The sequence below is a fragment of the Pseudomonas sp. SW-3 genome, from assembly GCF_016615645.1.
GTDB lineage: Bacteria > Pseudomonadota > Gammaproteobacteria > Pseudomonadales > Pseudomonadaceae > Aquipseudomonas > Aquipseudomonas mandelii.
On the sequence record NZ_CP067098.1, the window covers coordinates 4322259 to 4378369 of the forward strand.

Below are 56111 nucleotides of genomic sequence, written 5' to 3' on the forward strand. Positions count from 1 at the left end.
GCAAAAATGAGCCTGTTCTCCGCTGTCGAAATGGCACCACGCGATCCAATCCTGGGCCTCAACGAAGCATTCAACGCCGATACCCGTACCAACAAGGTCAACCTGGGAGTCGGTGTTTACTGCAACGAGGAGGGGAAAATTCCACTCCTGCGCGCCGTTGTCGAAGCCGAGACGATTCGCGTCGCTCAACACGCGTCCCGTGGCTACTTGCCAATCGACGGTATCGCCGCCTACGACCAGGCAGTGCAGAAACTGCTGTTTGGCAATGACTCGCCACTGATCGCCGCTGGCCGCGTCATCACCACCCAGGCCGTTGGCGGCACGGGCGCCCTGAAAATCGGCGCCGACTTCCTCAAGCAACTGCTGCCGAACGCCGTTGTGGCGATCAGCGACCCGAGCTGGGAAAACCACCGCGCCCTGTTCGAAACCGCCGGTTTCCCGGTGCAGAACTACCGCTACTACGACGCCGCGACCCATGACGTTAATCGTACCGGTCTGCTTGAAGACCTGAACGCCTTGCCTTCCGGCTCGATCGTTGTGCTGCACGCCTGCTGCCACAACCCGACCGGCGTGGACCTGAGCCCGGCGGACTGGAAAAACGTCCTGGACGTGGTGAAAGCCAAAGGTCACGTGCCGTTCCTCGACATGGCCTACCAGGGTTTTGGCGATGGCATCGACGAAGACGCCGCTGCGGTGCGCCTGTTTGCTGAATCGGGCCTGACCTTCTTCGTCTCCAGCTCGTTCTCCAAATCCTTCTCGCTGTACGGCGAGCGCGTTGGCGCCCTGTCGATCGTCAGCGAATCGAAAGAAGAAAGCGCGCGCGTGCTGTCGCAAGTCAAACGCGTGATCCGCACCAACTACTCCAACCCGCCGACCCACGGTGCCAGCATCGTCGCCGCGGTCCTGAACAGCCCGAAACTGCGCGCCCAGTGGGAAGAAGAACTGGCCGAAATGCGCCTGCGGATTCGTAGCATGCGCACCCAGATGGTCGACCTGCTGGCGAAAAACGCGCCACAGCGTGATTTCAGCTTCGTCGGTCGTCAGCGCGGCATGTTCTCCTACTCCGGTCTGACGGTTGAGCAAGTCACCCGCCTGCGCAGCGAGTTCGGCATCTACGCCCTGGACACCGGCCGCATCTGTGTGGCGGCGTTGAATCAGAGCAACATTGATGCAGTGACCAAGGCCATCGTTGCGGTGATCTGAGTCTTGCGCAGTACGGAAAACGGGAAGCCTTGGGGCTTCCCGTTTTTTATTCGTCGCAGATAAGTGTCAAAGCGCTATCGGCGCCCTCTAAACTCCACACAACGATGCACCTGCAGGATCGCCGCACCGCTCGCTCCTGCAGGTTTTGTGTACACCTGAGAATTCTTACGAGAACCCACATGAAAAACGATGACCTACGCGCCGACCGTGACGAACTGGACCATTTTGTCCCTCGCACACCGGCCAAACGCGGTAACAACCTGGTGCTGCAAGTGGCCGCTGGCGTATTTCTCGGCGGCCTGGCCTTGTGGCTGGTGCAACTGGCCGCCACAATGCTGTACGCCAAGCTGATGCTCGCCACGGTCACCTTCGGCGGTTAAGCCAGTTCGGTCGCACGCTGACTGGCGGCATCGTCATAGGCGACGTAGAGCGATTCGGCGACCTGACTCTTGATCGCTTTGGCGCTTTCCAGACCGAGGACGAAGCCCTCAGCCTTGCCGCCCGCGCGGTTCAGATCGTCAGCGGTGCTGGCTTGGGTGATCGCGTCAAACAGCTTCTCGGCATGCGGGCCGACACCTTTGGGCAGGCTGATCTGAGCGATGCTCATGCGAACACCCCGTTGTCTTGAGGGGTGAGGATTGGGTGATTCATGGCACGTACCTTTTCGGCGAATGGCCGGCAGCGCGTGTAACCACTTCCGGGCGGCCATGGTAGACCTCTGAGGCGATTCTGGTAACCGCCCACTGCCGATAAACCACCGTCCGTCTCCACGAATCCATCAAGTTGCTAACAGATGCTTGACTTCTCTTTCTGAATCAGTAACATACGCGCCATTCCGCGATAGCTCAGTTGGTAGAGCAAGTGACTGTTAATCACTGGGTCCCTGGTTCGAGTCCAGGTCGTGGAGCCAGACAGCAATATCGAAAAGCCCCTGAATCGAAAGGTTCAGGGGCTTTTTTGTGGCCGCTGGAAAAGCAAAAGGCCGATCTGTCTATTCAACAGATCGGCCTGGTTAGCAGGTGCCGCCGTCAGACATGCTCACTGCTTTTAGCATGAGCCGCTCGATGCTCGCTCGATTCATGGGCCGCTTCTACCACCGGAATCTCGTTCCCGTCGCAGTCACGCAGTTTACCTTCGCTGAAGTAATCCCCTTCACGCAACGCCGCCAGATCCTGATATCGAAGAACCCGCTCGGTACCGGCCGCGAACACCGATTGCTGATCCGAGTTACCGGCAGTGAGGTGGTTGAAGGCCAGGTTGAGCACGATGGCCATGATCGCCGAGGAGCTGATGCCCGAGTGGAAGATGGTCGCGAACCAACTTGGGAAGTGGTCGTAGAAATTCGGCGCGGCGATCGGGATCATGCCGAAGCCGATGGAGGTGGCGACGATGATCAGGTTGACGTTGTTGCGGTAATCAACCTTGGACAGCGTGCGAATGCCACTGGCCGCCACGGTGCCGAACAGCACGATGCCAGCGCCACCCAGTACCGAGGTCGGTACTGCGGCGATGACCCGGCCCATGAACGGCAGCAGACCGAGTATCACCAGAAACAAGCCGCCGGTGGCGACCACGAAACGACTCTTGATGCCGGTCACGGCCACCAGCCCGACGTTCTGGGCGAAGGCGCTTTGGGTGAAGGAGCCGAAGATCGGCGCGATCATGCTCGACAGCATGTCGGCGCGCAGGCCGTTGCCCAGGCGTTTGGAGTCGACCTTGGTGTCGATGATTTCACCGACAGCAAGGATGTCCGCCGAGGTTTCCACCAGGGTCACCATGACCACGATGCACATCGACAGGATCGCGGCAAAATGGAAGGTTGGCATGCCGAAGTGGAACGGGGTCGGGAAGCCGAACATCGGGCCTTGCGTGACCGACGAGAAGTCCGCCATGCCAAGGAACACCGCGAGGATCGTGCCGATGACCATCGCCAGCAGGATCGACAAACGGGAGATGGTCGCGCTGCCAATCTTGCTCAGCAGCAGCACCAACACCAGCGTCACCGCCGCCAGACCGATGTTGGCCATGCTGCCGAAATCCGGGGCATGGCTATTGCCGCCCATGGCCCAGCGTGCAGCCACCGGCATGAGCGTCAAGCCGATGGTGGTGATCACGATGCCCGTCACCAGCGGCGGGAAGAACTTGGTGATTCGCGAAAACACCGGCGTGATCAGTAATCCGATCAACGACGCGGCAATTACCGCCCCGAGAATTGACTGAAAGCCGCCCTCCCCGCCGCTGCTGACAATCGCCACCATCGTCGCGACACCGGAGAAGGACACGCCCTGTACCAGCGGCAACTGACACCCGAAAAACGGTAAACCGAGGGTCTGCAGCAATGTCGCCAAGCCCCCCGCAAACAATGAAGCAGCAATCAACAAACCGATGTCCGCCGGCGAAAGCCCGGCCGCCTGGCCGATGATCAAAGGCACCGCGACGATGCCGCCGTACATGGTCAGAACATGTTGCAGGCCGTAAGCCATATTCGCGCCGACCCCGAGGTTTTCGTCCTCAGGCCGTTGGTGTGAAACATGGGGCGTTTTCATGGTTGGGGGGTTCCCTGGTTTTTTGTTATGCGCACACTGTATGCAAGAGTCAGGACAAATGTCTATAGAGTTGTATACAACTCACCAGTCAGATAATGGACACATGTCCATATCGCCCTTTAGCTGCGCGCCTTTCCCCTCCAAAAATCTTGAAATACATCCTTCATCTGCCTGCTCCCCTGCCCGCTAGTCTTTTGCATTCCAAGCGACCTCCGGCACGGACGCCCCCTCGCTTATACATATAAAGTATGCATAATGAAGTCATTCGAAATTCAGTATCACAAGGCAAAAAACGCAGCCAACAAATTAAAGCATCGCGGCATCAGCCTCGCCGAAACAGAACCGGTGTTTTACGACGAACGAGCACTGACGATTCGGGACAACCATCACGATGAACAACGGTGGATCGTCATGGGCATGGATGCCAAAGCTCGCTTGCTGGTCGTTGCGTAAACCTATCGCGATCCGAATTTCGTACGAATCATTTCCGCGCGCCTTGCCAGCAAAAACGAGCGCCGTCGTTATTTGGAGAATTGAACGATGAAAGACGAATACGATTTCAGCAACGCCAAGCGTGGAGCAGTTGCCTCCAGCAAAGGCAAAACCCGAATTACCATCATGCTCGATGATGTCGTCATCGAAGCAGCACGCGCCATGGCGGAGAGCGAGGGGTATGGCTACCAAACAGTGATCAACAACACGCTGCGCCAGGCGCTGCTCAACACCAAGGAAAAAACCACCGCGCACGATCAGTACGCCACGGTGGCGAATGGCGGGCATTTCAGAGAAGGCGTTACTGCATCCGAACTGAAGAGCCTGGAGAAAAAACTCTCAGAGGTCTTGAGCGAGATCCATCGTGTGATTGAGCCTTGAGGGTGTGCCGTTTCAAGACCCAAGGGGGGAACGGAGCCTGCCCCACGCAAAGAAAAAGGGCAGATGTTTTGAATCTGCCCTCTCGGGACGATGGCTATGTCACCTGAATCAACCGCCCAAGCACCTGCCGCAACCCCGCATGCTCCGGCACGCGAATCCCGAACTCCCCCTCCAGCAACCCGATCAACTCCTCCACATCTGCAACCTGCCGCCGTTCGCTCTCGGCGCCCACCCGATGAATCGCAAAACTGCCGTTGTTCAACGTGCGCCTCCAGCCATCCCCGGTGCGCGCGACCAACAGTTGCTTGGTAAACGACGATTCCGGATGGGTCGAGACGTACCAGTTACCGAGGACGTAGTCGATGTCTTCCTGGCGTTGCAGATCGAAAATGTACATCGGCCGCCACTCGCCGCCGACGTTGGCGCGCAGGGTGTAGCCGTCTCCATCGCGCTCGATGCGATACGGTTCGTGGGGCGTGAGTTGTGCCGCATCGTTGTCGAGCAGGAGCGGTGCGGTCGGCACCATGCCGCCGAAGCCGACGTCGGTGATGTAGCGCACGCCGTCCAGCGTGACCAGGCTCAAGCGGTGCGTGCGGGCAGTCCAGGCGCCTTCGGGCTGACCCATGACGACTCGGCCGGTAATGCCGCATGCGTCAAAACCCAACTCCTGAAGCAAGGCTAGAAACGCGTAGTTGAGCTCGTAGCAGTAACCGCCGCGCCCCTCATGCAGGATTTTCCGCTCGATGGATGGCAGGTCGATGCGTACCGGCTCGCCGGACAGCGTGGTGAGGTTTTCAAACGGGAAGGCCCCGGTGTGGCGCAACTGGAGTTGGCGCAAGGTGTCCAGGGTCGGCGCCGGGGGCGCGTCGAAACCCAGGCGCTGCAGGTATGCCGCACGGTTCGTCAGGCGTGGTTCGCTCATTGCTCGGTCCTTATGCAGGGGCCGCGGATCTCTCCGCCGATGGGCGCCATGTATAAGGGAAAAAGCGGTTCGACTGACAATTGATTTAGCCAATCGCCCACCCGCTGAACATCAACGCTGTTTGCGCGAACTCAAGCGAATCCACGTCGGCGCATGGTCGCTGGCGTGCGGTTCGTTGCGCACCCAGGCATCGACCCCAGCCTCGTGCAGATAGGGGCTCAGCGCCGGGTTAAGTAGCAAGTGATCGATGCGCAACCCCGAGTTCTTCTGCCAGTGCTGGCGGAAATAATCCCAGAAGGTGTAGAGCCGATCCTCCGGGTACAGATGACGCAGGGAATCGGTCCAGCCCTGATCCAGCAAGCGCTGGTAACACTCGCGACTTTCCGGTTGCAGCAACGCGTCCTTGAGCCACGAGCGCGGGTTGTAGATGTCCAGGTCGGTGGGCACCACGTTGTAGTCGCCGGCCAGCACCACCGGATGCTCGCTGCTTTGCAGGTCCTTGGCATAGGCGATCAGCCGTTCGAACCACGCCAGTTTGTAGTCGAACTTCGGCCCGGGTTGCGGATTGCCGTTGGGCAAATACAGGCAGCCCACCAGAATCCCGTGCACCGCAGCTTCCAGGTAGCGACTGTGCGTGTCGGTGTCATCTCCCGGCAGACCGCGCCGACTCTCCAAAGGCAGCGCATCACGGGCCAGAATCGCCACCCCGTTCCACGACGACTGGCCTTGCCAGATAGCGCCGTAGCCAATGGCCTCAAGCTCGGCGGCCGGGAATGCGCTGTCGACCGACTTGAGCTCCTGCAAACAGGCAATGTCCGGTTTTTCTCGCTCAAGCCAGGCCAGCAAATTCGGCAGCCGGGCACGCATGCCGTTGACGTTGAAAGTGGCAATTTTCAGGTTTTTCATAGGCCGGGGCTCGCAACGGATGGGCGATATCCAGTTGTGACCGGAGTGCGCCGTGGCAGTTGCGACGACAACTGAAGCAGGCGACTAAAGGTCCCCCTCACAAAGGATGCTCATCACGCGATGCTTTGAGCAATGGCAGCAGCGCCTGGTTTTCCATCGGCCGGCTGAGGTAGAAACCCTGCACCTCATGGCACTCGTCCGAGATAAGGAAGTCCAGTTGTTCCAGGGTCTCGACGCCCTCTGCGGTCACCGTCAGCCCCATGGCCTTGCCCAGGTTGATGATCGCCTGCACCACCGCACGGTCGTTACCGGTGCCGCTCATGGACGAGATGAAGCGCTTGTCGATCTTGATCCCGTCGAACGGATACGTGCGCAGATAACCCAGCGACGAATAACCGGTGCCGAAGTCGTCCATGTTCAGTCGCACACCCAGCTCCTTCAGCGAGTTCATGGTCGCGAGCGCGCCGTCGACATCGTTGAGCATCACGTTTTCGGTGATCTCCAGCTCCAGTCGACTGGCCGGCAAACGACTCTGGATCAACGCCTCCCTGACATCCTCCACCACGTCACTGCGAACAAACTGCACGGGCGACAGGTTGACCGATACCATCAGCTCACCCGGCCAGGTCAGTGCCGTCTCGCACGCCTCACGTAAAACCCAGCGCCCCAAGGGCACGATCAGATCGGTCTGTTCGGCCAATGGAATAAACGAGTCGGGCCCCAGCAACCCCTGCACAGGATGTTGCCAGCGCAGCAACGCTTCGACCGAGACAATCTGCTTGCCATCGACGTGATAACGAGGCTGATAGTGCATCACGAACTCATTGTTCTTGATCGCCTGACGCAGGTCGTTTTCGAGTTTGCGGCGATGCTGGATCTGGTCGTTCATGTGCGGCGCAAAGTAGCACCAGGTTTTCTTGCCGTCGGATTTGGCCTGATACAGCGCGATGTCGGCACATCGAATCAACTCCTCCGGCATGTGCCCCTGACGCCGGCTCAAGGCGATACCGATGCTCGCACCGATGTGCAGCGCGTGATGGTCATAGTGGATCGGCTGGTGCAGGCTTTGGAGGATACGTTCGCATATGCGGTCGATTTCCGTGTGGATGTCCATTCCATTGAGTACCAGCACAAACTCGTCGCCGCCCAGTCGGGCGACCAGGTCAATGTCCCGCGTGCACTCACGCAAACGGGTAGCCACCTCCAGCAACACCGCATCGCCCGCCGGGTGGCCGAGGGAATCATTGATCGGCTTGAAGTTGTCCAGGTCGATCATCAATAACGTCAGCGGCGCCGAATGCTCCTTCAGCACCAAAGCGTCTTCGAGGTAGCGCGCCAGCTTGTTGCGATTGGGCAGGCCAGTCAGCGCGTCGTGCAACGACAGATGCTGGATCTGCGCATGGGCGGCGACTTCATCGGTGATGTCACTGGCCGTGCCGCGGTAACCCACCACCGCGCCTTTGCTGAGGATCGGTCGCGCCGATACCCGACTGATCCGTTGCTGCCCCGACTGTTCGCGATAGGAGCAACGCAGGTGACTGACGCTGTGCTCTTCGTCGAGCTTGTTCAGCCACAGCGACAAGGGCGTAGTGTCGCAATACAACAACTGCTCGATGCCCTGCCCCAGCCATTGCTGATCGGAAAACCCGGTGACGGCGCCAAAACGCCCCGACAGATACGTGATGCGATGCTGGTCATCGATTTCCCATATCCAGTCAGACGCGGCCTCGGCCACTGCACGAAAACGTTCTTCACTGGCCTCCAGCGCCTGGTTCGACAAATCGAGTTTGATGTAACTGGCATCCACGTGCCCGGACGTGCGCAACACATAACGAAAGAAGTAAGCCGTCAACAACGCGAGAATCAACAGCGCGCCGCCCAGTGGCGGCAGCAGTGACCAAAGCAGCTGATGGCCTGGCTGCTCGAGCTTCGAGACCAAACTATAACCGGTGCCCGTGAGTCCGACCGCAGGCTGACCGGGAGCGAGGGTGTTGTCAGGTGCGAGGCTCAAGTCATGCAAACCATAGTCGGCACTCAAGGCACTGAGCTTCTCCGAACTCAATTGATCGACGAACACCAGCATCGACGTGCTTTGGGGATCGACCGCCGGCCTTTCGTCATTGGGCACGATCGCCGCCGCCGTCAATAGCGCGGGCTGCCCCTCGAAGAGCGTGAACCGGCTGATGGGGGCAAGCAGGCTTTCCTGGCCCTGCACCTCCTCGATCAGTGCTGCCATCGCTATCGACAGCCAGGCCGCCGCGTCGCCCTGGACCTGAAGACCGCGCACCACGGCGTATTTGGTTCGCTGAGGGTCGACCACAAAAACGCCGTCGTAATGATCCAGGGTGAACAGGGTTTTGCCCATGTTCTGCTCAACGTAAGCCCACTGCGCGTCAACTTCGCCATTCAAATGATCGTAGGCCGTGGTCCAGTTTGCATAACTGGCAACGTAGTTTTTCGAGGCTGAGATGCGGTTTTCCAGCGCGCGCTGGGTGTAGAACGTGGTCTTGGCCAAGTCCTGGGCATCGAGCCGGCCGGCAATGTTGAACAACGCAACCAGAGCAATCAGCACACCCAATACAAATACCAGCCCGACAGACCAGACCAGGTTCCGTGTGATCGGTGTATGGCGCGCTGGTGCGGCGGCGGTCGTGGCGGTCAATTCCATGCATGGGATCCTGTCAATCGATTGCCTGCGTCCATTGACCATAGCAGCCAGGATCCAACATCGCGCCACGACTATTGCCAATCGGCAGCCGCTACCTTGGGATGGCGCGCGTCACCCTACGCGCCCACCCCTTCAAGTCTAAACAGACAAGTGAGCCTGCTCCGAACCCGAGAGGCAACGCACCGTCGACCATTCGTCATCCCGCCAACACCCATCGCCCGGGCAGTCACACCATCAGCGGTAACGACTCATCTTGAGAGACGTGCACTGATGAACATCAACATCACCACCCTGTTGTTGACCAGTTTGCTGGCAGCAACAGGCACCACTTACGCAGCCTCCGGCGATCACACCGACGCGACCGATACCGGTTCCTGGTATCGCGGCAGCTCAATCATGACCCCCAACAACTATCCGGACCAACCCTCTGGTCGATATACCCCTGAACGGGGCACAGGCGGAGACGGATCGTCCAGAGAGGGCAATGGTGGAAATGCCGGTGCCAGCGGCTCGGGTGCAGGCGGCGGCACGGGAGCTGCTGGTGGGGGAACCGGCGGTGCGGGAGGCGGGACTGGCAGCTGGACACGTAGAAGCAGCCAATGAGGTGAAATCGTCGGCAGCTTTCTATTGAGTGCACTTAACGTAACAGCCCTGAACTCCGAGGGTATCGGCGCTCATCGACCCGCCGTGACCACTGGAGCATGGATAGCGACCGGCTCGGCTTTTTTACCAATCTGCGACAACGGCGTCACGGTGTAGCCCGCCTGAATCCTGTTCACCGTCGCATAGTCAACCATCCCGCCGACGTCGGTGCGACCGACGACCCAGACAAAGGACGTGGACGCCGGCAAATGATTCAGCCCGGCCGGCACCGTTCCTGTCCATCCCGGTGGCGTCACCAGAAACTCACCGGCCTGTGTGCCCGTCGCATACCCACCCGGCGAGACGAGAACATCGCTCCACATGTCGAGCATCGGCAACACGTATAAACGCCCGGCGGTGTCCGGCGCGGTAATCACGAGCGGCTCCTGGGTCAAATCGAGCCAGGCAATGGAATACAACGTGTCGACGTTCGACTGCACCACCTCTTTGAAATCTTCGGATGGGTACTGCGGCACAGTCACAAAGGCGTTGGCTTCTTGCGGCGTGACTTTCGATTGAGCCTGGCTGACCTGCGGCCAAACAATGGAAACTGCGAGGGTTAAAGCAACGGCTGTCAATGCTCGAGTTATCAACATTTTGGCGATCGTCCGTGCTGTGGGGAGCCCCGCCGGGTTCGGCAGGGCTACCGGAACTCTAGACGATGAAAACAGACGGATCTGACAGGTAGACAGACGGACAAGCGACTGTTGCAGGGCTGAAACAACCCACAAAGTGTCTCAACGGTCTGAGCGCATCAACGCCTCCACACCGCCCTCAAGCGACAACACGGCCGAACGGTTTCGACCCGAATGCTTGGCCTGATAAAGCGCCGCATCCGCTCGTTCGATGAACAGTTCGATGCTGTCTCGCCCGGTCGGCACGAACGCGTAACAGCCAAGACTGACCGTCACATATCCCGTGGGTGAACCGTTGTGGGTGATGTTCTTGTCCATGACGCTGCGGCGGATCTGTTCGGCAATCACCAACGCACCGTGAATGTCGGTGTCAGGCAGCAGCACCGCAAACTCCTCGCCGCCATAACGCACCGCCAGGTCTGCTTTGCGGTGGCAGCAACCCTTGACCGCACGCGCCACTTCCGCCAGGCAGTGGTCCCCTGCGACGTGGCCGTAAGCATCGTTGTAGCGTTTGAAGTAATCGATATCGAGCATGATCAGGCTCAGCGAACTCGACTGCCGGGCGCCTCGGCCAAACTCGATGTCCAGCGCCTGCTCGAACAGTCGGCGATTGGCCAGGCCCGTCAGGCTGTCATGAGTCGCGATCAGCTTCAGTGCTTCCTTGGCCTTGCGCAAATCGGCCTCGACCCGCACGCCGACGCGCACCTGGCGAACGAACACCCAACCGAACAGACCGACACCCAGCACCACCAGGGCAACGATGACGCAGGATTGAAATGCGGTGTCGTACCAATCCTTGAGAATCGAATCCCTGGACGATGCCGCCGAGACCACCAGCGGATAGGCGTCGAGTTGACGGTAGCCATACAAACGTACAACCCCATCGATCACCGAGCTGATCATCGCGTTGCCGGCGGGCGCGTTGGGCAAGAGCTTATGAAAGATTTCGCCCTTGGCCAGGGACGTGCCGATCTGTGATTCCACAAATGGCCTTCGTGCCAGCAACGTGCCGTCGGTCAGCGCCAAAAACATCGAGCCGTTGTCATCGATGCTGAAGCTTTTGAAGAACTGATCGAAATAGGCCATTTTGATTCCGGCCAACACCACGCCCTGGAAGTTGCCGTTCTTGTCGTTCACCCGTTTGGAGAGCGGAATGATCCACTCTCCATTTTCCCGACTGCGAACCGCCGGCCCTATGTGCGCGAGGGTGGATGCGTTCTGCTGGTGGAACGTGAAGTACTCTCGATCCGACACGCCCGGACCGCGGGTCAAATCATCGAACGACGTCACGACCCACTGCCCTTGCTTGTCGAACAGAAATATCCCGTGCAATTGGTCGAGCGCCTGCGCCCGCCGGGCAAAGGTTTTCTGCAACCGTGGCTTTTGGGCCGCGCCGTAGCCATCGACCTGAATCCAGTCCACCAGACTGGTCAACACCAGGTCGGCCTTCATGAAAGTGTCTTCGGCCTGCTGTGCCATGGCGCGAGCCAGGTTCGAAGACGCGACTTGCGCCACGTCCAGCGCGTGGCGCCGCGATTGCTCCAGTTGCAGATAAAGCAGACCACAGAGACACAGGCACACCGTCGCGATAAACAGCACCGCTGCCTTGAGCAGAGATAACCGTTTCAAAGCGCCGCCAGGAGTTTGCTGCGGGTCTTGCGTGAGGATAGGCAAAAGCTCGTCCTGTAAGGGCAAGGCATGGGCAAAGGCCCAAAGCCCTTAATTTTTGTGAGCTTAGTCTACCCGCTAGTGTGGGGCAATTGTCCTTTGGCCAGCCGCCGCATCGCACTGTGCAAATGCGCCCGAGCACTTTCGGCATCGCCCAGGCGCATTTGCTCGTAGGCCCGCCGGGCAATGTCGTGGGGTACCGGTTTGAGTTCGCGCTGGGTCGCCATGGCTATCAGTTGCACTTGCGCGGCACGCTCCAGGTAGTACAAATCATCCCAGGCTTCGGCGATGGTCGGCCCCGCGACAATCACCCCGTGGTTCTTGAGGAACAGGATGTCAGCGTTGCCCATGACACTGGCGATCCGGTCGCCTTCGGATTCATCGAGGGCCAGGCCGTTGTAGTTTTCGTCCACCGCCGTGCGGCCGTAAAATTTCAGCGCCGTCTGGCCCAGCCACAAAAGCGGCGGACCTTGCAGCAAGCACAACGCCGTGGCGTGAGGCATGTGAGTGTGGAACGCCACTTTCACCCTCGGCAGCTGTTTGTGCAGTCGGGCATGGATGTAAAACGCAGTCGCCTCGGGCTGCCCTTCGCCGTCCACGACATTGCCGTGGAAGTCGCACACCAGCAGATTCTGCGCCGTCACCTCGGCGAATGCGTACCCGTAGGGATTCACAAAAAACAGATCATCCCGACCCGGCACCATCGCCGAAAAATGGTTACAGATGCCCTCCTCCAGGCCATGCAGCGCAGCCAGTTGAAAACACGCAGCCAACTCGGTGCGGGCGGTGATGACGGCATGTGAATCGAGGTTGAGATCGGCATAACGCGCGGAACGCGAACCGCCTGCAAGGGTGTGTGCCATGACGCGGTCTCCGTGTTTTGTTACCAGCCGAGGGATGTGAATAAAGGCACGACCTGATCCAGCGTGCTCAATATCTCATCGGGTCGGTAATCCGCCAGCAATTGCCGACCGGTGCCACGGTCAATCCATACACAACGAAAGTGCATGTCTCGGGCGGCGGTGTGATCCAGTGTCGGGCTGGCGCAGATGTGCACTACTTGATCTCGACTGACACCGAGCTGCTCATGAGCGTAGTCAAACAGGCGCGGATTCGGCTTGTAGGCCCCGGCCTGTTGCGCAGTGATGACTCGATCGATATGCCCCCCGAGTTGCGCGACGTTGCCGGCGATGATGTCGTCGTCGGTATTGGAGACGATGCACAGTTTGAAACCCATTGCCTTGAGTTTCGCGAGGGTCTCGATCACCTCAGGGAACGGCGGCATCCGCGGAATCGCGCCGGCCAACCGCTGACTGTCTTCGGGCCGACTCGTCAGCCCCAACTCCTCCAGGGCGAGCTGCAACCCGAGCGTACTCAGTTGGCGAAACGAACGATGCGGTGGAGTCTGCTCCAGCCGATGTTCATGCCGGTCGTAGACCTCGATGAGGCGATCGGCTTCAACGCTGTGGTCGCCCTTGTCGTGCAGGATGTCGGCGACCACGGCCTTGAGGCCTTCATCCCACTGGATCAACGTGCCGTAACAATCGAAGGTTAGCCATTCGGGACGCGGGGTATTTTCGAGTGTCATGTTTGTATCCTCTGAAGGGTGATCTTCAGATTACGAGCCGCTAGTGATAGTGTGAAATTAAATTAATATCGACTAGTCAGTAGAAAATCAAATATCAAGGAGATCGCCATGCTTGATCTTGAATTGCTCAAGACCTTCGTCTGCGTGGTCGATGAAGGCAGCTTCACCCGCGCTGCCGAACGCGTGCACCGAACCCAATCCACGGTGAGCCAACAGGTTCGCAAGCTGGAAGTTTTGGTCGGTCATTCCCTGCTCCTGCGTGACCGAACTGGCCAGAACGTCACCGTCACCGAGCATGGCGAACTGCTGATTCACTATGCCCGACGCTTGTTGGCCCTGTCCTCTGAAGCCGTTGAAGCCTTGGCCAGCGACCTGGATCTGGAGATCCTGCGCATCGGCGTACCGGAGGACTTTGATGCGCGGCGTATGACGCTGATCCTTGCCGGTTTCAATCGCGCCCGCCCGCACGCCCGGCTGGAAACCGTCAGCGGCATGAGCACGGATCTGAAGCAGAAACTCGCATCGGGTGAGATCGACATCGCCTTGGTCAAACGCGAACCGGACAGCGGACCGTGCTGGGCGGCGTGGCCGGAAGTGCTGGTGTGGGTCAAAGGCGCGGGGGTGGACTCGGCCAACGGCGTGTTGCCATTGGCGTTGTTTCCGCAAGGGTGCATTTATCGGCAGCGGGCAATCCGCTTGCTGGACGTGGCACAGCGCCCCTGGCGCGTGGCGTTTGGCAGCCATAGCTTGACCGGTATCCAGGCGGCCGTCGCTTCGGGGCTGGGGGTGTCCATGCTGCCGGCTTCGGCGGTGTTGCCGGAACACAGCGTGTGCACCGATCTGCCGGAGTTGCCACCGACGGAGCTGGCGTTGATCAGCCGCGAGGGCGCGTTGACCGGGTTGCAGCGGGATTTGGTGGAGTTTTTGCGGGAGGAGTTGGCGGTCTTGGGCAATTGAGTGTGAATAGAAATGATTTGTCACGCTTGTGTCGCTGACATGACGCAGGGCAAAGCGCGGATAGCAGTGAAGGAGCTACGATTACTCTTACATCACGACAGGGAATCGAAATGAGTAAGGCAGACGAACTCGCGGCGAAGTTGAAACAGACCCGGTCTACCAGCGCAGATCAGATGATCGACAGTTGGCCCGGCCAAGTCTACGAGTTATATGAGCAGATCGAGGCGTGGCTGAAGCCGCTGACTGAGGTAGGCCTGATTCTGCGACGCAATCCGACACATGTCTTCGAGTGCGATTCAGAGGGTGCGACTTTCGATTACGCGATCGACCAGCTTCTGATCGAAGGCAATGAGCACGGCATCACCTTCGACCCTGTTGCACGCTTCACTGAAGATGGCGCTGGGCGTGTCGAGATTCACTCGATGGGTAAAGAACTCGCGCTGTTGCGCACAGTGGACGCGGATGGCGAGACACATTGGTGGTTGCAGGTGATTGAGCAGGCCGGACAGCAACTGGATGCGGTTGCGTTGACGGAGAACAATTTCCTTTCGGTGGTGCAGGAAGGTCTGCAGCTTTAACACCCAGACGAACAACGAAGACAGATCACCCACACCGGAAAGGGGACGGACTTACTATCAAGTCCAATCCCCTACTGCCGCGCCGGTCCCGCCGCCACCACCGATCCCACCGCCGAATGCAAATCCAGCACTGGCATCGGCGACGGCCGATTCAGCGCCCGCAACACCGGCGCATCGTAGCCATACACATCAGGCTTGAACGCCACTCGCCCGTCGCTGCCCAAATCCACGGTCCAGTACGCCAGCAACACCGGCACTTTCACCGGAAGCCGAATGTTCTCGGTCTTGCCGCTGGCCAACTGCTTTTGAATACCTTCGCTGTTCCACCGGACCGGGTCGTTGAACAACAATTCCACAAGCTGCAGCGGATTCTCTACCCGAATGCAGCCCGAGCTGGTCGCGCGGATGGTTTTGGCAAACAACTCGCGGTGCGGTGTGTCGTGGAGGTAAATCGCATAGTCGTTGGGAAAGCGGATCACCACCCGGCCCAGCGAACTGTCAGGCCCGGCGTCCTGGCGCAACGTGAGGCCGCGTGGATTGGTCCAGTCCACACTCGATGGATCGAGCACATTGCCTTCGCGATCAAGCACTCGAATGCGATTGGCGGCGAGGTAGCCGGGGTTGCTCTGGATCTTCGGCAACACATCCTCCTTGAGGATCGTCGGCGGCACTGTCCAGGTCGGGTTAAACGTGATGTAGGTAATCTGCGCCTGGAAGACTGGCGTATTGCGCGCCGCTTTACCGACCTGCACCCGGGATCGCCAGATCGGCACGCCATCGCGGTACATCGCCACCTTGTAGCCGGCGATATCAACGATGACGAATGTGCCCTGGAGTTTGTAGAGCAGCCAACGTGCGCGCTCCATGTTCACGCGGACCTGGTCGATGCGCGCATCAACGGGCACGTTCAGCGCTGCCAGTGTTGTCGCCCCTGCCATGCCGTCCGCACTCAGGTATTGCTCGTTCTGATACTTTTTCACCGCGGCGGTGACGGCGCCGTCGTACTGGGTGCCGCGGATCAATCGCGGATCGAGAAAACCGGCCGCGACCATCCTCGCGCGCAATTGCGCGACCGCCGGTTCGTCCATGCCGGGTTTGAGCGAATGGTCGACAATCACTTTCGGCCAGCCGCCCCGGTCCCGAATGCCGCGCAATTGCGCCAGGGCCTGACGCAAACCGACGTACACCGCTTCTTGCGGCGGTGCCTGGGCAAAAGCCTTGGCCACGTCGTGATTGTCGAGTGCGGCGAAGAAAGCATTGAAGTCGTCACGTGGATCGACGCCATTCGAATCAAAATTCCAGTGAATGTCGAGCCGCGAAGGGTCGACCTTGCCCCGCCGCAACTGCAGCAGCGCGGTGATAAACGTATGCGTGGTCGCCAAATCGAAAGCCGCCCGCTGCTCGGGCGTCACCGGTGTCGTATGCATCGTGGTTTGTGACCGGACCAATTCATCGATATGAAAGTCCGCCGGGGTCAAGCCGTCGGCCTCAGTCGCGTTCAGGCTGGCGATCAATTGCGCGACATCGCTGTCATTGGTCCACGCCGCGCGATAGGCACGATGGGTATAAAAATCCATGACCAGACGGCTGACATCCACTCGACGATTGCGTGGTGCGGTCAGCAGCGGAGGAAAAGCGGTTTTCAGCGGTTCAAGCGTGGCCTGAATCGCTTGACCGACGTTATCATCCGCTCCAGCCTCGATAATGGAGGTAGGCGCATTTAGCGGCTCAATCGACGACGTTTGCCCAAGTGCTGTGCCGCTTATCAGAAAGCCCATAAAAAATACGCGGCTTATGACGAATAACCTTGTTAAAAGCACCATGAATAATCCTTAATCCCCCGCATTCAACGCCCGGCTGGCAACGCACTGCTAGACTCGAACTTAACATGATGAGACATCTGTATGGCGCCACTACGTTTTGGCTATCTATTCTCGGCCCTGCTACTGACTGCAATGTCCGTACCGTCAGCCTACGCCGATTCGCTCGCGGCCGCCCTCATCAAAGCGGCCCCGAAAGCTAACGCCAACGTCATCAACCTCGCCGTTCGCGCCTCGCAATGCAGCATCGCTCAAGGCAAAGCGCCTGTCCAAAGACTTGCGGTTATTGATTATTCGCTGCCTTCGACCGAGCAACGTCTATGGGTGTTCGATTTAAAGAAGCGCAAGTTGCTGTTTCATGAACTGGTCGCCCATGGACGCAATAGCGGCGAAAACATGGCCGTCAACTTTTCCAACCAGAATGAAAGCTTCGCCACCAGCCTCGGGTTGTATCGCACCCAGCAGAGCTATGTCGGACAGAACGGTTACTCGCTACGCATGGAAGGCCTGGAGCCGGGTTTCAATGACAACGCGTTTGACCGTGCCATCGTGATTCATGGCGCGCCTTATGTGAGTCCGGTCCTGGCCCGTGCGAATGGACGTATTGGCAGAAGCCTCGGCTGCCCGGCGGTCAGACCCGCGGTTGCTCGTCGGCTGATTGATTCGATGAAGGGAGGCCAACTGTTGTTTTCCTACTATCCGGATCAGCGTTGGCTGAAGTCTTCTTCGTATATCAATTGTGGCAGCGGCACGGTGGCTGATACATCCGCGCCAAAAAAACACCTTTAAGAACAGGCGCCCGTCCAGTGGCGCCTCCCTCCTGCTTCACCGCGCCTACATCGGTGAAACTGTCAAAACTGTAATCTCAGCCTCAGCCTTCTGAAAGGCACCGCTCGTTAGCCTCATCGTCAAGCTAGCTCCAAGCTGACGGACAGGGAACACAACGGCATGCATTCGAACACTACAAGACGCACCTTCGTGAAAGGGCTGGCCGCAGGCGGACTGCTGGGTGGCCTCGGCTTATGGCGCACGCCGGTCTGGGCAATCACCAGCCCTGGCGAACCTCAGGTGTTGACGGGCATCGACTTCGATCTGTCGATCGGCGAAACCCCGGTCAACATCACCGGCAACCCGCGCACCGCCATGGCCATCAACGGCGGCATTCCCGGCCCGCTGCTGCGCTGGCGCGAAGGCGACACGGTGACGTTGCGGGTGAGGAACAAGCTCAAAGTCGACACGTCCATTCACTGGCACGGCATCTTGCTGCCGGCCAACATGGACGGCGTACCGGGCCTGAGTTTTCACGGCATCGAACCGGGCGGCCTGTACGTCTACCAATTCACAGTCCGGCAGAACGGCACCTACTGGTATCACAGCCATTCGGGCTTTCAGGAACAGTCCGGCGTTTACGGCCCGCTGGTCATCGATGCCAAGGAGCCAGAGCCATTCCAGTACGACCGCGATTACGTGGTGATGCTGACCGACTGGACCGACGAAACCGCCGTCAGCCTGATGAAGACGCTGAAAAAGCAGTCGGATTACTACAACTACAACAAGCGCACCGTGGGTGATTTCATCCATGACGTCAGCGAAAAAGGTTGGGGAGCCACCGTCGCGGATCGAACGATGTGGGCCGAGATGAAGATGAACCCCACGGACATCGCCGACGTCAGCGGCGCCACTTACACCTACCTGATGAACGGCCAGGCGCCGGACATGAACTGGACCGGTGTATTCCGCCCCGGCGAGAAGCTGCGTCTGCGGTTTATCAATGGCTCCGCCATGAGCTACTTCGACGTGCGCATCCCCGGGTTGAAAATGACGGTAGTCGCAGCCGACGGTTTGCACATCAAACCGGTGAGCGTCGACGAGTTTCGCATCGCAGTGGCAGAGACGTTTGACGTGATTGTCGAGCCGACCGAAGCGGCTTACACGCTGTTCGCGCAATCGATGGATCGCACGGGTTTTGCACGGGGTACGCTGGCAACGAAGCCAGGTTTGTTGGCGCCGATCCCGGCCTTGGACCCTCGTCCGTTAGTGACCATGGATGACATGGGCATGGGCGGCATGGACCACAGCAGCATGGGCGATATGGCGGGCATGGATCACAGCAGCATGGCCGGCATGCAGTCTCATCCAGAGACGGAAAAGGACAACCCGCTGGTGGACATGCAAGCCATGTCCACCTCGCCCAAGCTCGACGATCCCGGACTGGGCCTGCGCAACAACGGACGCCGAGTCCTGACCTATTCCGACCTGCGCAGCACCTTCGAAGACCCGGACGGCCGCGAACCCGGCCGCACCATTGAGCTGCACCTCACCGGTCACATGGAGAAATTCGCCTGGTCGTTCAACGGCGTGAAATTCGCGGAAGCCGAGCCGCTGCGCCTCAAGTACGGCGAGCGCGTCCGGATTGTGCTGGTCAACGACACGATGATGACCCACCCCATTCACCTGCACGGCATGTGGAGCGACCTCGAAGACGAGAATGGCGAGTTCATGGTGCGCAAACACACCATCGACATGCCGCCCGGCTCCCGGCGCAGCTATCGGGTCACCGCCGATGCGCTCGGCCGCTGGGCCTATCACTGCCATCTCCTGTACCACATGGAAATGGGCATGTTCCGTGAAGTTCGCGTGGAAGAATGAGGCGCATCCCATGACCCGATTGACTCCAATATCTTTAGCACTCGTGACCGCGGGCCTGACGCTCTCTTCGGCAATGGCCGCCACTGACGACATGCAGGGCATGGACCATAGCCAGATGACCGGCATGGACCACAGCCAGATGCAAAGCATGGATGACGGCCAGATGCAGCCCGCCGCGCCGACTGAAAGCCGCACGCCGATCCCGACGCTGACCGATGCCGACCGCGCCGCCGTGTATGCCAGCCCGACCGGCCACGGCGTGCATGACACCGCACTCAACTATTATTTCCTTGCCGACAAACTCGAATGGCAGGACGCGGACAACGGCAGCGTCCTGGCCTGGGATCTGTCAGGCTGGATCGGCGGTGACATCGACCGTCTGTGGCTGCGCTCCGAAGGCGAACGCACCAACGGCAAGACCGAAGACGCCGAAATCCAGGCCCTGTGGGGCCATGCGATCTCCCCATGGTGGGACGTGGTGAGTGGCGTGCGCCAGGATTTCAAACCCGGTGCCCCACAAACCTGGGCCGCCTTCGGTGTGCAAGGCATGGCGCTTTACAACTTTGAAACCGAAGCCACGGCCTTCATCGGTGAGGGCGGCCAAACCGCTGCACGACTGGAAGGCGACTACGACATCCTGTTGACCAATCGGCTGATTCTGCAGCCGACCGCCGAACTCAACTTTTACGGCAAAAACGATCCACAGCGGGGTATCGGCTCCGGCTTATCCAACACCGAGGCCGGCCTGCGGCTGCGCTACGAAATCCGCCGGGAGTTCGCGCCCTATATTGGCGTGACCTGGAACCGCACTTACGGCAAAACCGCCGATTACGCCAATGATGAAGGTGAGGATCGCAGCGAAGCGCGCCTGGTCCTCGGCGTTCGGCTGTGGTTTTAAACGCTTCAACTCAAAAAACCAAAAACCAACCGTTGAAAACGGTAAGAGGCCTCGCATGCGCATGATCAAAACCACCGTTGTTGCCCTGGGACTGCTGCTGAGCACATTCGCTCAAGCCCACCCGAAATTACTGTCCTCCACCCCCGCTGAAGGTGCAGTCGGCGCAGCACCCGCCAAAATCGAACTGCACTTTTCCGAAAATCTCATGACCCAGTTTTCCGGCGCGAAACTGGTCATGACCGAAATGCCCGGCATGGCCCACGCCCCCATGCCGATGAAAGCCAAAGTCTCCGGCGGCGGCGACCCGAAAACCATGGTTATCACCCCGCTTTCGCCACTGCCCATCGGCACCTACAAAGTCGAATGGCGCGCGGTGTCTTCGGACACTCACCCGATTACCGGCAATGTTACGTTCAAAGTGAAGTGATGAATGAGCGACTCGATCGGCATTGCCCTGCGGTTTGGCTTGTATGTGGATTTGATGCTGCTGTTGGGCTTGCCGCTGTTTGGGTTGTACAGCCTTAAAGGGCGGGAACGCGTGTCGGGCGCGGTGTTGCCGTTTCGGTTGATGCTGGCGGGAACGGCGGCGCTTGGGTTGCTATTGTCTATTGCGAGCATGGTAGTGATGGCGAGCGCCATGAGCGGTGAAACGGCCTTTGCCGAGTTACGTCCACACCTCGAGATGATGGTGTTGGAAACGGACATGGGCCTGGCGTGGGTCGTGCGTATCGTCGCACTGGTTGTTGGTGGATTGGCGGTGATGCTCAATCATCGTGCACCTGGCGTTGGCTTGCTGGTTGCGACGATTGCTGGCGGTATCGCCCTCGCCTCTCTCGCCTGGAACGGACATGGCGCGATGGATGAAGGCATCCGCCGTGTCTGGCATTTCACCACCGACATCCTGCACTTGCTGGCCGCAGGAGTGTGGCTGGGAGCGCTAGTGGCGCTTGCGTTGATGGCGAAAGCCAATGTTCTGCAAACCGAAGAGCGCATCCGGCTGCTGGCCCGCGCAGTGACAAGGTTTGAAGTGGTGGGCGCGTTGATTGTGGTCGTCATCACCGTCACGGGTGTTGTGAACTACCTCTTCATCGTTGGGCTGGAGCTTGATGACTTATTTCTAAGCACCTACGGGATTTTGCTGTTTATCAAAGTCACCTTGTTTGCAGGGATGCTGGTGCTCGCCGCGTTGAACCGGTTTCACCTTGGACCGTTTTTGCAGAGGTCGTTGCGCAACGGGCAGTATTGGGTAGCGGCGAATGCACTGCGGCGCAGTGTGGTGTTGGAGTTGGCTGCGGCCGTTCTGATTGTTGGGCTGGTGGCCTGGCTGGGGACGTTGAGTCCAGAGATGGAAATGGCCGCGGAGTAACGTAAAGGGCGCCACTTGATATAGATCAACGACAGCCCCCTACACAGGGCTACGCTCAAAATAACCCTCAGATCGGATACCAGACATGCACGGGCTCCGCACCCATCTACCGCTGCTGATCCGCCAAGTGCTCGCACTGTGGCTGTTAGCCTTTGCGGTAGCGGCGAGCCAGGGTTGTCTTAGCCTGCCCCCCCATGATCTGAACGCCGCCCATGAAATCACCAGCAGCGCTGGCCATGACAATAGTCATGAGCAGCATGCCAGCAGCTGCCTGCAATACTGCGAACACAGCGCCACAGCACTGCCCCCCGCACAGACCTTGCCCACCTTCGAACACGCCCTTTGGGCCGTCCTGTTTCTGCTGCCTGCGCTGATTCTGAGTGTCCGCTCCCAGACTCCGTTCGCGTTTCTCACCTTACACCGACCGGCGCCACCCCGGCCGCCAGCGCGCCTGCGCTTCGTTCGCTTCAACGATTAAAACCATTCTCCGAGCGTCCGGAGTTCCGGCCGCCCCTCCTTTGGCTTCGCCTCTTTAGCGCGGCTCAATAGTTCCTGTACGTCCCTGACTCACTGGAGATTGCCATGCATACGCACTTCAAAGCACTCGTCGCCGCACTGCTCATCAGTAGCCCATTGGTTGCTATGGCCGTCGAGGAGCATCAACCCGACACACCGCCAACCACACCGGCCACCGCCACCGCCGCCACCACCACGCAAAACAAGGCCATGAGCGAACAGATGGAAAAAATGCAGGCGGCCCACGAAAAAATGATCGCCGCCAAAACCCCGGCCGAACGCCAGGCCGCCATGCAAGAAGGCATGGCCACGATGAAGGACAGCATGGGCATGATGCACAACCATTGCCAAGGCATGGGCATGGGCATGGGCATGGGTATGGGTATGGGCAAAGGCATGTCCGGCGACAAGAACCACTCAGAACAGATGATGGACATGATGATGAAAATGATGGAACAGCAGTCGAGCATGATGAAGATGCCGATGGCGCAGTAACCGCCTGAAAGAAGCACTTGACCTTGCCATCGTGGCAAGGTCAACCATCGAACCCTGTCATCACACCACCGCCACTCATGGCGAAAGAGGTTTACGCAATGAACGGTACAGAATTGCAAGTCGAAGGCATGAGCTGCGGCAGTTGCGTCAAACACGTCAACGCGGCGTTGCTGCCATTGGCCGGGGTTGGTGAAGTGACTGTCGACCTGGCGTCTGGCCGGGTCAAAGTGACCGGGGACATCGACAGCAATGTCCTGTTATCGGCACTGAATGAGGCAGGGTATCCAGCAAGCGTGTTGAAGGGTGAACGCCCCCAAAGCATCGAGAAAAAGTCGGGGTGCGGCGGCTCCAGTTGCTGTTGTCACTGAGTCCGAACGGCCAGGATGACATCGAGGCCAGACCGCATTGTGCAAACACAACAATGGGCGCTCCCACAATGAGCGCCCTTTTTCGTCGTGGATAGCAGCCGGGAAACTGTTTCACTACACTCCACTTTTTCTAACCCACCCGGATAAAAGCCCGCCAAAAATGAAAACCATAAAATGCACAATGATGCTCGGTGGCCTGCTCGCTCTATCCTTCGGCGCTCAGGCACAGGACGGCCCTTCGCATCTGGACAGCATCATCCAGCAAAACCAACTGCGCGTGTGTACGACGGGCGACTACAAACCCTATACCTCCAAAGCCGAGAACGGCGAGTACTCGGGGATCGACATCGCCATGGCCCGCACATTGGCCGACAGCCTCGGCGTCAAGGTTGAGTGGGTGCAGACCACGTGGAAAACGCTGATGCCCGACATGCTGGCCGGCAAGTGCGACATCGGCGTCGGCGGCATCTCGGTCACCCTGGAACGCCAGAAAAAAGCCTTCTTCAGCACCACACTGGATGTCGACGGCAAAATCCCGTTAGTGCGCTGCGAAGATCAGGCCCTGTACCAGACCGTCGAACAAATCAACCAGCCTTCGGTTCGCTTGGTTGAACCGGCCGGTGGCACCAACGAAGCGTTTGTCCACGCGTTTCTGCCCAAGGCGCAATTGAGCCTTCACGACAACGTGACGATCTTTCAGGAGCTGCTGGATAAAAGGGCTGACGTGATGATTACCGATGCGTCGGAAGCGTTGTATCAGCAGAAACTTAAACCCGGGTTGTGCGCGGTTAACCCGAGCCAGTTCATGCAGTACGGCGAGAAGGCTTACTTGCTGCCCCGCGATGACATGACCTGGAAGTTATACGTCGACCAATGGCTGCACCTGGCCAAGGTGACAGGTAACTATCAGAAAGTCCTGAGCGAGTGGATAGCAACGCCCGCCCCCAAATAACCGCCACACATCGTTCCACGCAAGCGCTGGCGAAGCCGCGTCCAGCTGAGAAACAGTCCCTCATTCAGCACTCGCGGTACATCAGGTAACAACGCGCCCCGACGGAAACATCTTCCGTCGGGGGCATTACGCCTTAGTCGTCGCGGAGCAACCCTGAGCTGTACTCGCTGAAATTGCTACCGATAGCGCTTCCGCCAAGGTTCAACTTGTTGGCGCCATGGCCGTCGAACGATTGGCAGCCATCTGAAAAACAGGTGCTGGTGCTGACGCCTGAGCAGGCGCTTAACAGCAAGGCACTGGTGATCATCATGACTTTGAAGAGATTTGAGATCATCTTTCAGGTTCCTGGGGGGCTGGAAGCGTGGCAGTTCGACTACGCCTCATCCTAGGACGCTATTTCGTCAGACATTATGAAACTTGGCTGGGCGACAGGATTGGTTCAGCCAAGGCGGTTTCTTGAGGCAAAAAAGGCGCTCTGTTCTGCTGCAACGCCACCCCAGTAAGACTCGTCTCCACCTCAAAAGCCCATTCCTGATAAACTCTCCCACCTCCCACCTCCCAGCCCCATCGATTCCAGACCCCCAATGCCCCCAATCACCGCCACACCCGCCCCGCTCTCCCGCCGTTTCTCCGTGGCGCCGATGATGGATTGGACTGACCGCCACTGCCGTTTTTTCCTACGTCTATTATCGAAAAACGCCCTCCTCTACACCGAAATGGTCACCACCGGCGCGCTCCTCAATGGCGATCACGAACGCTTCCTCCGTCACAACGAAGCCGAACACCCGTTGGCCCTGCAACTCGGCGGCAGCGTTCCTCTAGACTTGGCCGCCTGCGCCCGTATGGCTCAGGACCACGGTTACGACGAGGTGAATCTGAATGTCGGCTGTCCGAGTGATCGAGTGCAGAACAATATGATCGGCGCGTGCCTGATGGGGCATCCGCAGTTGGTGGCGGATTGTGTGAAGGCGATGCGCGATGCTGTGTCGATTCCGGTGACGGTGAAGCACCGGATCGGGATTAATGGGCGGGACAGTTACGAGGAGTTGTGTGATTTCGTCGGGACGGTTCGGGATGCCGGGTGCACGAGTTTTACGGTGCATGCGCGGATTGCGATTCTGGAGGGCTTATCGCCGAAAGAGAACCGTGACATTCCGCCCCTGCGTTATGACGTGGCGGCGCGGTTGAAGGCGGACTTTCCGGAGCTGGAGATTGTTCTTAACGGCGGGATCAAGACGCTGGAGGCCTGTCACGCGCATTTGCAAACGTTTGACGGTGTGATGTTGGGCCGTGAGGCGTATCACAATCCTTATGTGATGGCTGAGGTGGATCAGCAATTGTTCGGCAGTACGGCGCCGGTGATTAGCCGGGCGGAGGCGCTGGCGAAGTTGCGGCCTTATATAGCGGCGCATATTGATGCGGGCGGTTCGATGCACCATATCACCCGGCACGTGCTGGGGCTGGGCACCGGGTTCCCGGGGGCACGCAAGTTTCGGCAGTTGTTGTCGGTGGATATCCACAAGGCTAAAGAGCCTTTGGCGTTGCTGGATCAGGCAGCTGAGTTGCTTGAAGGGCGTTAATCCGTTTTATCTTTTAAATACCAGGCTGGTGGGTCCGCAGCCTGGTTCACGTGTCAGAGCGCTGCTGCTTCAGTCCAATTAACCCAACCGAATGCCCATGTGGCCAGGATCACCAGACCGAATGCAATTCGGTAACAGGCGAACGCGGCGTAGCTGTGGCTGGCGATAAACTTGAGCAAGCCGCGCACGGCGATCATGGCGAAAAAGAACGCGGTGACGAAGCCCAAGGTGAAGACTGGCAGGTCGCCAGCCTGGAACAGATCCCGATATTTGTAGCCTGAGTAGACGGCGGCACCGACCATGGTTGGCATGGCCAGGAAGAACGAGAACTCGGTGGCTGCCTTGCGCGACAGTCCAAATAGCAACCCACCGATAATGGTCGATCCTGAGCGTGAGGTGCCCGGTATCATCGCCAGGCATTGAGCGAACCCGACCTTTAACGCGTCGGTCCAACGCATGTCGTCAACATGGTCGACATACACCCTATGTTCCCGCCGCTCAGCCCACAACATAACGATACCGCCCACTACCAATGCCACCGCCACGGTGATTGGATTGAACAGATATTCGTGAATCTTATCGGCGAACAATACACCTAATACAACGGCAGGCATAAAGCTGATCAATAAGTTCAAGGTAAACCGTTGCGCATTACGTTGGGTTGGCAAGCCTGTGACGATCTCGAGGATCTTGCGCCGAAACTCCCAGACCACGGCCAGGATCGCCCCAAGTTGAATGATGATATTAAAAGCCATGGCACGCTCACCGCCGAAGCCGAGCAGGTCCGCGACAATGATTTGGTGCCCTGTACTTGATATGGGTAAAAACTCTGTCAGCCCTTCCACCACGCCTAAAATCAATACCGTTACGGTAGTCCAAAAATCCATTAACCCCCCTCATCTACAAAAGCAAAACTGCTGACGAACTGACGATTTTATCGCCAACGAGTCAGTAAAACGCATTCAGCCCTGCATTAAAACTCAACGTTAATAATTGTCCATGAATGTCACCATCAACCCGAACGTTACATAACAAGAAATATCAGCCAGTTCCAAACAAAACACATACTAAAACCGGCACTTAAAGCAGCCTAGTTCTGGTAACTCATTAGGCCTCCATAAAAATCCAACTAAGGCAGCTTCAACCGCCCACCCAAGCTTATTGAACTGGAAAAGCGGGACATTGCGCGAAAAGATGGCACAATGATGCCTATTTGCCACTGTGCATGCCAAGCATCAGGGGCACAAAGGATCTCGCCAGATTGCTCAACAATGTTAAAAAAATTGTGACACCTGCTTGAAAACCCGGGAAATGTTACCAATTGTCAGTCACAAATGAGAATTGGTGCTTTAACATCCAAATGTCAGCACCCAGCCGAGTCAAAGCATGATGCTTACAGGGAAATTAACGAATACCAGCCACAGCCACACAAAGGAGGTGACGGGTATTCTCACCATTGGGCGGACCCATAGTTTAGCTGAGGGTTTCAGGGCATTAGTTGCAAGCTATGTAGCGCATGATATACCCGTTGACACTATGTGCTTCAACAACTTGTTTAGAAAAAATAAGGGTTCCCATTCATACCGTGCAGTATTCATTGTCATTGACAGCCCTCAGGCGTTTGATGAAAGCATCGCCCTGGTGGAAAATATGCGTGCCGATAACCAGGCCCTTATTATCTTTGTAGCCATCACCGGCAAAGGCACCTACAACAAGATGAGATACTATCTTGCCGGCGCCGACCACTGCATTAAATTCAGTACGCTTCCTGAAGATAACCCGGACGTACTTTCCGAGTTTTTCAATAGCGCAGAATGGCATAAGCAACACAGTTTGCTCTTGGACCCCACGCGTATGTGCCTGATTGGAGACTATAAAAAACTGGATGTTTCGTTTCCGGAAATGAAAATTCTGGAAGCCTTTGCCGAAACAAAAAATCAAATACTGAGCCATGATGAAATCGCCAGAATCATGGGTCTGAATATAACGTTTTATGACCCAAGGGCCTTGGAAAAATCTATCAGCCGCCTGCGCGGCAAGATAAAAGGCATGTATGGCACCAACGCCATTCAAAGTATTCGTGGGCATGGATATCGTCTCGTCAGGGGTCTCATCTCGACCGCCTGATGATTAATATGCAGGGAGTTATTGCATTATGAACGCAACGATGAGCGCGTCACACATCTATCGTGCGAGTCATTATCTGTCTCGACAATTGATCCTCACTCGTGATGACTGCCCATTTGGCAGCGAGATCAGAATACAGTTTGACGACAGTCCGGCTCAGCCAGCCCATGCATCTTTTGCGGCATCCATGCAGCAGATGAGCGGCATCTACAGTGAAGTGCTCATGCAGACCCGGTTGATTGCCTTTTCGCTGAAAGACCATAATATATCCAGCAAAAACAAATACTTAAGTCGTAGATTTGTCTGCGTCGGACAATCAGACCTCGCCGATTCAGCACTCGCGGAAGAGTTGGTACAGTCCAGCGACGCCCTGCACAACTTTGGTCAGACGCTGGTTATCGCTTTCAATGAACTGCCTCTTTCGGCGGTCAGTTTCAGTGAAAAAAAGAAGATTCTCAACAATGTGTATCTGTTGAAAGACCACGGCATAGAAATCGCGTTCGATGGTTACAACATCGACAATGAAAGTATCGAGATCTTTACAACCCTGAATCTTTTCGACTATATCAAGATCCCTCTTTCAACCCTAGACTTAAGCCTTAAACTCACGGGCAACCCCGAATTATTCAATCGTCTCCACGAACGCATGACCATGCTGACCCACACCACTAAAGTCGCCTTCATAGCTGACAGAGTGGAGCATGCCGCGAGCCATATACTGGCGCGCGCGCTGCCGTTTGAATACTTTCAAGGGAGCCATTACTCCCCTGCCGACAACCTTTTGAATTAAAAACTGAGTATGCCCTTCAGGAGAGAGACATGGAAAGCAGTACACCCCTCCCCAGAAAATATTTTGTCGTCGTTACTCACAGCCCGGCATTACAACTAGAGCTTGAGGCATTATTATCGAGCGAGCGATATAACTCATTTGGTACGTCGCAGGCAAAGATGTTTGTCGAGGGTGTTGCCCTACCCTCATCCGCCCCTAAACTAATGGAATTTATTTCCCCTCACCTGGACAGAATTGTCCCTCCCGTTATCAGACATGATACACAGCGCATTCTCTCTTCATTCGAATCCGAGTGGCGAGCGGCCCAGTCCGATACGCAGTTCAGCAACATATCCTCACGGGCAGATGAAGACCGGGAAAACACTCAGGATTCACTCCTCAACGAGGCGGTAAAACCGCATTATCCCTATACAGAAGCCTGGCGATTGAGTCATGGCAATGGTGCGTTGATCAAAGATGACGTAGAGGTTGTCTTGACCGGGCTAGAAGCCACACTGGTCAAGAAAATGCTGCACCATGATGAGCGAGTCGTAAGTAAAGATGATCTTATTCGGAGCATCGGCAGAGAACCCGAGCATTATCGAGGCCTGGAAATGTGCTTGAGCAGGCTACAGGAAAAGTTCAAGAGTGCCAGCAATGGTGAACGTTTGTTCCGGGCCGTGAGGAATCGTGGCTATTGCCTGATTCAAAAAATAGTACGGGGGAAAAGTCTCACCTGAATCAATAAGATTGATCGCAATGGTAGTGCATACAAAAACAAAAAAGCACCCCACCATTTCACCCTCCGGCCCCTCCCCTCTCCGCAGACAATCTCGCTTGCCCCTTCCTGAAATCAACTTTCATTATCGACTATTTCTAACACTTCGCCGCCTCAATATAACCAGGACACCAACTTACCACTCGTTAAAAGTCGTCAGACAGCTTTCTGCCCAATAAATTAATCTATTCACTGACGAGCACGCCGCACAGTGGCATTTCGACCGTCAATGTTTTGCCCTCTTATAAAAATAATAATGCTGACCACATCAACTTGGCTCTTGTCTGTCGACACGCGAATGGACGTATTTTGGGGATATCGCATGGTTAACAATCTTCGTATCAATCGAAATACCCACCTCAAAGGATTGACCTTCTGGGGACAATGGGCACTGGGTCAGGGCTTTGTTGTAGCCCTGTTGTTTCTATTGGTTTATTACCACACCGGGACGGTGGAGTTCTATTACCGAGTGTGCGCAATTCTAACGGTACTTGCCTCGGTGCCCGCCTATACCTGGTGTGGCGTCTATGCAAAGAAAGATAATTACCTGGAGGGATTGGGGCGTTTGTTGGTGGGCTGGACAATGACCCTGGCGGCATTGGCCTGTGTGGCATTCATCTGCAAGGCCGATGGACTGTTTTCCCGTCAACTGATCCTGATATGGGCAGCCTGCGGTTATCTCGGGCAGGCACTGTTGTACGTGCCGCTGCACGGATTCTCGCAATACTATCAACGGTCACTTCAAAGCGAGCATAAAACCCTGATCGTCGGTACGGGCGAGTTGGCGCTGGGTCTCGCCCGGAAGCTGCGTAGCCTTGAACACTTCCCGCTGGTGGGGCTGGTCAGCACCGACACAACGCTCCCGCTGGCGATGGGCTCACCGCCGATCGTAGGCCCGCAAGAGCATCTGCTGGCGCTGATCAAAACCCATGACATCCGCCGTTTGTACATCACGCTACCCCTGAGTGAAGCGGCAAACATTGAAGCCATGTACATCGATTTGCTGGGGGCCAACGTCGATGTGGTCTGGGTGCCGGACTTGAACAGCCTGATGCTGCTCAATCACTCGGTAAGGGTCGTGGACGGCTTGCCGGCGATCTACTTGAATGAAAGCCCGTTGACCAGCCAGCCAACCGCCGCACTGAGTAAAAGCCTGTTGGAAAAGAGCGTGGCGCTGTTGGCCCTGGTTCTTCTAAGTCCGTTGCTGTTACTGATTGCCCTGGCCGTTAAACTCAACTCCCCCGGTCCGGTGTTCTTCAAGCAGGACCGCCACGGCTGGAATGGCAAGGTGATCCAGGTCTGGAAGTTTCGCTCGATGCGCGTGCACGATGACCTTGAGGTCAAGCAGGCCAGCCGTAACGATTCTCGGATCACTCCGGTGGGACGCTTTATCCGCCGTACTTCGCTTGACGAACTGCCGCAGTTGATCAATGTGCTGCAAGGCCATATGGCTCTGGTCGGACCACGTCCCCACGCCGTTGCGCACAACGATTACTACTCCGGGAAGATTCTCGCCTACATGGCTCGCCACCGAATCAAACCGGGGATTACCGGGTTGGCTCAAATCAACGGTTGCCGTGGCGAGACCGACACCATCGACAAGATGCAAAAGCGTGTGGAGATCGATCTCAAATACATCAATAACTGGTCGTTGTGGCTGGATTTGAAGATCCTGGTGAAGACGCCTTTTACCTTGCTGTCAAAAGACATCTATTGATCACTTGAATACCAGGCACCGCAAAATGACAAGGGGACGCAAGTCCCCTTTTTCATGGGCGTCTATCAGGCGCTGAGTCGCACTTACGCCCCTGCCACACCAGGCTCCCTGACACACGGCAACACTTGTTCAAGCCGGGAGCTGAGTCAGCCCCCGGCTTATCATTGCAAGTGTGTCGTTTTAACGCAGAGAACCCTGCGCAAGATGGCGCTGCTTATTAAATGACCTTCCAGGTTGCCCCCTTCCAGTCGACCGCGATGCGATCTACAGCGCTAATCGCCCTGCAGATCGCCCGCGTTCACTCAGTGATCTTGTCGAAGTTACGGTAGAACAAGTCGCTGTCACGGCTATCGGTCATCGAGTGCAGCCAGTAGCTGCGATTGAGCCGTGCACCGCCGTCCCGGGTCAGCGGCGACCAGACGATATTGGCCCGACGCATGGTCGACATGCTCATCAGTTCATCGAACGGAATGGAGATGTAGATGCCCTTGTCGAAACTGCCTTCACCGTATTCCGCTGTCGTCGCAGTGGTCAGCGTGGCCCAGGCACCGAATCGCACGCCATTGCGGAACTCCCGTGACAGATCGACTGTGGCGCCCCAATCCCGCGCCAGGTAGCGGCCGACACTGACGGCGGCCTGGGTATCGAAAGGCAAGTCGGTATAACCGGTGATATGGCCGGTCACGGTCGAGTAATCGCGCAAGCCAAAACCCTGGTTGAACTCGCGCTGACGCACGTAGTTCAGGTCTGCACCCACCGACCAACGCTGGCCTGCCGGACGGAACAGTACCTCACCGCCCACACCGGCAAACATCGACTCCAGATAGCCGCCGTAGACCATGCCATACAGGTCTTTATCCAGTTGCTCGGCGTGGCTGAACTGGAACGTGGGCATGGTGACGTCAGAGGTCGTCAGGTACTTGCGCAGGTCGGTCCGCACCCGGGGCAAACCACTTGGTGCGTCGTAGGTAAAGTTGTCGTAGTTGTTCACCAGGTTGGCGCTGAGCAGGCCGCTCCACCAGGTATTGCGCGTGAAACGATACTCGGCGTCCGCATCGGCACTCAGCTGATAGAGCAAACCATCAGGGCCACCGACGTTCTGTTTGTAGCCCAGCCCGACACCATAGCTGAAGGGATCGCGCGCGGCAGTATAGAGCGTGGTCTCGGTATGCGGCATCGCCCCGTTGACCTCAGTGGTTCGGTGCAAGGTTTGCAGCGGCTCCTCATTGTTGACCACTTCGCGGAAGGTCTCGCGCGGCACGCTGGTTTCTTCCAGCGGCATGTCGTAGCGCTTGTTCACCAGGGTGAACCAGTCGATATCGTCGTTGACGCTGTTGTCCAGAATCCGGCTGGCGCGGCCGACGGCTTTGGCCGAATGGAAATAGTTCGTCTGCTCGCCGTACACAAACAACTCGGGGCCGCGCTGAGTGATGCGCTCGACTTTGTAGCCGGCATTTTTCTGCAAACGTTGGGACACGTTGGCCCAGTTAACCTGATCCGGTGGTGTGGCAGGAGCCTGTGTCGGCAGACGCTCCGCGGGCGGATCGTAAGTCTTGGCCGGCGCCTTGCGGCTGACGAAGTTGGTGTGCAGGGTGATGCCGAACATCGCAGTATTGCCGCGCTCCCAACCCGCGCTGAGATCGACCGAATCGGTCAGCTTGAACACGGCGCCGATGTTGATGGGCGAATCTTGCTTGATGACGTTGTCTTTCGGTTCGTTTTTGTAGTCGTTGCCTTCGTACTCAAGCTTCAGGCTGAGCGGCTCCCAGGGTGTCTGGTAGGTCACGCCGCCAAACAATGAAGGTCGCCCACGAAAATAGGCATTGGTGTTGACGTCACCGGTGCCCTCGCCGTCCGGCCGGGTATTGAAGCGATCAGCCGCCCAACCCAACGGGTTGTCAAAATCGCCTCGATTGCCGATGTATCCCCAGGCAATACCCGCGCTGAAATCAAAGTCGTCATAGCGTTTGTTGGCGACCAGGAATTCGCTGGAGAACAGGCCGGTACCGCCGATGTCGCGAAAGCCCAGGGCCAGCTCAGGCGCCCAGTGGCTTTCTTGCCAAAGGCGTACCTTGAGGTCCACAGCCTTGTCTTTATAACTCTGGTCGCCACTCAACGACTCGGGGCCATACCGGCGGTTGGTGATCGCTGTATAGCGAAACGAGCCTTCCAGCCATTCAAATGGCTGCAATGAAACGCTGTAACGGGTATAGGGCTCGGTTCGACTGGCATTCACACTCAATTCGCCGGCCGGTGCCATTCGAGCCGTCGGCGTTTGCATCAAGCCCACGCCGCCGAAATCGTTTTGAGTCAATCGCGGCTCTGCATGAGCCAAACCACACGGCAACAACAGCACTGCAGCAAAACGTAAATTCAAGGAACCACCTCAGCCAGTTGCGTGGCAAGAAATTCGGCCAACTGCTGATTCAGTTCAGGTATAGGCGGATTAAGATCATCGGTTTTGACAGGGACCAGGATTTTGCTGCCGGCGGCAGGCACCTGCCCGCTTTCACGATTCCACGGCGCAATGCCGACACGGCGGGTGACCCCGTCGGGCTGAACGATCCAGAGGTAATCGGCTTCGGCATCGGTCAGAGATGAACACCCTTGCAGGTAATCCCGCGCCTCTTGCAGCGGGCGAAAGGCGAGCCGGCACGGTTCGGCGACAGCGCCCAGCACTTCAACCACATCGGAACGCTTGGGGTAGATCAGGCTGTCGCCGTCATCGAGGCGGAAGTTGCGAGCGAAGCCGACCTCCACCGCGATCGGATCAAGGACCGCCACCTGGCGCCCGGTAACCGGCATGCGGCTGACTTGCTCGTACAACTGCAACGCCAATGCCGCCCGGCTGGGCCGATCGAAGAGCAATGCGGTGCGTTGCAGCACCTTCAAGTCAAACAGGACCCCGGTCTTGAGTCGGGTCTGCTCCTCAAGCAATGGTTGTCGCAGCCAGGCGGCCGCCAGCCAGTAGCTTTCAGGATTGGGTTGCGCCAAACGCATCACATCCAGCACGCGCCCCCCGGGTTGCAGCTCGACCGGCCCCGGATTGCGCACATCACCGCTGACGTTGACTGCCGCATTCACGCCACCGCAGATCAACAAAAGGCACGTCCATAACACCTTGGGAAACTTCAACGGACAGCCCCGCGCTCAGAGGTCAACTGCACGATCTTCACCCTGAGTTGCCCTGTCAGTTGCTGTTCACTCTGGAGGATGAAACCGTTATCCGGATCGACCCAATAATGATTGGTCGCGCGCAGGCCAATAGCCGGTGCCTCTATCTGCTCATCGACACGCAGCACGGCGTATTCCTTGTCCAGGATCCTGAGGGTTTCCATGGGTTTTCGGGTAAAGCGGCTGCTCACGGCAACACCCACTTCGTAACCTCGATAGAGATCGATCCAGCGCTGGCTGGTGTATCCATCGGGCAATCGGTGAAGGCCTTGCTTGAACGGCGATTGCGTTTCGATACGGGTCCCGTCCAGGTCACCTTCAAAGCCCAGGCCGACAGTGCGAACCGCCAGGCCGTCGCGCAGCAACAACACCTGCTTGCCGGACGCGACCCAGTACTGCAAGTCACCTCGCTCACGCACCATCGCCAACACCCCTTCGCCGGAAGGGGTCGTCAGCTTGAGTTGCGGATACTGAACCTCGGCCACTTGCGCCGGAGTCAACTCCAGGTCGTCAGGCCCGGTGGCCACGGCTTTGAAGTTCGCCAGCGTGGCCTTCATCAGCGGATTACATCCACACAACAGCAATGCCGCCATCAAGCAGACGCTAACGTTCAACGTTCTCACAGTGGGACCAGACCTTATCTGCTGTTGGCTTCACTTAAGTTGTTTTGTGCCGCCGCGCCCATACCGAGAATCGAGGCCGATGGCACCAATTGACTGATGAAGCGGTTCCAGCGGGTAACGTTGGCAGGGCCTACATAAACAATGTCCTGGGGGCGGACATCGAAGTGAGTGGCGAGCGCCATGGCGGACGGCGACTCGGCTTGTAGTTGATAGATTTTGGCGGGTTCGACATCGAGGTTTTCTACACCGCGAATGACGTACACGGCGTTGCCGTTCGAGGTGGTCTGGTTCAACCCTCCTACCGAACCAATGACGTCGGAAAGATTCATGGTGCGGGTCTTGAAGGTCAATGCACGCGGCTGATTGACCTCGCCCATCACGTAGATCTTCTTGCTGTCGTTGTAGGGCAAATACAACTGATCGCCGCCTCTGAGGTAGACCTTCTGCAACTCGGCATTCTGTTGATTAAGCGCGTCTAGATTCAGCGGATAAACCCGCCCGTTTCGCGTCAACAGCAACCCGGACAAGTCCGCATTCAGCGGATCGACACCGGCCGAACCCAAGGCTTCAACCACATTGAGCGGATTGGTGGAAATCGCTTGAGGGCCTGCTTTCAATACAGCGCCCGACACCACCACTTTCTGACTGGCAAAGCGCAACACGGCGACATCCACTTGCGGGTCCGAGATGAAGGTGGACAACTTCTCGGCAATATCGGATCGCAGTTGCTGGATGGTCTTTCCGGCGGCCTGGACTTCTTTGATGTAGGGGTAATACAGCGTGCCATCGGACCGAACAAGACGGCCGTTTGCATCGATCTGCTGTTGCGCGCCAGAAGGTGCAGTCAGCTCGGGGTGATCCCATACCGTGATGTACAAGACATCGTTGTTACCGATGCGGTATTCGTCGGGCGTGGTCAACAATTCCGGGGGTAATGACTCATGTACCTGAGTGGCCCTGTCCATGGCGATAAGCTTGGGGGTAATCGGAATAAGCTCGACCCGACTGTTTTCGCTTGAGCCTTCGCGAGTGATATCGCTGGTGCTCATATGTTGGCCCGGCGAAAACATACAACCTTGCAAAGCAATACTTGCCAGCATTAAAAAAGGAACGCTACGAATCATAATGGCACTACGCTATTCAAGGGCAAACCCAAAACAAGATCACCCAGTGTTAGCCGGGCAATCTTGGATGACACCTGCGGTATTTATCAGTGTGTGCCGGTGGTACCGGTAGTGCCTGTAGTCCCGGTACTTCCGGTTGTTCCGCCGTTGGAACTTCCGCCGCTGCTGGAGGCAGCCACTGCGCCTGAAACAATCGCAGTGCTGGCCAATGCAGCTTGTGCCGCCGTTACATCACCCAGCACTTTTGTATCCAGCGAAAGAGGTACTTCTACTGCGAAAGCCCCGCTGCTCATCATGGACAATACGGCAATCACCATCATCTTTTTCATATCAAACTCCTTCCTGCGTGTTCTTTATATCTACGGACTTGCGGGACGTGTTTCCAGTCAATTTTCCCGACCATAATTAACATTGCGTCCTGATATAACAGTTCAGCAGAAAAACCAGGGGCTGACGGCCTGTTTCAAGCCCTACTCGACGTAACCCCTGGGATGATTCGATTGCCAACGCCAGGTGTCTGTCATCATCTCCTGTAGATTTCGCGTGGCCTTCCAGCCGAGCTCCTTCGCCGCTTTGGAAGGATCGGCCCAACACTCGGCGATGTCGCCCGAGCGTCGTGGCATCACGCGATAAGGCACTGGACGCCCCGACGCCTGCTCGAACGCCCGCACTACCTCCAGAACGCTGTAACCATCGCCCGTGCCCAGGTTCCAGATATTGATTCCGGTACGCGTCGAGATCGTCTGTAATGCCTTGAGGTGCCCATCCGCCAGATCCACCACGTGGATGTAGTCGCGCACGCCGGTGCCATCGACGGTGGGGTAATCGTCACCAAATATCGACAACTCCTTGAGACTGCCGACGGCCACCTGGCTGATGTAAGGCACCAGGTTATTGGGAATCCCGCTGGGGTCTTCCCCCATGTGGCCACTGGCATGAGCGCCAATCGGGTTGAAGTAACGCAACAGCGCGATGCTCCAGCGCGGTTCTGCCGCACACAGATCCTGCAGCACGTTTTCGATGAACAACTTGGATTGCCCGTAAGGATTGGTTGGCGTGCCGGTGGGGAAATCTTCCCGGATCGGCATCTGCTCAGGCGCGCCGTACACCGTGGCCGATGAACTGAACACCAACCGGAACACGCCCGCCGCCGACATCGCCTGGCACAGCGTAATGCTCCCGCAAACATTGGCCTCGTAATAATCAAGCGGCTTGCGCACGCTCTCGCCTACGGCCTTGAGCCCGGCAAAATGCAGGACAGCATCAATGGAATGCTCCTGAAAAATCCGGTCCAGCAATGCCCGGTCGCACACATCCCCCCGAATCATCGATGCGGACTTGCCGCAGAGGGCTTCAATGGCGTGCAGGGACGCGTCAGAGCTATTGCAAAGGTTGTCCAGCACAACCACATCGAAGCCCGCCTCAAGCAGCGCAAGTGTAGTGTGAGAACCGATATAACCGGTTCCACCCGTTACCAGAATCTTCATAGAGCGGTCCATAGTGGAGTATTGAAGTGCTCAATTACAGGCAATGTTAAATGTGCACATCACCCATTGACGCCAAACACTTATTAGCACTTCAGAACAACCAACACTATTAACAGACCCCGACTAAAATTAACTAAAAGGCATCAGCCCCGACAACTAATAACATTTGCCCCACTCTACGCCTGCTAATAATTGCCAATAAAGCCTCACTCAGGTATTAAAGTACAACCTCAGTAATACTTCAAAACTCACAGCCACACTCGATATTGTTTCTGCGTGGATGTGAATAATGACTTTCCAGGATATATCTATGATTCGTAAATGCTTGTTCCCCGCCGCCGGTTATGGCACGCGCTTCTTGCCTGCTACTAAAGCCATGCCGAAGGAAATGCTGCCGATCGTCAACAAGCCTTTAATCCAGTACGCCGTTGAAGAGGCACGGGACGCCGGTCTGCAGCACATGGCAATTGTGACCGGCCGAGGCAAGCGTGCGCTGGAAGACCATTTCGATATCAGCTATGAACTGGAACACCAGATTCGCGGCACCGAAAAGGAAAAGTTTCTGGCCGGCACTCGGGAGCTGATTGAAACCTGCACGTTCGCCTACACCCGTCAGGTCGAAATGAAAGGCCTGGGGCACGCGATTCTCAGCGGTCGTCCCTTGATCGGTGACGAACCGTTCGCCGTGGTGCTGGCGGATGACCTGTGCCTGAACCTGCAAGGTGACGGCGTACTGGCGCAGATGATCCAGCTCTACAAAAAATTCCGCTGCTCGATCGTGGCCATTCAAGAAGTGCCTCGAGATCAGACTCATAAATATGGCGTGATCGCCGGCGAGTTGATTTCCGAAGGGATCTACCGGGTCAACAGCATGGTCGAGAAGCCGGCACCCGAGGACGCACCGTCCAACCTGGCGATCATTGGCCGCTACATTCTGACCCCCGATATTTTTGATTTGATCGCCGACACCCAACCGGGCAAGGGTGGCGAAATCCAGATCACCGACGCACTGATGAAGCAGGCCCAAAATGGCTGCGTGCTGGCTTACAAGTTCGAAGGCCTGCGCTTTGATTGTGGCGGTGCAGAAGGCTATATCGACGCCACCAACTTTTGCTATGAGCATCTGTATCTCAACGGTCTTTGACCCACTCACTCATCCAGGCAAGCCACTATGACCACTGCAAAACGCTCGGTAGACATCGAACAGAAAGCGGGCAACGTCGGGGTGATGGCCTGGCTGTCAAAAACCCCGTCTTTATCCTCCACTTCGGCGGCCTGGTTTGGCACAGCCTTGTTGGTTGAGCGCATCGGGGTGTTCCCCTCTTCGGGCGATATCCATCGCCCGGTCAGGGACCCTTTTGCACTCTTGAACCATCTGAAAAATCTGTACGCCCACCAGTCCCTGGATATCGATGAAAGCGACGGGCTTAAAGTGATTTTCAATGATTGGCGATTCCGGGTTCGCGTGCGCTATAGCGACCCGGCAATTGTTATCAATATTGAAACGCGATGTGATCCTGACTTGATGCCTGTGAAAACCGCAGAGCTGCTGAGCCATCTGGAACGCTTTGAACGGTAAATGATTATTTCAAAGCGGAACCACACTGGCCCGGCGACTCACCGCCCCCTCCGACAATCAGGCGATACACGTAATCGGCAATAAGCCGACCGCCCGAACCCGGGATAGGGTGGATTTTGTCCGGACCGATCATGGGCGTCGGCCCGTCATTGGCGTAGCGCTTGAAGTCGGGACCGAACGTGCACTGCAAACTCGAATACACGATGTGCTCCGAACGCGCCCAAGGCTCAAGCACCTGGGCGTACTCCGACATCGGATACGCACTGGAGCGCGTTGTGTCCTGACGCAAGATCACGTTGATGCTCGCCGCCGGATGAACTTCGCGAATCATCCGCACCAACCCTTTCATGTTCTCCAGATAGTCGTTGGGCTTGACGCCAAATCCCTGGTCATTACCGCCTAACATGATCAGGTAAACGTCCGCCGGTATCTTGGAAACGATGGCCTTCCATTGGGTTTGCCATAGACGGTCGTTTTTATAAAAGTCACCTGAGGCGCCACCGGAAGCAGCGAGTTTGGAGACCCTGACGCCGCCCTGATTATTGGCCAGCCACAGACCAAACAACGTCGGCGCACCTTTCACAACTTCGAGCTTTAACGACCATTCAGCATTGGCGGGGATACTGAGTTGCACTTCCTGAACCCCGGAACCGGCCAACGTCAAAGGCTGCCAGGTGTCTGAAGGTGTCCACCGATAGCGCATCTCACTGGTTTTTCCATTGCCCAGGTAGAGCAACTTGGCGTCGGTAATGGCTGTATTGATGGATGCCGTTTCTTTGGAATCCACTTCAAGAAAAGCGCCCGCCTGCCCGGTTACGGTGCGGCTGTCCGGACTCGCCTGGCCAAGACTGGAAACGTCCCAATCTCCACCGAAGTACTTCTTGCTGCTGCGGGTGTATTTGAAATTCGTACCGCCGAGCGCGGCACCGTGATTGAACCCGACATAACCAGGCCCGGCGAAACCAAAATCTTTCGCCAAGTGCTGAGTGAGGGCATTGAGATAAAAATCCTGCCCCGCGCTGTAACTGTCGCCAATTACCGAGATGGCCAGCACCTCCCCCGCTTTACCCTTGGTCATTGCAGCAAGCCGATCGCGTGAACTTCTCACTTCGACAACCGGAGCAGGAACGGGGCGCACATCATCGACATCTACCACTGGCTCATTCCTCTATCAGTAAGCCGGCTGAATGGGCACTCAGGATTGAGGCACCTTCAACCCGACCGCTGGAGTCTTTTTGCGGGTAACTCGCTCGCCCAGGAACAGAATGGAAGTCAGGGTGAAGCGGCTAAAAATGTTCGACAACAGCACGGGCCCCAACAATCCGCACAGCACGCCGCCTGCGACCAGAACGCTGTCGTCCGTGACGCCCAAACGACCCAAGGCAAACCGCGAACTGGCAGCAAACAGCACGTGAAAAAGGAAAATGGCGTAAGAATATCCACCCAGCCAGATCAGGGCTTTAGAGCGCATGTCAGTCGACAGTAGCGCGACACAGGACATACAGCCAACGAGCAAACCGACAACGCTTCTACGATCGACAATGAGTTCGCGATCCACGGCGGCGACATACAGCAGCACAGCCGATATCAAGACGAACACGACCGGCCCGATCACTTTCAGCGATTGCTTCAAGGCACTGACCTTTTCGTGGCAAATCATCCCTGTCACGAAAAACGGCAGCAAATAGACCGCGCCATTGATGCCAAACGCGTCAACCGAAAAAGGCGGCAACAAGAAAACCAGCGCCGAAAACAAGAACAGCAGATACAGCCGCGTCGCCGTCTGCAACAGACCGCGCCACTGCAGAAAACCGACAAACACAAAGATGATGAAGACGGCCTGCAAAAACCAGAAATGGTTAACCGGTATGTAGAACGACAACAAGGCGTCGATTAACCCGACCTCCTTGTTAACGCCAGGCCCTACAACCTGCAGCACCGAAAATGGAATACCGACAAAAAACAACGGCACGATCAACCGTCTCACCTTGCCAACGCAGTAAGCGGAGAAGTCATTGCCTCTGATCTTGTATATCGAATAGATGTAGCCCGATATGAAGGTGAACAGCGGCATCCTGACGTACACCATCGAATCCGCCAACACCCGAAAAGGTGACCCCAGGTCGATTTTCAGTCCGCCGCCCAGCGGACCTATCACGTGATAGAGCACCAGCAGCAGGCATGCCAGACCTCTGAGCGTTTCTATTTCCAACGATTTTTTCTTGCTTTGCATAGACCACAAACCTCAGCGCTGAACGCTTGATTCAACCGACTCGGGTTTCTTTGAGCGCAGCTGCAATCCCAGCCCCAGAAACAGCACCGGAACCACCATGGAGAAATGTCGGGCAAACGAGCCGAAGTCAGGCTCGAACAACCCCTGCACCAATAAAAAGGACAGAGGGATCGCAATCAGCTCTTTGACTTTCGGCTCGATGGTTGAGCCCTTGTAGTGACTCGACGTCATCATTTTGAACATCAGTAACGAGGTCATCATCATCAGGACGACGAATATGATCTGCCCCAGGCCGGAGAGCAGGATCAACTCCACCGGGAAAGACAGCCTGAAAAAGATGCTCATCGAGTCCACTGCCTGGGACACGAAATCTCCGCCGTTAATCCATGAAACGATCAATGACTTCGAACCTTCTTCACCCAAAGTCCGCTGTTCATTGTTACTGGCGCGAATGGATGAAACCGAATAGCCGACCAGCAACTGAATGGCCGTCGCGATCACCAGGTAGAACATGAACAACATCACGAAAAAGCTGAAACGCGATACATGCTTCTTCATCACGCACACACCGACCCAGACCAGCGAAAACAATATCCAGTAGGGCCGGATCAGCACACCGTAAAACAGCGCCGAGAGGAAAAAACCCGCGCGGTAGCGTTTCGAAAAGGAGAAAAACAGAATGGCGATCACCGCCACCGAGACAATGATTTCCTTGGTCAGGTTATCGAGAAAAAACGACCTGACTACCCCCCACAGGCACAAGGTCAGGAAGATCGTTATCGGTATTCTTTTGAAGATGAAGATCGGGATAGAGGTGAGAAACAGGTTGCACAACATCCCGTAGGCCCACGCATTGGTCAGGTTGATACCGGTGGGACGCAGCAGGTAAGCGGAGCACTCATAAGAGGACCGGTCTGGTGAAAACGGATTCCAGAAATTGCAGTTGTCTGAACGAACGTATGACGTCCACAAGGTCATCGCATCCGGGCCAGGATCGCGGTGCATCAGCAGCGGCATCGCAATAGACAGAAAAAGACCACACAGCAGAATCAGGAATGAAATGGGTGAATCGAGTTTTCTTCCGCGAAACTCTATGGACGGTAGCGAGATGGCCATTACCAGGCCCCCTTTGACCGGGCAAACCTGGTCAGCAAAGCAATGACGGCCAACTGCACCGTGATCGAAAAGACATTGCCCCACGCCGCGCCATAAATTGAGTAGTGCTTGATGAGCACATAGCTGACGGGCAGTGAAACCGCCAAACAGATCGCTGCACTGGCTAACGAAACCCGACTGTTCTTCGAGGCAATAAGACCGCCCCAGACGATATCGCCGACGGCGCGCAGGGCAAAAGAGAAAATCAGAATCGCTAAAATCCGGTTATCCGGACGCGGGACTGCTGCGTCCACATAATCGAGCAAGATATTGAAGAAAGCATAAATCAGCACAGCCACCGCGCAGGAAACCATCAGGGAGCGCAGCACCCATTGATTAACGAACAATTGCCGGACCGTCAGCGCCTGCTGGCTATTTTTATAACGCTTGGCGAGCACGGGAATGCCCACCACCGCAACAACAGCGTAGGACAGTGCTTGCAACGTGTTGGCGGCAGACCAGGAGTAAACGTATTTGCCGAGGCTGGCATACGGTTCAATGTCCAGAATCAGAAAACGTTCAGCGTACTGACTTAATGCGATCAGCCCGCCTCCCAGATAAAAGGGCAACCCTGCTCTCCAGACCGAAACCGTGGTGACTGCACTGACGCCCCGGCCCTTATGTACGTCAACCACAATGAAGTAACCGGCCACGATGACCAACAGGTTGGTGGCCACCCATAACCAAAGCACATTGGCGATGGTGGACACTACGCCGGTCATCAGTCCGCCCACGGCAAGGAGCGCCCAGAGGCCGGTCTTGATGAAAAACAACAACGCGCCCCAGTTGGCCTTTTGTGCGGAAAAGACAAACGAGTTTATTTCGAAGGACAGATGCTCGGTGAGCAGCAACAGCGTGACGCACGCGATCAACGCGGCACTCGCCTCAACATCACTGAACAGTGAGTAGAGCGCGACCGTGACCACCGATAACAACAAACCAACGGCCAGGTACAGAATCAGTACCTTATCAACGACAAGCTTCGTACTGCCCCCCACGCTGATCAGCCGGTTGATTTCAGAACTGAATCCGACGCTGTAAAACTTGGAAGCAATCAATGAAGCGGCCACCACCACCCCGTAGAAACCCAAAGCCTCATAACCCAGGTAATGCGTGATGGCCAACACCAGCAAGAACTTTGCGCCTAAAGCACCTCCGCGTAGCAACAGCCGAAATATCATCGAACAATCCCTTTGATGATCGTGTCCATCAGCTCCGTTTTGGCTTCGATTTCTTTGCAGGTGTCCGTCAGTTTTTTACCGAATCTGGACAACGCATTCGGCGCGTAAACAGTGTCGATGATGGTGTCGACATTGATGTCCCCGCCGTTGATCACCCAATCTTCCACGCCCATATCCTGATAGGCGCCAAAACCTTTGCGTTCATAGCTGATATGAAACGCAGGCACGCCGGCGAGCAGAGACTCGATGGCTCCGTGCAGCCTTACGGAAATGACCAGGTCGGGCTGATACTTGGACAGGGTCGCCTTCAAGGGCAAGAGATCCTCGGTAATGCCAAGTTCCCGATAGAACGCCCCGTCATCGTTGCCACGAACGGCGCTTTGAACAGCGCAGACCACTTTGCTTTTCGCCCTTAGTCTCTTCAAAAGAAGCTTCAAGTTGGCAACGTAGGCGATCTTTTTCTCTTTGCTCCATTCCGGCGGCTTGCGTAAAACCACGCAGACCACGGCCGGCGATGACGCACAGCGGGTGAACTTGGGTTGCACCAGAATCTTTTTCGCCAACGCCTGGACCGCCAGGTCTGGCGCTCGATAGACATTTTCATTGGATTGGAAAATGGCCGACGACCTGTTGTCACGGACAAACACCGCATCGGCACTGGCGTAGTGTTTTACGATCGCGCTGCTTTCACCGTGGAACGGGCCGATACTTTGCGGCAGGTAAACCGACGGCACCTTACTCAAGATCGCCGTTTCGAGCTGTTTGGCATGGCCCAGTTTTAGCTTGATGTGTTCAAAGGCGCTCTTTGACCGCATGTACCCACCGCCCACCCCGACGATCAGATCGCTGGTGCTCAAGAGGTCGGCGAGTGGCGCGTAAGACTGTTTAAGGAAAACCGCTTCCTTCACGCGTCCCAATCCTTTAGCCGCCATGACCGGCGCGTCATACCGCTTATAGGGAAGGTAACTAAATGATTGGGGGTCTGACGCAACGACATTGATTAACGTGTCAGCACCAAAGTTTCGCAGCACCAAGGCGATTGCCAAATCCACCAGGAGGCCATCACCGGAATTGGATGCACTGTAGCCATGCAAAATAGTTACGTTCATATCTTGATATCTACTTAATAAGTTTGAGCGGAATACACGTCATAGGTTTTCTGGATCATCAGCGTTGCGCTGAACCGTTCGCGCACCCGCTTGCGGCTTTCGGTGCCGAGTTCCAGCAACTTCTGTTTCTTGATGTTCACTAAGATGTTACTGAGCGCCTGGTGATCGCCCGTCGAAAATATGTAGCCCGTGACGTTGTGCGTGACCAGTTCAGGGAGCGAAGTGCAGTCACTGGCAATAACGGGCACGCCCATGGCCATGCCCTCAAGGGGAACCATGGCAAAACCTTCCCAGCGGCTGGGGACAATCAGGGCATCGGCGGTTTTATAGAGGGCATTGACTTCGGCCGGGGTCACCCAAGGCAGGTATTCAACAGCGTCAATGACGGGGCACTCTACCGGTTCCTCATTCACCGCACTGCCAACCACAGTCAGTTTCAAGTCGGTGCGCTCAACTTCCGTGAATGCCTTGAGCAAGACATCAAAGCCCTTCTGATAGTCCAGTCGACCCACAAATAAAAGTTGAATATCCGTGCACTGACTGGACAGGCTCTCATCGTTTTTATAATGAATGCCGTTGTAGATCAGTTTCATACGGCGGCGGTCGATACCAAACGAGGCCGCTTTATCCAGTTCATACTGGCTGACACAGATAATGACATCCGTGACTTTTTGCAAAAGCCGCTCAATCAGAGAATACACTTTCTGTTTGGCAGGAGAACTTTCCATCAAGAACGAAAACGCATGCGGGCAGTAGATGATTTTCGGAGACCGCCAAGGCCGCAAGATTAAACACACGCATCGGCCAATGACCCCGGAAAACGTGCTGTGCAAGTGCACGACATCCGGTTTTTCCTTGAAGATCACTCGAATGAGTTGCCAGGCAAAGCGCAGCAGGGAGACGACATCTCTCTTGTTTCGGGAGAAGGTCCTGATGTCTTTTTCATCAATGCCATGCAGTTCTTTCTTCTGGTCGAACGGAATCAAATACACCAGTTCATACTGCTGGGCGTCGCCCTTGGGAGGGGTTGATATCGTCCGGATGACCGTCGCAACGCCACCTTTAATCGTTTCCGCCACATGTAGTATTTTTTTCACAGTTCACCCAACTCCATTATCGTAGTCGCAAGGCGACAGGGACCGGAGAATGGTGAGTCCACTCTCAGTCCATGACCTGGCAAATAGAACCCGCATTTACGACTTGTCAGAGGCGTACTCGTAGTTGTAATAGCCATAACTGCCATTACCGTAATAGCTGGACGCTCGCTTCTCGACACCGTTAAAAATCGCGCCTTTCAATTCGATGCCGTTTTGAGCAAACCGACGAATCGTCAATTCGATCTCTTTGGCCGGATTGACGCCGAAGCGCGTCACGATCAGATTAATGGCGGCTTCACGTCCAACGATGGCCGCATCTGTCACGGCCAGAAGAGGTGGCGTGTCGATGATTACCACGTCGTAGAGTTCACTCAGTTCAGCGAGGAGTTCTCTGAAGTTGGCATGCATCAACAGTTCGGACGGGTTGGGCGGTACTTGTCCCCGACTGATGAAATGCAGGTTATCGACTTCGAGTTTATTGATCGCTTGCTCGATGCTGCAGCGCTTGGTCAACAGATCGGACAAGCCATTGCTGATCGGTGTCGCCAAGGTCTTGTGCAGATGACCTTTGCGCATATCGGCATCGATCAGTACGACCGTCTGCCCACTTTGAGCGATGACCGCGGCCAAGTTGGAAGAGACAAACGTCTTGCCTACCTGGGGACTCGGACCGGAGATCATGATCCGGTTGTTGGTGGCATCCAGCCCTGCAAAATGCAGACAGGTCCGCAAGCTGCGGATCGATTCGATGGACAGGTCCGTGGGGTTACGCAGGGCCAATAGGAAAGACTGGCTGTTGGCTCCGTCGCCCTGTCTGACTTTTTTAGTATCTTCTTCTTGTTGCAGGGTGCTGTAAGGAATGGAGGCATAAACCGGCAGCCCCAGTTGCTCGATGGCTTCCGGCCCTTCGAGTCCTCTGCTCAGCGATTTACGCACTAACACCAGCGCTACACCGACAAAGCCACCCAGCAACGTCGCAATCAATACGATCAGGGCTTTGCGCGGTTTGACCGGGGTGGTGATGTCGACGTCCGCCGTATCAATCAGCCGCGCATTGCCGACCGCCCCGGCCCTGACAATGTCCAGCTCCTGGGATTTGTTCAGCAACTGGGTATAAATCTGTGTCGCCACTTCCACATCACGGGTCAGGTTTAACAGCTCCTGCTGTGTCGCCGGAAGTCCTTGGACTTTCTTTTCCAACCCTTGTCGCTGTTTGTTCAAATCCCCCATCTGCGCCATCAATGCGCGGTAGGCCGGATGCTCCCGGGTGAACTTTCGGTCCATGTCGGCTTGCTGGAGTTTGAGATCCGAGATGCGCGTATCCAGCACCACCATCTGTTCCAGCACAGACTTGGTTTCGAGGGAGATGTTGACTGTATTTCCGTGGGTCTGATAGCTGTTCAGCGCGTTGCTGGCCTTGACCAGATCGTCTTTGACTTGCGGGAGTTGCGCCTGCAGGAACTCAAGGCTCTGGGCCGCCTCGGCAGAGGTGCGTTGCACATTCTGCTGCACATAAAGCCTTGAAATCTTGTTGAGAATCTTCACCGCCAAGGTGTAGTCGGTGCTGGCCAGGGCCAGACTTATAATGCCCGACTCTTTACCTTGCTCGGATACATCGAGGGCGTCCTGGTAATTCTGAATGGTGACAATGCGTGGATTGCGCACGACTTCGAATTTAGTGCCCGGATTCGCGGCCATGCTCGCGATAAGGACTTCGACACCCTCCTGTGCGATGGCTTCGCCTGTGGCACCTTCGGCCAACAAACCGCCGTTGTCATCGTAGAGCTTGAATCGATTGCGCTCTTCGGCGACCAACATCAATTTCTTGCCCAACAGTTCAGCCGGCAGATCGAGCTGTTCGATATAAAGGCGCTCGCCGCCCCAGGCATAACTGTTCATGCCAAAGCGTGGTAGCGAGACACTTTCCGCAGGGCTGCTTTTATAGCGCCGAGCAAGAAAGCCGCCGATAACGGGAAAGGTGTTGGGCGTAATCACAATATCAAGATGCAGATCATCGACCGTTTTACCGATAACCGCACGAGACTTGATAATGCCGATCTCGGTAGCCGCCGGTGATTGTCCACCGAGCATGCTGCTGATATCCGAGAACCCCAGCATGTCGTTCTTTTTCGGCTCGACCTGGACCAGGGCGTTCGCCAGATACACGGGCGGCGATAAAATCGAATACGCGGCACCGGTCACCATGAACGCCCCGGTGATGGCACCTATTAACCATTTATGGTCAATCAATGTGCCTAATAAACCGAGCAGATCAATCTCGTCTCTGTCTTTATCCCGGGTGCTGACTACTGACGGTAACTGCATAAGGTCTATTCTTTTACCATTATTACTAATCTGAAAATCATCCATCAACGTCCGAGGCGCTGCGCCCATGAGCAAACGGCATCTTCAATCAATGCATGGGCATGGACAAACGCAGCTTTTCCTTGACGATACGGGTCCTTTATTTCGCGTTCACTCTGCCACTTCCCCAGAAGAAACACTTTGCCCCTGGCGTGTGATGCAATCTTTAGTACGCCCTGTACATGCTCTTTTTCCATGACTAGGATGAGGTCTGATTCATTGACAATGGCAGGCGTAATCTGCCGCGCTTTAAACCCTTGGTCTTCGTGACCCTGTTCTTCAAGAACCCGAAGTGCGTCGGGCTCAATAGACTCACCCACCCGCGCGTTCAATCCCGCGGAGGTCACTGAGATACCTGAAGGTTGCAGCGCATGGCGAAGCAACAGTTCAGCGGTCGGGCTTCGGCATATATTGCCGACGCAGACCACAAGAATCTTTCTGAACAAGGCTACTCTTCCCGTGTAGTGTCGATTCGGCCCACGTATAGCGAGGCTATAAGTGAGCCAACAAGACCGTCCCGCATTCAGAGTGGGATCCATCATGAAAATACTTTCGTATTAAATACCACGACACACAAAAAACGCCCAACCAGAAAACCGGACCATAAATAACACTCACGATAGGAAAGTTATTTATCCGACCAATATTAACAATGGACGTCTGGGCGGGAAGATTAATGGTATCGCTGTATTAACTGACTAATGCTATGTTCCCCTGCCCTCTACTCTGGACGACTACAGGAACTGCCCGTTATGCCCTCCATGTGTTTTCGACTGATTGCCACTTCAACGCTATTTATACTTGGCGTCTTCAGCCCTGTTTACGCCAGTCAGGCTTTTTCAGCGCTGGCCCAGGACAACAAGACAATAGGCGTTCAGGTGAAGATCCAGAATTTCTCGACCGCCGACGCCCATGAGATCAAGGCGTCAGGGTTTGGATTCGTGCGCTTTGGCGTATGGACGAACAGCCTGGGTAACCCGGCGTATCAACAACAGATCAGTGAAGCCTTCGCAGCGGCCAAATCCGTCGACCTGCCAGTATTGATGACCGTTCGCTCCACCAAAGCGTTAACCCACAAAACGCAAAGCAGTGGGATAGATCTCGCCGCTGCGGGAGATTCATTCGCCAACTCGGTCATCGGTCTGGAAAACGCCTTCAGTACGCAGCTTGTCGCCATTGAAATCTGGAATGAACCGGACTTGCCAAAATACTGGCCTACCCGGGATTTTGAAGTAACGTTTGTGCCGTTCATGAGCGCAGTGTGCAACGCGTTACAAAAGCGGGATCACTCAACCCCCCTGATCGGCTTTGGATTCGCGAAGGCGCCCACCAAAGACTCCAAGGCGACCGTCGCACTGACTGAGATCCTGAGGGAACACCCACGGTGCCTCAGCGCTGTTTCTTATCACCCGTATGGCATGTCGGGCACCGAAATCAGCCGTACTCAAGCGTTTATCCTTGATAACTTCCATGTGCCGGGGGTCATTACCGAATGGGGAGTGCCATCGCTCAGTTCCATCGGAGGCACCGCCGGGCAAGCATCACGCATTACAAGATTTATCTCGGACGTCAAAAAACTGAATATACCGCTGACGTCCCTTTACGAATGGAAAAACAGCGACACTGGCAGCAATGATCGCGAGCGAAGTTTTGGATTAAAGTCGTCCGATGGAACATCAAAACCTGCGGAAGCTGCCGTCAAAATGTTATTGAAGTGACCCTGATGAATGACCGCGCCCACCATCAACCGGCGCTTTTATTAATCCACTCTGCATAACTTGCGGCGTCCATGGCCAGCGACTCTTCCACCAGCACCTCGAACAATACGGCTTGCGCTTCAAACCGCAGGTCATGTTTGGACTTCTGTGAGTCGCTCATTTGTTCCAGCAACACGCGAGTGACTTGGCTGGGCATGCTGTGTTTCACGCGATTGAGCCAAGCGGGAATTTTCTTTGCGGCTTTCACCCTTCCCATTTCAACCAGACCCGTCATATTGTCCGGATGGTTCTTCTTTGATGCGGCCATCAGCGCTTCAAATACTTCGGTCAATTTTTTCAAGACATAACCGAGAATAATGTCATCAAAGGCCTCCACAATTGCAGACACCCGCTCACCTTGTGAAGTCATTTCCCCATCCAATACCTACATTTATCCGCGCCACATTACACGCCATCCGAGTGGCACTAATTGACATCTTATAACGGCTGAACCTGACCCTTTTTAACACCCGTTGGCGTGCGAATGCAGGCATGCCAGCTCAGGCGCCAGAGTTGCCATAGAGCCGTCAACGGTCAGTTGCTTTGAACCTGCGCGCGGTTTTGGCATCGTATTTACCGAGACCCGCGCCCCACCTTTCAAACATCCGTTCTCCGGTTGTTGCCAACGGGGCCACCGATACGTACATGCGCCCTTGAGTGGCTGTCAGCGCTCGGGTAATGTCATTAGACCCATAGGACAGAGCACGCCCATGACTTCCAAGCTGGAACAACTCAAACAAATGACCACCGTAGTTGCCGACACCGGCGACTTCGAAGCTATCGCTCGCGTAAAACCCGTCGACGCTACCACCAACCCTTCCCTGCTGCTGAAAGCGGCGGCCATTCCCGGTTATGCCGAGTTGCTGAACGCCTGCGTCCACGACTGCAAGGGCGATGTGGGCCTGGCCAGCGACCGCTTCGGCGTGGCGGTAGGCCAGGAAATCCTGAAGGTTGTACCGGGCCGCATTTCCACTGAAGTGGATGCACGCCTTTCGTTCGACACTGACGCAGTATTGAAGCGTGCGCACCGTCTGATCGAGCTGTACGACAAGGCCGGCATCGGCCGTGACCGCGTGCTGATCAAAATCGCCTCCACCTGGGAAGGCATTCGCGCCGCCGAGAAGCTTGAAAAGGAAGGCATTCAGACCAACCTGACGCTGCTGTTCTCGTTTGCTCAGGCGGCGGCATGTGCTGACGCCGGGGTGTTCCTGATTTCGCCGTTCGTAGGCCGCATCTACGACTGGTACAAGAAAGCCAACGGCAACGACTACACCGGCGCGGATGATCCGGGTGTGCAGTCGGTGACGCGTATCTACAACTACTACAAGGCCAATGACTACAAGACCGTGGTCATGGGTGCGAGCTTCCGCAATCTGAATCAGATTGAGCAGTTGGCCGGGTGTGATCGCCTGACCATCAGCCCGGACCTGTTGGAAAAGCTGGCGGCAGACACTGGCAAGCTGGAGCGCAAGTTGGCCCCGGGGCATGCGGGTGAAGGGCGCTTGAGCCTGAATGAAGCGCAGTTCCGCTGGTTGTCCAACGAGGACGCGATGGCGACCGAGAAACTGGCGGAGGGGATTCGTCAGTTCGCTCGCGACCAGGAAAAACTCGAAGCACTGCTGCAAGCCAAGCTGTGATCTAGTCCAGCGCAATGCAAAAAGGGCGACCCCTTACAGGGTCGCCCTTTTTCATGCTTTGGATTCGGGGATTCGCGATGGAGCCCGCCTTCCCTACATCCCTCTCAGGGGATCAATGGCGCTCTAAAGCATTCACCAGGTCATGGAAGGCTTCACGATTGGAGTCGTTCAGGCCCATGAGGATTTTGTGTGCCTCGAGCACTTTGATCCGCACGACTTCCTCGGACTGATCCTGGTCTGGCAGGTCGGTCAGGCATTCAGGGCACGGGATCGGGCGGTCAACGATGTTGAACACTTGCTCGAAGCCCATGGACTGCAGCAGACGGGTGATGTCTTCGTGGGTGGTGACGACGGTCGGCAGCAGGCCGACCTTTTGCCGCGACAGGATCGACAGTTTGGCCAGCAGGCCCAGGGTGGTACTGTCGATGCTGCGGGTTTCGGTCAGGTCGATCACGATCGCGTTGAAGTTCAACGCGGTGAAGATCCGCTCAATAGTCGCATCCAACGCCGAACACAGGGTCAGGCGAACTTCACCGACGAACTTCAGGACGAAGGTGCCATCCTGCTCGGCGAACTGGATTCTACCGGTACTCATTAAAGATTCCTGCTCAACACCAACAGGGCGATATCATCCGGCATCTCCCCTAGCGTGGCCAATCCAAAAACCTGCCGCAGACCATCCAGGCTGCCGCCCGCTGCCTTGACCCGTTGGGGCAAAGCCGCTTCTTTTTCTTTGAGTGTAGGTTCTGGCAAAAGGTCCAGAATGCCATCGGACATCAGCGTCAGGCTGAACGTCGGCGGCAGTTCCAACACGTGGTCTTCATAGGTGGCTTCATTGAAGAGGCCCACCGGCAGACCACGACCTTCCAGATAACGAACACTGTCTGGCGTGTACAACACAGGCAACGGCAAATGACCACCGATGCTATAGGTCAACAAACCTGTCTCCTCGTCGATGACACCACCGACCATTGTGACGTGTTTACCCAGCTTACAACTGATCAGGCCTCGGTTGATATGACCAAGGACCTCTGAAGGCTTGAATTCTGGCAATGTGCCGCTGCGCTTGGATTCGAACAGCAAGCGCGTGGTCATGAACTTCAGCAGCACGGTGACGAAGGCTGAAGAGGCGCCATGGCCGGAAACGTCGGCCAGGTAGAAGGCTACGCGACGCTCGTCGACCCGAAAGTAGTCAACGAAATCACCCGACAGGTACAGCGACGGGATGATCTGGTGGGCGAACTGGAACTCGTCGATGGTCCAGGGGCTGACCGGCAGCATGTTCATCTGCACCTGGCGACCGGCGTTCTGGTCTTCCTGGAGCAGGTTCAAGCTGGCGGCGAGTTCGCGGTTGGCCTTTTCCAGCTTCTCGCGGTAGCGCTGGTTCTCCAGCAGCAGGCGCGCACGATCCAGGGCACGGCGCACAGAATGCTCGAGCACAGCCAGATCTTCGAGAGGCTTGATCAGGTAATCCGCCGCACCCAGGCGCAAGGCCTCGACCGCGTCGTTCATCACGCCGGCACCCGAAACCACGATCACCGGGGTTTGCGGCGACAGCTCGGTGACCTGGCGAATGAGTTCGAGTCCGCCCATCTGCGGCATGCGCAGATCGCAGATGACCAAGTCAGGCTTGTCTTGCTCGAATACCTGAAGACCCTGCTGGCCATTGCTGGCTTGCAGGACACTGAAACCACTGTCTTCCAAGTAGGCCGCGAGGCTCGCGCGCACTACTTCGTCATCATCGATTATCAGCAGCGTGGCACTGGTTTTTGGCATGTGGGCAAACGGCGCCAGAATTAGGTTGGCGTAGCAGGCACGGGGTTTAGCCCGGCTCACACTACTGGATTCGCTTTCTAGCCTCTCTGTCGCACCGTTATCGGGCATTTGCCCTACACACAGGTACACCAGAGGTGCCCTTCTAAGGCGCAGACGGTACTCCCATCCGCGGGGCGTTTCAAGCTCACGCCGATGGTCGCTTGACGTCTTTACTTGTCAAATCACCGGGAGTTATAAGAACAGGCAAAACCGTAACCCAATGGAAGGATGAAGCCCATGAGTCAAACCGATCGGGACTACAGCGAAAAGCGCGATTTCATCCGCATGCGGGTCGATGCCGATGTGTCGCTGATTCACGAAGGCGATGAGGTGCCAGCCGTCTGCATCGACCTTTCCAGCAGTGGCATGCAGGTCGAGGCACCCCGCCTGTTCAAGGTCGGAGACCGGCTCAGCGTGCGCATCGATTCCGATCACGCAGCGCTCAAAGGCCTTGAAGCCGACACCGAAGTGGTCTGGGTGAAGGAACAGGACGGTGGCAGTCAGAAACTCGGGCTTACAATCTTGAAGATGAAATAAGCCCTGATCCAAACGAAAGAAGGCGGCCAATCGGCCGCCTTCTTCATTTCACGGGTAGAGATCAAAAATCGTCTTCGACCTGGCCGTCTTTGACCTTGAACTCGCGGTTCTGCAAATACGCATTGCGAATGAACGTGTATTTGTCGCCAGTGATCAACTTCTCGCTCGACAGCAAGCTGGCGCGGGTGTCGACGATGTTCAGGCCGAAGATCGAGTTACGCACGGGCACGTCGTTGATATAGCGATACGGGCCGGTGTAGCCGTCGACGTACTTGGATGGCGCATCACGCAACGTGCTTGGGCCCAACAGCGGCAACATCACATACGGGCCGCTGCCCAAGCCCCAGTAACCGAGCGTCTGGCCGAAGTCTTCGTCGCTACGATTCAGGCCCATTTTGGTGCCGACGTCGAAGAAGCCCAGCAGGCCGAAGGTAGTGTTGAAGATCAGACGCGCAGTATCGACGCCAGCCGCGGCCGGTTTAGCCTGCAAGACGTTGTTGGCAAGGTTGGTGACATCACCGACGTTGCGGAACATGTTGTGAATGCCGTCTTCCAGAAACTGCGGCGTCACGAACTGGTAGCCTTGAGCGATTGGCTTGAGTGCATAGGTGTCGACGAAGTCGTTGAACTGGAAGATTGGACGGTTGACGCTTTCCCAAGGGTCTTCTTCCGTGGCAGCCTGGGCTGCGAACGGAACCAGCAACACGCTGGCACACACACAAAGCTGAGCTAGACGATTGCTCCAGCGCATAGAAAACTCCTTGGATTGTACTGGCATGGGCACTTGGCCCAGGCGATAAGCTGGCTAGTATAAGACGGAAAAGCCGGTTTAGGGCAGCCTCGCGCGTGAGGACTTACAGATGATTCGTCCTGACTGAGCGCGCTTCACATCAGTGTCATGCAACTGTCACCGGCAACACATAGCCTTGTCGCTATTTCAGGGACGTTGATATGCCGCACGCCGAAGCCTTGCCCGTTGCCGCACCCAGCCTGACCGCCGTACTGTTCGGGCTCAGCGGTTGCCTGGTGGATTTCGGCGCCCGGATGCGCCAGCACGATACTCACACACCAGCGCATGCCGAGGTCACCCCCGGCGCGCTGGACAGTCTGAACAGCTTGCAGCGCCAGCAGATTCCTTGCGCCTGGCTCGACGAGTTGCCCCCCGCCCTCACCCATTCGCTTGCCGGCGCCCTGCCTGCGTGGATCAAACCATCGCAACACCCCGCAACACTCAATCCATGGCCGGCGCCGAACGCTTGCTGGCAAGCCTTGATGGCATTGAATGTCGAACGACTCGATGGTTGCGTGCTGGTCAGTGGTGAACCGCGACTGCTTCAATCGGGACTGAATGCCGGGTTATGGACGATCGGCCTGGCGTCCTGCGGTTCGCTCTGCGGGTTGGCGCCCAACGAATGGCAGGCCTTGAGCCAAAAGGAGCGCGAACACCTGCGTGGTAAAGCGACCGTGCAGTTGTTCAGCCTGGGTGTGCATTCGGTGATCGATCACCTCGGCGAGCTCGACACCTGCCTGGCGGACATCAGCCTGCGTCGGCTCAAGGGCGAAAAGCCCTGATCGAGATCATGCAGGTTGCGCGGGAGTGGATTAATCTAAAGGCAAGCCATAGACCTTTGGCACGCTGCTGCGGTCTATGCCAGTGCCTATCGATAAAAGGAAGAACGCCATGCCTGCCCGCGAACTGCAACAACAGCTCAATACTCTGCGCGAGCAATTGGAACAGAATCCGCCGCTGACGGAAGCCGAGCGCGAAGACCTGCACGCGCTGATGCAACAGATCGAACTGGAGCTTGAGCTCGAAACCAAAACCCAGGACTCCAGCCTCGCCGACAACGTAAACCTTGCCGTCGAGCGCTTCGAAATGGAACATCCTACCCTTGCCGGCACCTTGCGCAACATTGTGCAAGCCTTGGCCAACATGGGGATCTGAATACGCCAGATGCAAAAAAGCCCCGCCAGTGATGGCGGGGCTTTTTCATACCCGGGAAGTGCACTGCAATCCC

General features: G+C 56.5%; 57 protein-coding genes, 1 tRNA gene and 1 pseudogene. 29 read left to right on the top strand and 30 right to left on the bottom strand.

Going from position 1 to position 56111, the window contains the following annotated elements; all coding sequences use genetic code 11:
• Nucleotides 1-6 precede the first annotated feature (6 nt).
• On the top strand, nucleotides 7-1203 hold the full coding sequence (locus tag JIO00_RS19370) for an amino acid aminotransferase (protein ID WP_200666657.1): 1197 nt from the start codon (nucleotides 7-9) through the stop codon (nucleotides 1201-1203).
• A 179-nt stretch (nucleotides 1204-1382) separates the two neighbouring features.
• Nucleotides 1383-1583: a hypothetical protein gene (locus JIO00_RS19375; RefSeq protein WP_010456060.1), complete on the top strand. Its 201-nt coding sequence runs from the start codon at nucleotides 1383-1385 to the stop codon at nucleotides 1581-1583.
• On the opposite strand, the gene JIO00_RS19380 is transcribed toward JIO00_RS19375, so the two are convergent.
• Nucleotides 1580-1810 carry a hypothetical protein gene (locus JIO00_RS19380; RefSeq protein ID WP_010456061.1) on the bottom strand — a complete coding sequence of 77 codons (231 nt, stop codon included), beginning with the start codon at nucleotides 1808-1810 and terminating at the stop codon, nucleotides 1580-1582. The two genes, JIO00_RS19375 and JIO00_RS19380, sit on opposite strands and share 4 nt — an antisense overlap.
• A gap of 227 nt (nucleotides 1811-2037) precedes the next feature.
• On the opposite strand from JIO00_RS19380, the gene JIO00_RS19385 reads away from it, so the two are divergent.
• A tRNA-Asn gene (locus JIO00_RS19385) sits at nucleotides 2038-2113 on the top strand.
• Between the two features lie 118 nt (nucleotides 2114-2231).
• On the opposite strand, the gene JIO00_RS19390 is transcribed toward JIO00_RS19385, so the two are convergent.
• On the bottom strand, nucleotides 2232-3749 hold the full coding sequence (locus tag JIO00_RS19390; protein WP_010456075.1) for a nucleobase:cation symporter-2 family protein: 1518 nt from the start codon (nucleotides 3747-3749) through the stop codon (nucleotides 2232-2234).
• 255 nt (nucleotides 3750-4004) lie between these two features.
• Between JIO00_RS19390 and JIO00_RS19395 the strand changes: the two are divergent.
• Nucleotides 4005-4286: pseudogene (locus JIO00_RS19395) on the top strand (BrnT family toxin).
• 3 nt (nucleotides 4287-4289) lie between these two features.
• Nucleotides 4290-4622: a BrnA antitoxin family protein gene (locus JIO00_RS19400; protein ID WP_010456079.1), complete on the top strand. Its 333-nt coding sequence runs from the start codon at nucleotides 4290-4292 to the stop codon at nucleotides 4620-4622.
• Nucleotides 4623-4716: 94 nt separating this feature from the next.
• Here JIO00_RS19400 and JIO00_RS19405 read toward each other — a convergent pair whose 3' ends face one another.
• From JIO00_RS19405 to JIO00_RS19415, 3 genes are all read right to left on the bottom strand, one after another.
• The gene (locus JIO00_RS19405) at nucleotides 4717-5544 is read right to left on the bottom strand and encodes an arylamine N-acetyltransferase family protein (protein ID WP_200666659.1); all 828 of its coding nucleotides are present in this window, start codon (nucleotides 5542-5544) and stop codon (nucleotides 4717-4719) included.
• A gap of 111 nt (nucleotides 5545-5655) precedes the next feature.
• Entirely contained in the window at nucleotides 5656-6450 is a 795-nt protein-coding gene (locus JIO00_RS19410) for an exodeoxyribonuclease III (protein ID WP_083376269.1), read from the bottom strand.
• A gap of 97 nt (nucleotides 6451-6547) precedes the next feature.
• On the bottom strand, nucleotides 6548-9118 hold the full coding sequence (locus JIO00_RS19415; RefSeq protein ID WP_200666661.1) for a bifunctional diguanylate cyclase/phosphodiesterase: 2571 nt from the start codon (nucleotides 9116-9118) through the stop codon (nucleotides 6548-6550).
• Nucleotides 9119-9388: 270 nt separating this feature from the next.
• Between JIO00_RS19415 and JIO00_RS19420 the strand changes: the two genes are divergently transcribed.
• A complete protein-coding gene (locus tag JIO00_RS19420) occupies nucleotides 9389-9721 on the top strand; it encodes a hypothetical protein (RefSeq protein WP_234452907.1) in 333 nt (110 codons plus the stop codon).
• Nucleotides 9722-9792: 71 nt separating this feature from the next.
• On the opposite strand, the gene JIO00_RS19425 is transcribed toward JIO00_RS19420, so the two are convergent.
• The 4 genes from JIO00_RS19425 to JIO00_RS19440 all read right to left on the bottom strand — a co-directional run bounded on the left by JIO00_RS19425 (nucleotide 9793) and on the right by JIO00_RS19440 (nucleotide 13651).
• The gene (locus tag JIO00_RS19425; RefSeq protein ID WP_200666663.1) at nucleotides 9793-10356 is read right to left on the bottom strand and encodes a DUF1254 domain-containing protein; all 564 of its coding nucleotides are present in this window, start codon (nucleotides 10354-10356) and stop codon (nucleotides 9793-9795) included.
• A gap of 141 nt (nucleotides 10357-10497) precedes the next feature.
• A complete protein-coding gene (locus tag JIO00_RS19430; RefSeq protein WP_154912795.1) occupies nucleotides 10498-12069 on the bottom strand; it encodes a sensor domain-containing diguanylate cyclase in 1572 nt (523 codons plus the stop codon).
• 65 nt (nucleotides 12070-12134) lie between these two features.
• Nucleotides 12135-12926, bottom strand: a complete 792-nt coding sequence (locus JIO00_RS19435) for an aldolase (protein WP_200666665.1) — start codon at nucleotides 12924-12926, stop codon at nucleotides 12135-12137.
• A gap of 20 nt (nucleotides 12927-12946) precedes the next feature.
• Nucleotides 12947-13651 carry a haloacid dehalogenase type II gene (locus tag JIO00_RS19440; RefSeq protein WP_010456096.1) on the bottom strand — a complete coding sequence of 235 codons (705 nt, stop codon included), beginning with the start codon at nucleotides 13649-13651 and terminating at the stop codon, nucleotides 12947-12949.
• 108 nt (nucleotides 13652-13759) lie between these two features.
• On the opposite strand from JIO00_RS19440, the gene JIO00_RS19445 reads away from it, so the two are divergent.
• Together JIO00_RS19445 and JIO00_RS19450 are read left to right on the top strand one after the other, a co-directional pair.
• On the top strand, nucleotides 13760-14608 hold the full coding sequence (locus tag JIO00_RS19445) for a LysR substrate-binding domain-containing protein (protein ID WP_200666667.1): 849 nt from the start codon (nucleotides 13760-13762) through the stop codon (nucleotides 14606-14608).
• 110 nt (nucleotides 14609-14718) lie between these two features.
• Nucleotides 14719-15186: a hypothetical protein gene (locus JIO00_RS19450; protein WP_200666669.1), complete on the top strand. Its 468-nt coding sequence runs from the start codon at nucleotides 14719-14721 to the stop codon at nucleotides 15184-15186.
• A 71-nt stretch (nucleotides 15187-15257) separates the two neighbouring features.
• On the opposite strand, the gene JIO00_RS19455 is transcribed toward JIO00_RS19450, so the two are convergent.
• Entirely contained in the window at nucleotides 15258-17009 is a 1752-nt protein-coding gene (locus tag JIO00_RS19455; protein ID WP_200666671.1) for a L,D-transpeptidase family protein, read from the bottom strand.
• Nucleotides 17010-17090: 81 nt separating this feature from the next.
• On the opposite strand from JIO00_RS19455, the gene JIO00_RS19460 reads away from it, so the two are divergent.
• From JIO00_RS19460 to JIO00_RS19500, 9 genes are all read left to right on the top strand, one after another.
• Nucleotides 17091-17795 carry a murein L,D-transpeptidase catalytic domain family protein gene (locus JIO00_RS19460; RefSeq protein ID WP_010456104.1) on the top strand — a complete coding sequence of 235 codons (705 nt, stop codon included), beginning with the start codon at nucleotides 17091-17093 and terminating at the stop codon, nucleotides 17793-17795.
• 159 nt (nucleotides 17796-17954) lie between these two features.
• Nucleotides 17955-19655, top strand: a complete 1701-nt coding sequence (locus JIO00_RS19465) for a copper resistance system multicopper oxidase (RefSeq protein ID WP_200666673.1) — start codon at nucleotides 17955-17957, stop codon at nucleotides 19653-19655.
• A 10-nt stretch (nucleotides 19656-19665) separates the two neighbouring features.
• Nucleotides 19666-20553, top strand: coding sequence for a copper resistance protein B (locus JIO00_RS19470; RefSeq protein ID WP_042932716.1), 888 nt, complete (start codon nucleotides 19666-19668; stop codon nucleotides 20551-20553).
• A gap of 55 nt (nucleotides 20554-20608) precedes the next feature.
• Entirely contained in the window at nucleotides 20609-20980 is a 372-nt protein-coding gene (copC, locus tag JIO00_RS19475; protein WP_010456110.1) for a copper homeostasis periplasmic binding protein CopC, read from the top strand.
• Nucleotides 20981-20983: 3 nt separating this feature from the next.
• On the top strand, nucleotides 20984-21919 hold the full coding sequence (copD, locus tag JIO00_RS19480) for a copper homeostasis membrane protein CopD (protein WP_200666675.1): 936 nt from the start codon (nucleotides 20984-20986) through the stop codon (nucleotides 21917-21919).
• 85 nt (nucleotides 21920-22004) lie between these two features.
• Nucleotides 22005-22397 (top strand): hypothetical protein, encoded by a 393-nt coding sequence (locus JIO00_RS19485; RefSeq protein WP_083376260.1) that lies wholly within the window; start codon nucleotides 22005-22007, stop codon nucleotides 22395-22397.
• Between the two features lie 104 nt (nucleotides 22398-22501).
• Nucleotides 22502-22930 carry a hypothetical protein gene (locus JIO00_RS19490; protein WP_200666677.1) on the top strand — a complete coding sequence of 143 codons (429 nt, stop codon included), beginning with the start codon at nucleotides 22502-22504 and terminating at the stop codon, nucleotides 22928-22930.
• Between the two features lie 98 nt (nucleotides 22931-23028).
• On the top strand, nucleotides 23029-23298 hold the full coding sequence (locus tag JIO00_RS19495; RefSeq protein ID WP_200666679.1) for a heavy-metal-associated domain-containing protein: 270 nt from the start codon (nucleotides 23029-23031) through the stop codon (nucleotides 23296-23298).
• Between the two features lie 160 nt (nucleotides 23299-23458).
• Nucleotides 23459-24250 (top strand): transporter substrate-binding domain-containing protein, encoded by a 792-nt coding sequence (locus tag JIO00_RS19500; protein ID WP_042932713.1) that lies wholly within the window; start codon nucleotides 23459-23461, stop codon nucleotides 24248-24250.
• A 133-nt stretch (nucleotides 24251-24383) separates the two neighbouring features.
• Here the strand turns inward: JIO00_RS19500 and JIO00_RS19505 are convergent, their stop codons facing one another.
• Nucleotides 24384-24584 (bottom strand): hypothetical protein, encoded by a 201-nt coding sequence (locus tag JIO00_RS19505; protein ID WP_077750262.1) that lies wholly within the window; start codon nucleotides 24582-24584, stop codon nucleotides 24384-24386.
• A gap of 250 nt (nucleotides 24585-24834) precedes the next feature.
• Between JIO00_RS19505 and dusA the strand changes: the two genes are divergently transcribed.
• Entirely contained in the window at nucleotides 24835-25830 is a 996-nt protein-coding gene (gene dusA, locus JIO00_RS19510) for a tRNA dihydrouridine(20/20a) synthase DusA (RefSeq protein WP_200666681.1), read from the top strand.
• A 53-nt stretch (nucleotides 25831-25883) separates the two neighbouring features.
• Here the strand turns inward: dusA and JIO00_RS19515 are convergent, their stop codons facing one another.
• Nucleotides 25884-26717 carry an undecaprenyl-diphosphate phosphatase gene (locus JIO00_RS19515; RefSeq protein ID WP_077748253.1) on the bottom strand — a complete coding sequence of 278 codons (834 nt, stop codon included), beginning with the start codon at nucleotides 26715-26717 and terminating at the stop codon, nucleotides 25884-25886.
• 499 nt (nucleotides 26718-27216) lie between these two features.
• On the opposite strand from JIO00_RS19515, the gene JIO00_RS19520 reads away from it, so the two are divergent.
• The 4 genes from JIO00_RS19520 to JIO00_RS19535 all read left to right on the top strand — a co-directional run bounded on the left by JIO00_RS19520 (nucleotide 27217) and on the right by JIO00_RS19535 (nucleotide 31221).
• Nucleotides 27217-27957, top strand: a complete 741-nt coding sequence (locus JIO00_RS19520) for a winged helix-turn-helix domain-containing protein (protein ID WP_200666683.1) — start codon at nucleotides 27217-27219, stop codon at nucleotides 27955-27957.
• A gap of 28 nt (nucleotides 27958-27985) precedes the next feature.
• A complete protein-coding gene (locus tag JIO00_RS19525; RefSeq protein ID WP_172791368.1) occupies nucleotides 27986-28747 on the top strand; it encodes an EAL domain-containing protein in 762 nt (253 codons plus the stop codon).
• 29 nt (nucleotides 28748-28776) lie between these two features.
• Nucleotides 28777-29466, top strand: a complete 690-nt coding sequence (locus JIO00_RS19530; protein WP_077748251.1) for a winged helix-turn-helix domain-containing protein — start codon at nucleotides 28777-28779, stop codon at nucleotides 29464-29466.
• A 360-nt stretch (nucleotides 29467-29826) separates the two neighbouring features.
• Nucleotides 29827-31221 carry an undecaprenyl-phosphate glucose phosphotransferase gene (locus tag JIO00_RS19535; protein WP_042932702.1) on the top strand — a complete coding sequence of 465 codons (1395 nt, stop codon included), beginning with the start codon at nucleotides 29827-29829 and terminating at the stop codon, nucleotides 31219-31221.
• Nucleotides 31222-31519: 298 nt separating this feature from the next.
• On the opposite strand, the gene JIO00_RS19540 is transcribed toward JIO00_RS19535, so the two are convergent.
• From JIO00_RS19540 to galE, 6 genes are all read right to left on the bottom strand, one after another.
• Complete coding sequence (locus JIO00_RS19540; protein ID WP_102594399.1) at nucleotides 31520-33598, bottom strand: YjbH domain-containing protein; 2079 nt, start codon at nucleotides 33596-33598, stop codon at nucleotides 31520-31522.
• The gene (locus JIO00_RS19545; protein ID WP_083376203.1) at nucleotides 33595-34356 is read right to left on the bottom strand and encodes a capsule biosynthesis GfcC family protein; all 762 of its coding nucleotides are present in this window, start codon (nucleotides 34354-34356) and stop codon (nucleotides 33595-33597) included. The genes JIO00_RS19540 and JIO00_RS19545 overlap by 4 nt, the downstream gene beginning before the upstream one ends.
• Nucleotides 34353-35018 (bottom strand): YjbF family lipoprotein, encoded by a 666-nt coding sequence (locus JIO00_RS19550; RefSeq protein ID WP_083376202.1) that lies wholly within the window; start codon nucleotides 35016-35018, stop codon nucleotides 34353-34355. The genes JIO00_RS19545 and JIO00_RS19550 overlap by 4 nt, the downstream gene beginning before the upstream one ends.
• A 14-nt stretch (nucleotides 35019-35032) precedes the next feature.
• The gene (locus JIO00_RS19555; RefSeq protein WP_081853998.1) at nucleotides 35033-36088 is read right to left on the bottom strand and encodes a polysaccharide biosynthesis/export family protein; all 1056 of its coding nucleotides are present in this window, start codon (nucleotides 36086-36088) and stop codon (nucleotides 35033-35035) included.
• 140 nt (nucleotides 36089-36228) lie between these two features.
• Nucleotides 36229-36471 carry a hypothetical protein gene (locus JIO00_RS19560; RefSeq protein WP_083376201.1) on the bottom strand — a complete coding sequence of 81 codons (243 nt, stop codon included), beginning with the start codon at nucleotides 36469-36471 and terminating at the stop codon, nucleotides 36229-36231.
• Nucleotides 36472-36612: 141 nt separating this feature from the next.
• Nucleotides 36613-37629, bottom strand: a complete 1017-nt coding sequence (gene galE / locus JIO00_RS19565) for a UDP-glucose 4-epimerase GalE (RefSeq protein ID WP_083376200.1) — start codon at nucleotides 37627-37629, stop codon at nucleotides 36613-36615.
• Nucleotides 37630-37939: 310 nt separating this feature from the next.
• Between galE and galU the strand changes: the two genes are divergently transcribed.
• Together galU and JIO00_RS19575 are read left to right on the top strand one after the other, a co-directional pair.
• Complete coding sequence (gene galU, locus JIO00_RS19570) at nucleotides 37940-38773, top strand: UTP--glucose-1-phosphate uridylyltransferase GalU (protein ID WP_010456264.1); 834 nt, start codon at nucleotides 37940-37942, stop codon at nucleotides 38771-38773.
• Nucleotides 38774-38800: 27 nt separating this feature from the next.
• Nucleotides 38801-39208, top strand: coding sequence for a mannose-1-phosphate guanylyltransferase (locus JIO00_RS19575; RefSeq protein ID WP_010456266.1), 408 nt, complete (start codon nucleotides 38801-38803; stop codon nucleotides 39206-39208).
• Between the two features lie 4 nt (nucleotides 39209-39212).
• On the opposite strand, the gene JIO00_RS19580 is transcribed toward JIO00_RS19575, so the two are convergent.
• The 8 genes from JIO00_RS19580 to JIO00_RS19615 form a co-directional block, all read right to left on the bottom strand.
• Complete coding sequence (locus tag JIO00_RS19580; protein ID WP_083376199.1) at nucleotides 39213-40364, bottom strand: SGNH/GDSL hydrolase family protein; 1152 nt, start codon at nucleotides 40362-40364, stop codon at nucleotides 39213-39215.
• 39 nt (nucleotides 40365-40403) lie between these two features.
• Nucleotides 40404-41441, bottom strand: a complete 1038-nt coding sequence (locus JIO00_RS19585) for an acyltransferase family protein (protein ID WP_083376198.1) — start codon at nucleotides 41439-41441, stop codon at nucleotides 40404-40406.
• Between the two features lie 12 nt (nucleotides 41442-41453).
• Nucleotides 41454-42557, bottom strand: coding sequence for a hypothetical protein (locus JIO00_RS19590; protein WP_010456273.1), 1104 nt, complete (start codon nucleotides 42555-42557; stop codon nucleotides 41454-41456).
• On the bottom strand, nucleotides 42557-43777 hold the full coding sequence (locus JIO00_RS19595; protein ID WP_083376197.1) for a polysaccharide biosynthesis C-terminal domain-containing protein: 1221 nt from the start codon (nucleotides 43775-43777) through the stop codon (nucleotides 42557-42559). The genes JIO00_RS19590 and JIO00_RS19595 overlap by 1 nt, the downstream gene beginning before the upstream one ends.
• Nucleotides 43774-44886: a polysaccharide pyruvyl transferase family protein gene (locus tag JIO00_RS19600; RefSeq protein WP_042932696.1), complete on the bottom strand. Its 1113-nt coding sequence runs from the start codon at nucleotides 44884-44886 to the stop codon at nucleotides 43774-43776. Before JIO00_RS19600 ends, JIO00_RS19595 begins: the two co-directional genes overlap by 4 nt.
• Nucleotides 44887-44900: 14 nt before the next feature.
• Nucleotides 44901-45983 carry a glycosyltransferase gene (locus JIO00_RS19605; protein ID WP_010456278.1) on the bottom strand — a complete coding sequence of 361 codons (1083 nt, stop codon included), beginning with the start codon at nucleotides 45981-45983 and terminating at the stop codon, nucleotides 44901-44903.
• Between the two features lie 96 nt (nucleotides 45984-46079).
• Nucleotides 46080-48308 carry a polysaccharide biosynthesis tyrosine autokinase gene (locus tag JIO00_RS19610; RefSeq protein WP_083376196.1) on the bottom strand — a complete coding sequence of 743 codons (2229 nt, stop codon included), beginning with the start codon at nucleotides 48306-48308 and terminating at the stop codon, nucleotides 46080-46082.
• Nucleotides 48309-48352: 44 nt separating this feature from the next.
• The gene (locus tag JIO00_RS19615) at nucleotides 48353-48793 is read right to left on the bottom strand and encodes a low molecular weight protein-tyrosine-phosphatase (protein WP_102594406.1); all 441 of its coding nucleotides are present in this window, start codon (nucleotides 48791-48793) and stop codon (nucleotides 48353-48355) included.
• A 306-nt stretch (nucleotides 48794-49099) separates the two neighbouring features.
• On the opposite strand from JIO00_RS19615, the gene JIO00_RS19620 reads away from it, so the two are divergent.
• Nucleotides 49100-50065, top strand: a complete 966-nt coding sequence (locus tag JIO00_RS19620) for a glycosyl hydrolase family 5 (protein WP_154912808.1) — start codon at nucleotides 49100-49102, stop codon at nucleotides 50063-50065.
• Nucleotides 50066-50090: 25 nt separating this feature from the next.
• Here JIO00_RS19620 and JIO00_RS19625 read toward each other — a convergent pair whose 3' ends face one another.
• A complete protein-coding gene (locus JIO00_RS19625; protein ID WP_077748237.1) occupies nucleotides 50091-50474 on the bottom strand; it encodes a hypothetical protein in 384 nt (127 codons plus the stop codon).
• A 340-nt stretch (nucleotides 50475-50814) separates the two neighbouring features.
• Between JIO00_RS19625 and tal the strand changes: the two genes are divergently transcribed.
• Complete coding sequence (gene tal / locus JIO00_RS19630) at nucleotides 50815-51741, top strand: transaldolase (protein ID WP_010456288.1); 927 nt, start codon at nucleotides 50815-50817, stop codon at nucleotides 51739-51741.
• Nucleotides 51742-51853: 112 nt separating this feature from the next.
• On the opposite strand, the gene rssC is transcribed toward tal, so the two are convergent.
• Entirely contained in the window at nucleotides 51854-52336 is a 483-nt protein-coding gene (rssC, locus tag JIO00_RS19635; RefSeq protein ID WP_007935262.1) for an anti-sigma factor antagonist RssC, read from the bottom strand.
• Complete coding sequence (gene rssB / locus JIO00_RS19640) at nucleotides 52336-53517, bottom strand: two-component system response regulator RssB (protein ID WP_010456296.1); 1182 nt, start codon at nucleotides 53515-53517, stop codon at nucleotides 52336-52338. Before rssB ends, rssC begins: the two co-directional genes overlap by 1 nt.
• A gap of 276 nt (nucleotides 53518-53793) precedes the next feature.
• Between rssB and JIO00_RS19645 the strand changes: the two genes are divergently transcribed.
• Complete coding sequence (locus JIO00_RS19645) at nucleotides 53794-54093, top strand: PilZ domain-containing protein (RefSeq protein ID WP_010456298.1); 300 nt, start codon at nucleotides 53794-53796, stop codon at nucleotides 54091-54093.
• Between the two features lie 61 nt (nucleotides 54094-54154).
• Here the strand turns inward: JIO00_RS19645 and JIO00_RS19650 are convergent, their stop codons facing one another.
• The gene (locus JIO00_RS19650) at nucleotides 54155-54844 is read right to left on the bottom strand and encodes an MlaA family lipoprotein (RefSeq protein ID WP_010456300.1); all 690 of its coding nucleotides are present in this window, start codon (nucleotides 54842-54844) and stop codon (nucleotides 54155-54157) included.
• 200 nt (nucleotides 54845-55044) lie between these two features.
• On the opposite strand from JIO00_RS19650, the gene JIO00_RS19655 reads away from it, so the two are divergent.
• Both JIO00_RS19655 and JIO00_RS19660 read left to right on the top strand, forming a co-directional pair.
• The gene (locus JIO00_RS19655; RefSeq protein ID WP_077748234.1) at nucleotides 55045-55665 is read left to right on the top strand and encodes a phosphatase; all 621 of its coding nucleotides are present in this window, start codon (nucleotides 55045-55047) and stop codon (nucleotides 55663-55665) included.
• Nucleotides 55666-55774: 109 nt separating this feature from the next.
• Nucleotides 55775-56038 (top strand): DUF4404 family protein, encoded by a 264-nt coding sequence (locus JIO00_RS19660; RefSeq protein WP_145305969.1) that lies wholly within the window; start codon nucleotides 55775-55777, stop codon nucleotides 56036-56038.
• Nucleotides 56039-56111: the final 73 nt, after the last annotated feature.

What these genes read in the sequence shown, in the direction of transcription:
- JIO00_RS19370 (WP_200666657.1), top strand. Translation starts at nt 7, where the DNA reads ATGAGCCTGTTCTCCGCTGTCGAAATGGCACCACGCGATCCAATCCTG.
- JIO00_RS19375 (WP_010456060.1), top strand. Translation starts at nt 1,383, where the DNA reads ATGAAAAACGATGACCTACGCGCCGACCGTGACGAACTGGACCATTTT.
- JIO00_RS19380 (WP_010456061.1), bottom strand. Translation starts at nt 1,810, where the DNA reads ATGAGCATCGCTCAGATCAGCCTGCCCAAAGGTGTCGGCCCGCATGCC.
- JIO00_RS19390 (WP_010456075.1), bottom strand. Translation starts at nt 3,749, where the DNA reads ATGAAAACGCCCCATGTTTCACACCAACGGCCTGAGGACGAAAACCTC.
- JIO00_RS19400 (WP_010456079.1), top strand. Translation starts at nt 4,290, where the DNA reads ATGAAAGACGAATACGATTTCAGCAACGCCAAGCGTGGAGCAGTTGCC.
- JIO00_RS19405 (WP_200666659.1), bottom strand. Translation starts at nt 5,544, where the DNA reads ATGAGCGAACCACGCCTGACGAACCGTGCGGCATACCTGCAGCGCCTG.
- JIO00_RS19410 (WP_083376269.1), bottom strand. Translation starts at nt 6,450, where the DNA reads ATGAAAAACCTGAAAATTGCCACTTTCAACGTCAACGGCATGCGTGCC.
- JIO00_RS19415 (WP_200666661.1), bottom strand. Translation starts at nt 9,118, where the DNA reads ATGGAATTGACCGCCACGACCGCCGCCGCACCAGCGCGCCATACACCG.
- JIO00_RS19420 (WP_234452907.1), top strand. Translation starts at nt 9,389, where the DNA reads ATGAACATCAACATCACCACCCTGTTGTTGACCAGTTTGCTGGCAGCA.
- JIO00_RS19425 (WP_200666663.1), bottom strand. Translation starts at nt 10,356, where the DNA reads ATGTTGATAACTCGAGCATTGACAGCCGTTGCTTTAACCCTCGCAGTT.
- JIO00_RS19435 (WP_200666665.1), bottom strand. Translation starts at nt 12,926, where the DNA reads ATGGCACACACCCTTGCAGGCGGTTCGCGTTCCGCGCGTTATGCCGAT.
- JIO00_RS19440 (WP_010456096.1), bottom strand. Translation starts at nt 13,651, where the DNA reads ATGACACTCGAAAATACCCCGCGTCCCGAATGGCTAACCTTCGATTGT.
- JIO00_RS19445 (WP_200666667.1), top strand. Translation starts at nt 13,760, where the DNA reads ATGCTTGATCTTGAATTGCTCAAGACCTTCGTCTGCGTGGTCGATGAA.
- JIO00_RS19450 (WP_200666669.1), top strand. Translation starts at nt 14,719, where the DNA reads ATGAGTAAGGCAGACGAACTCGCGGCGAAGTTGAAACAGACCCGGTCT.
- JIO00_RS19455 (WP_200666671.1), bottom strand. Translation starts at nt 17,009, where the DNA reads ATGGTGCTTTTAACAAGGTTATTCGTCATAAGCCGCGTATTTTTTATG.
- JIO00_RS19460 (WP_010456104.1), top strand. Translation starts at nt 17,091, where the DNA reads ATGGCGCCACTACGTTTTGGCTATCTATTCTCGGCCCTGCTACTGACT.
- JIO00_RS19465 (WP_200666673.1), top strand. Translation starts at nt 17,955, where the DNA reads ATGCATTCGAACACTACAAGACGCACCTTCGTGAAAGGGCTGGCCGCA.
- JIO00_RS19470 (WP_042932716.1), top strand. Translation starts at nt 19,666, where the DNA reads ATGACCCGATTGACTCCAATATCTTTAGCACTCGTGACCGCGGGCCTG.
- copC (WP_010456110.1), top strand. Translation starts at nt 20,609, where the DNA reads ATGCGCATGATCAAAACCACCGTTGTTGCCCTGGGACTGCTGCTGAGC.
- copD (WP_200666675.1), top strand. Translation starts at nt 20,984, where the DNA reads ATGAGCGACTCGATCGGCATTGCCCTGCGGTTTGGCTTGTATGTGGAT.
- JIO00_RS19485 (WP_083376260.1), top strand. Translation starts at nt 22,005, where the DNA reads ATGCACGGGCTCCGCACCCATCTACCGCTGCTGATCCGCCAAGTGCTC.
- JIO00_RS19490 (WP_200666677.1), top strand. Translation starts at nt 22,502, where the DNA reads ATGCATACGCACTTCAAAGCACTCGTCGCCGCACTGCTCATCAGTAGC.
- JIO00_RS19495 (WP_200666679.1), top strand. Translation starts at nt 23,029, where the DNA reads ATGAACGGTACAGAATTGCAAGTCGAAGGCATGAGCTGCGGCAGTTGC.
- JIO00_RS19500 (WP_042932713.1), top strand. Translation starts at nt 23,459, where the DNA reads ATGAAAACCATAAAATGCACAATGATGCTCGGTGGCCTGCTCGCTCTA.
- JIO00_RS19505 (WP_077750262.1), bottom strand. Translation starts at nt 24,584, where the DNA reads ATGATCTCAAATCTCTTCAAAGTCATGATGATCACCAGTGCCTTGCTG.
- dusA (WP_200666681.1), top strand. Translation starts at nt 24,835, where the DNA reads ATGCCCCCAATCACCGCCACACCCGCCCCGCTCTCCCGCCGTTTCTCC.
- JIO00_RS19515 (WP_077748253.1), bottom strand. Translation starts at nt 26,717, where the DNA reads ATGGATTTTTGGACTACCGTAACGGTATTGATTTTAGGCGTGGTGGAA.
- JIO00_RS19520 (WP_200666683.1), top strand. Translation starts at nt 27,217, where the DNA reads ATGATGCTTACAGGGAAATTAACGAATACCAGCCACAGCCACACAAAG.
- JIO00_RS19525 (WP_172791368.1), top strand. Translation starts at nt 27,986, where the DNA reads ATGAACGCAACGATGAGCGCGTCACACATCTATCGTGCGAGTCATTAT.
- JIO00_RS19530 (WP_077748251.1), top strand. Translation starts at nt 28,777, where the DNA reads ATGGAAAGCAGTACACCCCTCCCCAGAAAATATTTTGTCGTCGTTACT.
- JIO00_RS19535 (WP_042932702.1), top strand. Translation starts at nt 29,827, where the DNA reads ATGGTTAACAATCTTCGTATCAATCGAAATACCCACCTCAAAGGATTG.
- JIO00_RS19555 (WP_081853998.1), bottom strand. Translation starts at nt 36,088, where the DNA reads ATGTTTTCGCCGGGCCAACATATGAGCACCAGCGATATCACTCGCGAA.
- JIO00_RS19560 (WP_083376201.1), bottom strand. Translation starts at nt 36,471, where the DNA reads ATGAAAAAGATGATGGTGATTGCCGTATTGTCCATGATGAGCAGCGGG.
- galE (WP_083376200.1), bottom strand. Translation starts at nt 37,629, where the DNA reads ATGAAGATTCTGGTAACGGGTGGAACCGGTTATATCGGTTCTCACACT.
- galU (WP_010456264.1), top strand. Translation starts at nt 37,940, where the DNA reads ATGATTCGTAAATGCTTGTTCCCCGCCGCCGGTTATGGCACGCGCTTC.
- JIO00_RS19575 (WP_010456266.1), top strand. Translation starts at nt 38,801, where the DNA reads ATGACCACTGCAAAACGCTCGGTAGACATCGAACAGAAAGCGGGCAAC.
- JIO00_RS19585 (WP_083376198.1), bottom strand. Translation starts at nt 41,441, where the DNA reads ATGCAAAGCAAGAAAAAATCGTTGGAAATAGAAACGCTCAGAGGTCTG.
- JIO00_RS19590 (WP_010456273.1), bottom strand. Translation starts at nt 42,557, where the DNA reads ATGGCCATCTCGCTACCGTCCATAGAGTTTCGCGGAAGAAAACTCGAT.
- JIO00_RS19595 (WP_083376197.1), bottom strand. Translation starts at nt 43,777, where the DNA reads ATGATATTTCGGCTGTTGCTACGCGGAGGTGCTTTAGGCGCAAAGTTC.
- JIO00_RS19600 (WP_042932696.1), bottom strand. Translation starts at nt 44,886, where the DNA reads ATGAACGTAACTATTTTGCATGGCTACAGTGCATCCAATTCCGGTGAT.
- JIO00_RS19610 (WP_083376196.1), bottom strand. Translation starts at nt 48,308, where the DNA reads ATGCAGTTACCGTCAGTAGTCAGCACCCGGGATAAAGACAGAGACGAG.
- JIO00_RS19620 (WP_154912808.1), top strand. Translation starts at nt 49,100, where the DNA reads ATGCCCTCCATGTGTTTTCGACTGATTGCCACTTCAACGCTATTTATA.
- JIO00_RS19625 (WP_077748237.1), bottom strand. Translation starts at nt 50,474, where the DNA reads ATGACTTCACAAGGTGAGCGGGTGTCTGCAATTGTGGAGGCCTTTGAT.
- tal (WP_010456288.1), top strand. Translation starts at nt 50,815, where the DNA reads ATGACTTCCAAGCTGGAACAACTCAAACAAATGACCACCGTAGTTGCC.
- rssC (WP_007935262.1), bottom strand. Translation starts at nt 52,336, where the DNA reads ATGAGTACCGGTAGAATCCAGTTCGCCGAGCAGGATGGCACCTTCGTC.
- rssB (WP_010456296.1), bottom strand. Translation starts at nt 53,517, where the DNA reads ATGCCAAAAACCAGTGCCACGCTGCTGATAATCGATGATGACGAAGTA.
- JIO00_RS19645 (WP_010456298.1), top strand. Translation starts at nt 53,794, where the DNA reads ATGAGTCAAACCGATCGGGACTACAGCGAAAAGCGCGATTTCATCCGC.
- JIO00_RS19650 (WP_010456300.1), bottom strand. Translation starts at nt 54,844, where the DNA reads ATGCGCTGGAGCAATCGTCTAGCTCAGCTTTGTGTGTGTGCCAGCGTG.
- JIO00_RS19655 (WP_077748234.1), top strand. Translation starts at nt 55,045, where the DNA reads ATGCCGCACGCCGAAGCCTTGCCCGTTGCCGCACCCAGCCTGACCGCC.
- JIO00_RS19660 (WP_145305969.1), top strand. Translation starts at nt 55,775, where the DNA reads ATGCCTGCCCGCGAACTGCAACAACAGCTCAATACTCTGCGCGAGCAA.